Raw genomic sequence first — 56353 nt, 5'->3', positions numbered from 1 at the left:
GTCCAGGGAGATCTCCCGACGGTTCGAGGTGATCCGCCTCTCGCTGGGCGTGGTGCTCTCCGATGCAGTCGATCACGGCATTCTGCTCGCCTGACGGCGCGCCCACCGGTTGGTCCGGGGCCGTGCCGGACCCCACCTCCGATGGCGTCCGGGGCGGGTCGGGAGGGCCCGGGGTGGGTGATCCGCGCCGGGCCGGCGTTCCGGTTCCTCGGTTCCGGGAAACCGGTGGCACGATGGGGGGCATGGCGGCTCCGCAGGTTGCACCGGTCGAGACGCCGGACACTGACGAGGTGCCGGCGTCCGACCGGCAGTGGGTGACGATCGTGTGGGACGACCCGGTCAATCTGATGACGTACGTGACCTGGGTCTTCCAGAAGCTTTTCGGCTACAGCCGGGAGAGGGCCGAACAGCTGATGCTTGACGTGCACCACAAGGGCCGCGCCGTGGTCTCCACAGGTGCCCGCGAACGGATGGAGCACGACGCGTCGCAGCTGCACGCGTACGGGCTGTGGGCGACGGTGGACAGATCATGAGCATGTTCCATCGCCAGGCCGGTCACTACGTCGCCGTCTTCGCCGTCGACGAGGTGCGGGTGCTGCGCAAGGTCGCCTCCGAGGTGGTGGGTCTGCTCACCGACGGCTTCGACCACACCGACCCGGTGGTCGGTCGGCTCTTTCCGGCGGTCTACCCACAGGACGCTCCGGGCACTGCCGAGTTTCGCCGCTACACAGAGGGCGACCTGAAGACCGCGAAGATCGATCAGGCGGGTGCGATCCTGGCCGCGTTGCCGGACGAGTCCGGTGGCGAGGTGCGGCTGGACGCCGAGGCGGCCGAGGCGTGGTTGCGGGCACTGAACGACGCCCGGTTGGCGATGGGCGTCCGCCTGGAGATCAAGGACGGCACGGATCTGGGCGAGGAGTTGGACGACGCTGTCGCTGAGGACCCTGGTTCCAGCCGGGTGTTCCAGCTTTCGGTCTACGCCTATCTCGGGTATCTACAGGAGTCGCTGCTCAACGCCTTGATCGACTAGGGGTGACCGGCACCACTTCGGCCCGTGCCCCGCAGGCGTTAGGCTGGTGCACGTGCTGAGCATCGACCGGTCGATCATTGACGCGATCGTCGCCCACGCGCGCCGGGATCACCCTGACGAGGCGTGCGGCGTGGTCGCCGGTCCCGTCGGCAGCGACACCCCGACCCGGCACATCCCGATGGACAATGCCGCGCGGTCGATGACCTTCTACGAGTTCGACTCGATGGAGCACCTGCGCGTGTGGCGGGAGATGGACGACCGGGACGAGGAGCCCGTCGTCATCTACCACTCGCACACCGCCACCGAGGCGTACCCGTCGCGGACGGATGTCTCCTTCGCCGGTGAGCCGGGGGCGCACTACCTGCTCGTCTCGACCCGTGAGCCCGACTCGGAGGAGATCCGGTCGTTCCGGATCGTCGACGGCGTGGTCACCGAGGAGCCGGTCCGTGTCGTGGAGGCCGGTGTCGACCCGCACGCCGTCCAGTCCTACATGTTCGGGCAGAGCCCGGCGACGGTCGATTACGAGTGTTCCGACCGCTGACCTGTCAGCGCCGCAGCCATCTCGTCCCGTCACCGTAGGCACACCCGATCGAGGAGTTCCACATCATGGCCATTGAGGTTCGCATCCCCACCATCCTGCGCAGCTACACCGGCGGCGCCAAGGTCGTCGACGGCACCGGCGACACGCTCGCCGATCTGCTCACCGACCTGGATTCCCGGCACGGCGGTCTGCGCGGCCGGCTGATCACCGACGCGGGCACGCTGCACCGCTTCGTCAACGTCTACGTGAACGACGAGGACGTCCGCTTCCTCGGCGCGCTCGACGCGAAGCTCTCCGACGGCGACAGCGTCACCATCCTGCCGGCGGTGGCCGGCGGCGCGTTCGGCTTCGCCGCGGCAGCGGCGATCAGCTCGCACAGCGCGGCGGCAGCGGCGGTCAGCTCGCACAACATCAGCCCGCAGAGTGCCGTCGACGCGGTGGCCCGCGACGCCGTCGCGGCTCGCTGAGGTCGGCCGCCATGGCGCGGTACGACAGCCTGCTCGACGCCTGCGGGGGTACGCCGCTGGTCGGCCTGCCCCGGCTCTCCCCGACGGTGCCCGACGGGGCGCCTCCGGTGCGGCTCTGGGCCAAGCTGGAGGATCGCAACCCCACCGGCAGCATCAAGGACCGCGCGGCGCTGTTCATGGTCCGGGCGGCGGAGGAGGCTGGCCGGCTCCGCCCGGGTGACACCATCCTCGAGCCGACGAGTGGCAACACCGGCATCTCGTTGGCAATGGTGGCGAAGCTGCGCGGCTACCGGGTGGTCTGCGTGATGCCGGAGAACGTCTCCACCGAGCGGGTGCAACTGCTCCGGATGTACGGGGCCGAGATCATTTTCTCGCCGGCGGCGGGTGGTTCCAACCAGGCGGTCGCCACGGCGAAGCAGATCGCCGTCGAGCACCCCGACTGGGTGATGCTCTACCAGTACGGCAACGAGGCCAACGCGCGGGCGCACTACGAGACGACCGGGCCGGAGCTGCTGCACGACCTGCCCAGCATCACGCACTTCGTGGCCGGGCTGGGCACCACCGGCACCCTGATGGGCACCGGGCGTTACCTGCGGGAAAAGGTCGAGGGCATCCAGATCGTGGCCGCCGAGCCGCGCTACGGCGAGTTGGTCTACGGCCTGCGCAACATCGACGAGGGGTACGTTCCGGAGCTCTACGACGCCTCGGTGCTTTCCCGGCGGTTCTCGGTGGGCACCCGGGACGCGGTGTTGCGCACCCGCCAGCTGGTGGAGGTGGAGGGCATCTTCGCCGGGTTCTCCACCGGTGCGATCCTGCACGCCGCGCTGGCGGTGGCACACGAGGCGGTGCGCGACGGCCGGCGGGCCGATGTGGCCTTCGTGGTCTGCGACGGCGGGTGGAAGTACCTGTCCACCGGCGCGTACGGCGGCACGCTCGCCGATGCCGAGGACGCCCTGGAGGGGCAGCTCTGGGCCTGACCGATCTGGTCTGCCGATTACGGGCCGTCGACATTCGTCGACGGCCCGAGCGCTTCCCGGCGGACCGCGAGCGGGTGTCACGTTCGTGACAACTTCCGTTGGATGATTCTTGCTGCCGGATGCGCCAGCGTAGGCTGCGCAGCGTGGCGTACGCGTCGGTAGAGATCATGGCCGGGACCGTCACCGGCGCGGGTGCTACTGATAGTGACAGCGAGACCACTCGATGCGACTGACAGTTCTGGGAAGCGCCGGCAGTTTCCCTGGCCCCGAGTCGCCCTGCTCGGCTTACCTCGTCGAGGCCGACGGCTTCCGGCTCCTGGTCGACTTCGGCTCGGGGTCGCTGTCAAGCCTCCAGCGGTACGCGGGGTTGCACGCCCCGGACGCCATCCTGCTGACCCACCTGCACTGTGACCACATGTTCGACGCCGTGCTGTACGTGGTGGTGCGCCGGTACGCCCCGGACGGCCCCTACCCGGCGCTGCCGGTGTACGCGCCCGCCGGCGCGCCGGACCGGCTCAGCGCAGCGTACGGCGACGACGGCTCGGTGGAGGACGTGTACCAGTTCTACGCGCTCCAGCCGGGCACCTTTCCGATCGGCCCGTTCGCCGTCACCGTCGACCGGGTCAACCATCCCGTCGAGACGTACGGTGTGCGGCTGGAGCACGACGGCCGTTCGCTGTGCTACTCGTCGGACACCGCGCCCTGTGAGGCGCTGCTGCGGCTGGCCCAGAACGCCGACGTGTTCCTCTGCGAGGCCAGTTACCTCGACGGCATGGACAACCCGCCGGATCTGCACCTGACCGGTCGGGAGGCCGGCGAGGCGGCCACCAAGGCCGCTGTGGGTCGGCTGCTGCTCACCCACCTGGTGCCGGCCTGGGGCAGCGAAGCGCACACGTTGGAGTCGGCCGCTTCCGCGTACGCCGGGCCGCTCGAGGTGGTCCGGCCCGGCGCCAGCTACGACGTCTGACGCAGCACGCCCGGTTCGCGAGGCCGGGCCACCGTCGCCGCTTGCTCGGTGTGCACGGCGCGGGCGTTCCCCGGGGCACCGCGGGCGAGGTGGATCGCCGCACCGCATAGGGTGCAGGCATGGCGCGACCTGACGGGCGAGGGCCCTCTCAACTTCGACCGGTGACAGTGACCCGAGGCTGGAGCACCCATCCGGAGGGCTCGGTGCTCGTCGAGTTCGGCGGCACCCGGGTGCTCTGCACGGCGAGCGTCACCGAGGGGGTGCCCCGCTGGCGCAAGGGCTCCGGGCTCGGCTGGGTGACCGCCGAGTACGCGATGCTGCCCCGGGCCACGAACACCCGTTCCGACCGGGAAAGCGTCAAGGGTCGGGTCGGTGGCCGTACCCACGAGATCTCCCGGTTGATCGGCCGTAGTCTGCGGGCCAGCATCGACCTGAAGGCGCTCGGCGAGAACTCGATAGTGCTCGACTGCGACGTGCTCCAGGCCGACGGCGGCACCCGCACGGCAGCGATCACCGGCGCGTACGTCGCGTTGCACGACGCGGTGGGCTGGCTTGCCGCCCGCAAGTCGTTGGCCGGTAAGCCGGAGAAGGTGATGCACCGCTCGGTGGCGGCGGTCAGCGTGGGGATCATCTCCGGGGAGGCCCGGCTCGACCTCTGCTACGAGGAGGACGTCGCCGCCGAGGTCGACATGAACGTTGTCTGCACCGGCACTGGCGACTTCGTCGAGGTGCAGGGCACCGGCGAGGCGGGCGTGTTCGCCCGCGACCAGCTCGACGCCCTGCTCGACCTGGCCGTGGCCGGCTGCGCCGAGTTGGCCGAAGCCCAGCGGAAGGCTCTCGCGTGAGCACGAGGAAGCCTGCGAGCCCCGCAGTCGCGAACAAAGGTGTCTCAGCATGAACAAGGTCCTGCTCGCCACCCGTAACCGCAAGAAGCTGGTCGAGCTACAGCGGATTCTGGACGGCGCGCTCGGCGCGCACCGGATCGCCCTGCTCGGGTTGGACGACGTCGAGCAGTACGCGGAGCTGCCGGAGACCGGCCTGACCTTCGGCGAGAACGCGCTGATCAAGGCGCGGGAGGGCTGCCGGCAGAGCGGGCTGCCGACCATCGCTGACGACTCCGGGCTCGCTGTCGACGCGCTCAACGGCATGCCGGGGGTGTTCAGCGCCCGCTGGTCCGGCCAGCACGGCGACGACCGGGCCAACCTTCAGTTGGTGCTGGACCAGATCGGCGACGTTCCGGACGAGCAGCGGGCCGCCTCGTTCGTCTGCACTGTGGCGTTGGTGCTGCCCGGCGGCAAGGAGCACCTGGTCGACGGCCGGCAGTCCGGGCGGGTGCTGCGGGCGCCGCGCGGTGACGGCGGGTTCGGCTACGACCCGATCTTCCTGGGCGACGGACAGGACCGGACCAACGCCGAGCTGACCCCGGCGGAGAAGGACGCCATCAGTCACCGGGGCAAGGCGTTGCGCGAGCTGGCCAAACTGATCGCCAAGGTGCTGCCGCCCGCCGTTTGACGGGCGCGAGGTGCTGCCGCCCGCCGCCTGACCCGCGGCGGACGACAGCGACCCGCTGGAGATCAGCCCAGCGGGCCGACCTCCTGTTCGATGGCGGCGCGCAACTCCGGTCCGGCGACGACGGCACGTGCCGCCTCCATCACCGGGGCGAGGAACACGTCCGGGCCGGGCTCGCCGGCTGCCGCACCGAGCGCGGCGACGGCCGCCCGGCCGGCCGGGGACGGCTCCAGGGGGGCGCGCAGCTGGAGGCCGCGTACCCCGGCCAGCAGCTCCACAGCGAGCAGGCTGGTCAGGTTGTCCAGGACGGTGCGCAGCTTCTTGGCCGCCGCCCAGCCCATCGAGACGTGGTCCTCCTGCATGCCGCTGGTGGGCAGCGAGTCCACCGAGGCGGGGGCGGCCAGTCGACGGTTTTCGGCGACGATCCCGGCCGCCGTGTACTGGGCGATCATCAGCCCGGAGTTGACCCCGGCGTCGGGGGAGAGGAACGCCGGCAGTTCCCGGGAGCGGGTGACGTCGAGCAGCCGGTCCACCCGCCGCTCGGCGATCGCGCCCACCTCGGCGGCGGCGATGGCGAGGAAGTCCGCGGCGAAGCCGAGCGGTGCGCCGTGGAAGTTTCCTGTCGACTCGACCCGGCCGTCCGGCAGCACCACCGGGTTGTCCACCACTGACACCAGCTCCCGGCCGGCGACGGTGCGGACGAAGTCCAGGGTGTCGCGGGCCGCGCCGGCCACCTGCGGCGCGCAGCGCATCGAGTACGCGTCCTGCACGGCGTGCGCCAGGTCGTCGCGGTGCGAGTCCATCACCCGGGAGTCCTGCAACAGGCGGTGGATGTTCGCCGCCGACGCCGCCTGACCGGGGTGTGGTCGGATCGCGTGCAGCTCGGGCAGGAACGGCCGCTCCGAGCCGAGCATCGCCTCGATGGCCAGCGCTGCCGTCACGTCGGCCATGGCGAACAGGTGCGCCGCGTCGTGGATGGCCAGCAGCAGCATGCCGAGCATGCCGTCGGTGCCGTTGATCAGCGCCAGCCCCTCCTTGGCGGCCAGCTCGATCGGCTTGAGCCCGGCGGCTGTCAACGCGTCTGCCGCGTCCTGCCGCTCACCGGCGAGGCCGAGCACCCAGCCCTCGCCGAGCAGCACCAGCGCGCAGTGCGCCAGCGGCGCCAGGTCACCGGACGCGCCCAGCGAGCCGTGTTCCGGCACCCAGGGGGTGATGTCGTGGTTGAGCAGGTCGACAAGGGCTTCCGCCACCAGCGGCCGGACCCCGGATCGGCCCAGGGCGAGGGACCGGACCCGCAGCAGCATCATGGCCCGGACCACCTCGCGCGGCATCGGGGCGCCCACCCCGGCGGCGTGCGAGCGGATCAGCGCGTGTTGCAGCTCGGCCCGTCGCTCCGGTGCGATGAAGGTGTTGGCCAACGCGCCGAACCCGGTGGACACCCCGTAGACGGGACGGCCCGACGACTCGATGCCGTCCACGATGGCCCTGCTGGTCGCCATCGCGTCGATGGTGGCCGGGGCGAGGACGACAGTGGCGGTGCCGCGGGCCACCGCGAACACGTCGTCGGCGGAGATCCCGGTGGGCTGGATGGTCACGTGCGTCATTGCGGAACTCCGTTGCGTATTACCTGGCGGATCAGGGGGACACCGGGCCGGTAGGCAAGGTGCAGGTGTGACGGCGCGTCGAGGATGACGAGGTCGGCCCGCGCGGCGGGGGTGAGGACACCGATGTCGTCGCGGCGCAGCGCCCGCGCGCCACCGGCGGTGGCGGCCCAGACCGCCTCCGCCGGTGTCATCCGCATCTCGCGGACCGCGAGGGCCACGCAGAACGGCATCGACGAGGTGTACGACGAACCGGGGTTGCAGTCCGTCGCCAGCGCCACAGTGACACCGGCGTCGAGCAGCCGACGGGCGTCCGGGTAGGGCGAGCGGGTGGAGAACTCCGCGCCGGGCAGCAGCGTCGCCACGGTGCGGGTGCCCGACCCGTCGCTGTGGGCGGTGTCGGCCAGCGCGGCCACGTCGGCGTCGCTCAGGTGGGTGCAGTGGTCGACGCTGGCCGCGTCCAGCTCCACGCCCAACCGCACCCCGGGGCCGGGGCCGAGCTGGTTGGCGTGCAGCCGTACGCCCAGCCCGGCGGCCCGGCCGCAGGCCAGGATGGCGCGGGCGTGGTCCACGTCGAAGGCGCCCCGCTCGCAGAACACGTCGATCCACTTCGCGTACGGAGCGGCGGCGGCCAGCATCGGCCCGCAGACCAGTCCCACGTAGTCGTCGGGGCGGTCGGCGTACTCGGCGGGCACCACGTGCGCGCCCAGGAAGGTGGTCTCGGTGCTGGTCTCGGCGGCGATTCGCAGTGAGCGGGCCTCGTCGGCGACGGTCAGGCCGTACCCACTCTTGATCTCCATGGTCGTGGTGCCCTGGCGCAGCGCCTCCCCACGCAGCCGGCGCACTGTGGCGCGCAGCTGTTCGTCGGTGGCGGCCCGGGTGGCACCGACCGTGGTCCGGATGCCGCCGCCGGTGTAGGGCTGACCAGCCATCCGGGCGGCGAACTCGGCGGCCCGATCCCCGGCGAAGACGAGGTGGGCGTGGCTGTCCACGAAACCGGGCAGCACGGCGGCCCCACCGGCGTCGATGTGATGGTCGGCGGCCGGCGCGTACGCGGACTGCCCGACCCAGACCACCCGGTCCTCCTCGACCAGCAGTGCGGCGTTGCGACGGATGCCGAGCGGGCCTTCGCCGGCACCGTTGGTGACCAGCTCCCCGATGTTGTCGACAAGCAGGCTGCCGCTCATGCGGGTGTCACCGCCTCGATCGCTGACGACAGTTCGGTCGGCACGTCCACGGTCAGGTGTCGGCCCTCGGCCACCACCACCCGGCCGTCCACCACCACCTGCTCGACGTCCGCCGCGCTCGCGGCGAAGAACACGCCCACCGGCGGCACCCCGGCGGTGCGGGCGCTGTCCAGGCGTACCGTCACCAGGTCGGCGCGGGTACCCACCGAGATCCTCCCGGCGTCGGCCCAGCCCAGCGCGGCGTGCCCGGCGACGCTGGCGGTGGTCAGCAGGTCGAGCGGCGCGAAGTGACCGCGCCGGCGGGTGCGCAGCCGCTCGTCCAGCTCGACCGCCCGAGCCTCCTCGAACAGGTCGATCACGGCGTGGCTGTCGCTGCCGAGGCTCAACCGGATGCCCGCGTCGGCCATCAGCCGGGCGGGGCCGATGCCGTCGGCGAGGTCCCGTTCGGTGGTCGGGCAGAGGCACACCCCGGTCCGGCTGTCGGCGAGCAGTGACAGGTCCGCGCTGGTGGGGTGGGTGGCGTGGACGGCGGTGGTGTTCGGCCCGAGCACGCCGTGCTCGTTGAGCAGCGCGGTGGGGGAGCGCCCGTGCACGGCCCGGCACTCGTCGTTCTCGGCTGGCTGCTCGGAGAGGTGCACGTGCAGCGGCGCCTGCCGCTCCCGGGCCCAGTCGGCGACAGTGCGTAGCTGATCGGCCGGGACGGCCCGTACCGAGTGCACCGCCGCGCCGACCCGGACGTGCGGGTCCGTCGGTTGCAGCGCTGCCGCCCGCTCGGCCCAGCGGCCCGCGTCACCGTCGCCGAAGCGGCGCTGCGGCCCGGCCAGGGGCCGACCGTCCACGCTGGAGGTCAGGTAGCAGGTGTCCAGCAGTGTGAGCCGGATCCCGGCGTGCGCGGCGGCCTCCACCAGCGCCGCGCCCATCGCGTTCGGGTCGTCGTACGCGCCGCCGTCCGGTCGGTGGTGCAGGTAGTGGAACTCGCCCACGCAGGTGATCCCGGCGAGCGCCATCTCGGCGTAGACGGCCCGGGCCAGCGCGAGGTAGGTGTCCGGGTCCAACCGGTCCGCGACGGCGTACATCTGGTCCCGCCAGGTCCAGAAGTCACCCCGCCCACCGTGGGTACGCCCGCGCAGCGCCCTGTGGAAGGCGTGCGAGTGCACATTGGACAGGCCCGGCAGGGTGAGGCCTGGCAGTGGCACCGCGTCGGCGTACACCTCGACTCCGGCCGGTGGCCTGCTGCCGGGGGTCAGCGGCGTCACCGCCGTGATCCGGCCGTCCTCGACCTCGATCAGCACGTCGGGCGTGGGCTCGGCGTGCTCGGGCAGCCACGCGTACTCGGCCAGCCAGCGGGTGGTGGTCATGCCGCTCGCCTCCTTTGGAGCTGAATCGTCTGCGACATCAACGGCCGGGGTGACATCAACGGCCGGGGTGACATCAACGGCCGGGGTGACATCAACGGCCGGGGTGACATCGACGGCCGGGGTGACATCGACGGCCGGGGTGACATCAGCCGCCGGGGTGACACCCGCGGCCGGGGTGACGCCGACAGTTGGGGCTCACCGGCTGATTCGTTTACGACATCAGCTCCAAAGGACGACAACAGGAGATGCCGCACCTCGCCAGGCCGGAGACCACGCACCCACCGGCGCCGCAGCTCCGTGCCGTCCGAGAAGCGGCTCGCCACCCCGTTCACCGGCATGTCAGCTCCTCCAGCACCCGGGCCAGCGCCCGTACCCCGGCGGCGCAGTCGTCGTCGGTGGCGGCCTCGGCGGGGGAGTGCGAGACACCGGTCGGGTTGCGCACGAAGAGCATCGCGGTGGGCAGGTACGCGGCGAGTACACCGGCGTCGTGCCCCGCGCCGGTCGGCAGCACCGGCGCGTCGAGCAGTGTGGCCAGGCGGTTGGCCAGCCCGCTGTCGAAGGCGACCACCGGGGTGGCCGACTCCTCGGTGACCGTCACCGTCGTACCGTCGCGACGGGCCCGCTCGGCGAGCTTGGCGCGTACCGCGTCGACGAGCCCGGTCAGCGTCTCCGGGTCGGCCGCCCGGGCGTCCAGCCAGCCGGTCACCTTCGACGGGATCGCGTTGGTGGCGTTGGGTTCGACGGCGACCCGGCCCACAGTGGCGTGCGCGCCGCGCAGCCGGGCCTCCTTGTTCGCCGCCAGCACAGTGAACGCGTAGGTCAGCATCGGGTCGCGGCGGTCCGCCATCCGGGTGGTGCCCGCGTGGTTGCCCTCGCCGACGACGTCGAAGCGCCACCGACCGTGCGGCCAGATCGCGCTGGCCACGGCGACCGGCGCGTCGGTGTCGACGAGCGCGCGACCCTGCTCGACGTGCAACTCCACGAAGGCGCCGAACCGGCCCAGCAACTCCGGGCGGGCGCCCGCCGGCCGGTCACCGAGCGCCTCGGCGAAGCTCACCCCGGCCGCGTCGCGCAGGCCGGCCGCGCGTTCGGCAGACAGCGCCCCGGTGAGCAGCCGCGAGCCCAGACACGGTACGCCGAAGCGCGCCCCCTCCTCCTCGACGAAGGCACCCAGCACCAGCGGCCGGCCGGGGGTGACGCCCGCGGCGCGCAGCTCGTCCACGGCGAGGAACGCGCTCACGATGCCGAGCGGCCCGTCGTACGCCCCGCCGTGCGGCACCGAGTCGAAGTGACTGCCGGTGAGCACCGCGTCGGACGCTTCCGGGTCACCCCAGTGGGCGAAGAGGTTGCCGTTGCCGTCCTCGGTGACCGGCATGGCACGACGCTCGGCCTGCGCCCGGAACCAGGCGCGCAGCTCCCGCTCCGGCTCGGTCAACGCGTACCGCAGATAGCCGCCGCTGCCGGCGTCCCGTCCGACCGGCGCGATCTCGTCCCACAGCGCCCGGAACCGGGCGGAAAGGTCGTCGCTCACGCGGGTCCGCCCTCGGTCATGGGAACCCGGACGCCGGTGCGGTCGGCGACCTCGCGGGCGCTCTCGTAGCCGGCGTCGACGTGCCGGATGACGCCCATCGCCGGATCGTTGGTGAGCACCCGCTCGATCTTCTGACCGGCGAGGGCGGTGCCGTCGGCCACACACACCTGCCCGGCGTGAATCGACCGGCCGATGCCCACCCCGCCGCCGTGGTGAATGGACACCCAGGAAGCCCCGCTGGCCGTGTTGACCAGGGCGTTGAGAAGCGGCCAGTCGGCGATGGCGTCGGAGCCGTCGGCCATCCCCTCGGTCTCCCGGTACGGGCTCGCGACGCTGCCGGTGTCCAGGTGGTCCCGGCCGATCACCACCGGGGCGGAGAGTTCGCCGGAGGCGACCATGTCGTTGAACCGCACGCCCGCCCGGTCCCGTTCGCCCTGACCGAGCCAGCAGATCCGGGCCGGCAGGCCCTGGAAGGCGACCCGCTCACCGGCCAGCTTGATCCAACGGGCCAGCGACTCGTTCTCCGGGAACAGGTCGAGGATGGCCCGGTCGGTGGCCGCGATGTCAGCCGGGTCGCCGGAGAGCGCCGCCCACCGGAACGGACCCCTGCCCTCACAGAACAACGGCCGGATGTACGCGGGCACGAAGCCCGGGAAGTCGAAGGCGCGCTGATAACCGCCGAGCTGCGCCTCACCCCGGATCGAGTTGCCGTAGTCGAACACCTCGGCGCCCGCGTCGAGGAAGCCGACCATCGCCTCGACGTGCGTCGCCATCGACGCGCGGGCCCGGTCGGTGAACTCGGCCGGCTTCGCGGCGGCGTAGTCCCGGGCCTCGGCCAGGTCGACCCCCACCGGCAGGTACGCCAGTGGGTCGTGCGCGCTGGTCTGGTCGGTCACGATGTCGATCTCGACGCCCCGGTTCAGCAACTCCGGGAAAACCTCGGCGGCGTTGCCGACCACGCCCACGCTCAACGCCCGGCGCTCCCGCTTCGCGGCGCGGACCCGGGCGATCGCGTCGTCCAGGGAGTCGGCGACCTCATCCAGGTAGCGGTCCTGCACCCGACGGTCGAGCCGGGTGCGGTCCACGTCCACGATCAGGCAGACGCCGCCGTTCATCGTGACGGCGAGCGGCTGCGCGCCACCCATCCCGCCGCAGCCGGCGGTCAGCGTCAGCGTGCCGGCGAGGGTGCTCCCGAACCTCTTCGCGGCCACCGCCGCGAACGTCTCGTAGGTGCCCTGGAGGATGCCCTGGGTGCCGATGTAGATCCACGAACCGGCAGTCATCTGCCCGTACATGGTCAGGCCGAGCTGTTCGAGGCGACGGAACTCCGGCCAGGTCGCCCAGTCGCCGACCAGGTTCGAGTTGGCCAGCAGCACCCGGGGCGCCCACTCGTGGGTGCGCATCACCCCGACCGGGCGGCCCGACTGCACCAGCATCGTCTCGTCCTCGCGCAGGTCGGTCAGCGTGCGGACCAACGCGTGGTACGACGGCCAGTCCCGCGCCGCCTTGCCGGTGCCGCCGTAGACCACCAGGTCGTCGGGGCGTTCGGCCACCTCGGGGTCGAGGTTGTTCATCAACATCCGCAGGGCGCCCTCCTGCTGCCACCCGCGGGTGGTGAGCTGGCTGCCCCGTGCGGCACGAATGGGCTGGGTCATCTCTGGTTCTCCTCCGGTCAACCGAGGAACAACTGTCGGCGGGCCGCGGAGGCTTCGAACGCCTCCAGTCGGCGCTGGGTGTCGGCCGGGGTGGCGTCGCAGATCGCCTGCAACAGCACCATGGCCAGGGTCATCGGGGCGGTGTGCAGGTCGAAGACGAGTTGCGCGCCGACCGCGGCGGCGAGCACCACGTCGGCGTGCTCGGTGGCCGGGCTGACCGGGGAGTCGGTGATCGCCACCACTGTCAACCCGGCGTGGCGGGCGTCGCGCAGCGCGTCCAGGGTTTCCCGGGGGTAGCGGGGCAGCACGAAGGCCAGGACGGCGGACGCCCCGGCCTCGGCCGCCTGCTCCAGGCGGTCGGTGAGCAGGCTGCCGCCGTCGTCGAGGACCCGTACGTCCGGGTGCACCTTCGCCGCGAAGTAGGCGAAGTACGCGGCCAGCGGCGCGGCGGCGCGCAGGCCAAGCACCGGCAGTGGGCGACTCTCGGCGAGCAACCGTCCGGTCTCGGCGATCCGGTCCCGGTCGGCGAGCTGACCGGCCAGTCGCTCCAGGTTTCCCATCTCCGCGCGTACCGCCTGCTGGAGTTCGTTGCCGGCGTCCGTCGATCCGCCTGGAGTCGATCCGGTGAGGTCTCGCAGCCGGCGGCGCAGCGCCGGGTAGCCGTCGTGGCCGAGCGCGACGGCGAACCGGGTGACCGACGGCTGACTCACGCCGGCCAGCTCGGCGACCTCGGCGGCGGACAGGTATGCCACGCCGGGGGCGTGCTGCACCAGACAGTGCGCGATTCGGCGCTGGGTGGGGGTGAGTCGCACCCCTTGGAACAGGTCGAGCACCCGGTCAGCGGGTGCTGCGACAGCTCCTTCATTCATGAGCTGACTCTATGCATAGAAACTTTCATAGACAACCACCTCGGGTCACCCCCGCCCCCCGCTCAGCCGTCACGACTCGTAACATGCGGGCGTCCAGCGCGAGCAGGATCGCGCCAGCGAGAAGGAGCGTCGTGGTCGCAGTCGAGGACGCCCCGCCCATTCGCGTCACTTCGCCGGCACCCGCCCGGCGCGTCCGGGCGACGGTCGGCGAGGCGCTGCCGATCATCGCTCTCGTCGGGGCCTTCTTCGTCGTCAACGACATCCGGTCGTGGCTCACAGCCCAGTACTGGGGCGACGAGGCGTGGGTCGCGCTCTCGGTCCGTTTCCCCCTTGCCGATCTTCCGGTGACGACCTCATCGAGCCCGATCGGGTGGAGTTTCCTGCTCCGACTGGTCCCGGACATCGACCACCTCCGGGTCGTACCCCTGGGTTTCCAACTGCTGACAGTCGTCGCGGCCTACCTTCTGGGCCGCTCGCTGGCGTCCGAACGCGCTCGGGGCATCCTCATCGGCGTCGTCACCGGGCTCGCCGTCCTGCTCCTGCCGGTCCAGCAGACCCGCCACGACCTGAAGCAGTACACAGCGGACGCCGCCGTGGCGGTCTGCCTGCTCGCCCTGGCCACCTCGACGGAACGCTCCTGGTCTCGGCGACGACTCGCTGTGGTGGTGGCCGCGGTGGGCCTGGGCATGCTGCTGAGTCACACCACCGCCATCGTCGCGGTCTGCGTCCTCGGAGGGCTGCTGCTCTCCGTCGCCGTGCGCCGGGAGTGGGCGAGGACGGCCGAGGCGACCGTCGCCGGCCTGGTCGCCGGCGCGCTCGTCGCCGCCGTCTACTTCGGAGTGTCCGCCCGGGGCAACAACGACGCCATGCGGGACTACTGGGACGCCTTCCTGCCGAGCGTCTCCGAACTGCCCGCACACCTCGTGCGGCAGGCCAAGGCCCTGTCGCCGATGCTCGGCGCACCAGTGCCGATCCTCGCCGTCCTCCTCGTGCTCGGCGTCCTCACGCTGTTCCGACGCGGACACGCCGCCCCGGCGATCGCCGTCCTCCTGCTGCCGGTGGCGGCCATCGGGCTGGGGGTCGCGGGGATCTACCCCCTGCTCGACCCGCGCACGTCCCACTTCCTGATCGTGGTGGCGGGCCTGGTGGCCGGCATCGGCATCATCGGTCTGGCCGATCTGACCGTCGCCGTGGTCCGCCGCGGGCTGCCCCGGCTAGCACCGGGCGTGGTGGCCGCCGTTACCTGCGCCGTCCTGCTCGCCAGCTTCGCCGCCGTCAACCACCGCTGGTACCGCACGGACGGCGACGAACCCGGGGTCTGGCGGGCACACCAGGCCATCACCGACATCGGATCGTCGACCCGGTACGTCGCGGCTCACAAGGGACCACACGACCTCGTCGTGGTCAGTGGGCCCGCCTGGTTCGGGTTCACGCTCTACTCCGACCAGGACCCGCTGAAGCTGGTCGCGCCGGTCACCGGCACCGTCGGTTGGACCCTCACGATGCCCACCCGCGCCGATGTGATCCTCCCGAAGCCGGCCGCCGCCGACGAGCAGTCCATCAAGGACGCACTCGACGAGATTCTGGCCCAGGCCGCGAAACGGACGCCCGGCACCCGGGTCTGGCTGGTCCGTGCGTACACCCACCCGAGTGAGCCAGTGTGGCAGGCGGCGCTCGCCGACTATCACGTGCAACGCGTCACGTCCGGACCGGAGCCAGTGGTCGTGATCAGCAAGAGGTGACGGCGGCGACGAGCTGACGGGTGACCGCCGGGCGACTGACTGTGGCACCGGTCGGTACCATGCGCCTGGCGGTCGAGCGGAGGAGTTGGCATGCAGCCGGAAGGCCCCTACAGGTTCACCCACTTGCTGGGCGGTTCACCGGTGGGCAAGGCCTGGGCCGCCATCGACGAGCAGGGCCGGTTCGTGAGCGTGGCCGTGCTGGACGCCGCCGTGGCCGCCACTCCCGGATGGCGGGACGCCTTCGCCGGGATCGCTGACGCTCTCGCCCAGTCGGCCAACGGCCCCGCCTTCACGTACGCGGACTTCTCCGCCGCCGCGCCCTGGGTGGCATATCCCGCGGAGGCCGGGCCGGGCGCGGAGAAGCTGATCCGGGCGCTCGGCGTGGAGTACCACCCCGTGCCCGCCGCACCACCGCAGCCGGTGTCCGGCCCGCCCCAGCCCGTGTCTAGCCCGCCCCAGCCCGTGTCTAGCCCGCCGCAGCCGGTGTCTAGCCCGCCGCAGCCGGCTTCGAACTCGCCGCAGTCGGTGTCTGGCCCGCCGCAGTCGGTGTCTGGCCCGCCGCAGCCGATCACCGGCATGCCGCACGCGCCGTGGGCGGTTCAGGGAACTCCTATTCCTCGCCAGCCGATCCTCTCGGATCCGCACCCGGTGTCGGGCGCGCCCACGTCGGCCTTCCCCGCGTCGGGGGTGCCGGCGTCGGGGGTGCCGGCGTCGGCCTTCCCCGCGTCGGGGGTGCCGGCGTCGGGGGTGCCCGCGTCGGGGGTGCCCGCGTCGGCCGCTCCGGCCGCGTCCGACGGTGGCCCGGCATCCGGCGAGAACCTGCAGATGTCGCCCGCACAGGCCAGTCCCGCCGAGGCTCCACCGTTCAACCCGTTCGTGGCGTCGGAACGTCGAATCAAGCCCTCCGAGCCGCCGAGGCGGCCGATCGGCCTCTGGGTCGCCGTCGCCGCGCTGCTGTCGGTGGCCGCGCTCGGGGGTGGAGCGGGCCTCTGGGCCGTCTCGGCCACGACGCCCGACGAGCCGGCAGCCGCGCCCACGGCCGCCCCGACCGCCACAGCTGCGGCACCCGGGCTCGAGCCCTGGGCGGCGGCCGCACCGCGCAGCCCGGATGAGCATGCCCTCGCCACCGCCGCGCCCTCGATGGTCTTCCTCGAGGTCATCATCAGCGGGTACGCGCGCAACGCGCAGGACGGCACCCTGCTGCACGCTGAGCCCTTCACCTTCAGCCGTCGCTGCAGCGGCGTCATCGTCAACCGCGGCGGGCACGTCCTCACCAACGGCCAGTGTGTCAAGCCCTCCCCGGAAACCATGCGGGACAACGCGCTCGCTGGGCTCGCCAAGAGGCTCGTCGCCGCCGGCCAGCTGAAGCCCGCGGACGTGGACGGCTACACCAAGGGCCGTGCGGCGACCACGGTCTTCACCGGCCGCGACCGCGGCACGGAGCCCGACGCCAAGCTTTACGGACAGTTGAACGTTGCCATTGGCGACGTCACCAACGGTCCGGCGATCCCTGGCACCATCGTCCGGGCTCTCCCCCTCGCCGAGGGCAACCTGGCGCTGGTCGCGCTCGACCAGGCGGACCTTCCCGTTGCCGAACTGAACACCTCCGCCACGATCGCCCCGGATACCGCGCTGCTGATCCTCGGCTACGGCACCACCGACACCGAGTACCGCTCGGCCACCTACACCGTGCGGTCCGCACCGGTGCGGGTGACCGAAGTGGACCCCCAGTCTTCGGTCTACCGGATCAACGCGGACGTCGGGGTGTACTCGCGTGGGGGGATCGCGATCGACCAACAGGGCCGGGTGGTCGGGATGCTCGACCACGACCTGTCGCTCAGCGACGATGCGACCCGGCTCGTGGTGCCGGTTGCCACGATAAGCGGGCTGCTCGGCGCCGCCGGTATCGAGAACGGCCTCGGCGAGCCGGACCGGCTGTACCGCAGTGGCCTGGACGCCTACTTCGCCGGCGACGAGGCGAGCGCCGTGCCGCGGTTCGAGGACGTCGTGGAGCGTGTTCCCTCGAACGTCCTGGCCCGGGCGTACCGCGAGGCGGCCGCCGCGTCGGACGGCAAATCCTCCCGACCCGGCTGGGCGGTGCCGCTGCTCGTCGCCGCCGGCGTCGCGCTGGCGGGTGGGATCGGCATGCTCGTCGTGTGGCGGCGGCGCCGCAACTCCTGGTAGCGGGGGCCAGGGCCTCCGCTCGGCCGTGCCGTACGGTCGGTCGCCGCACGGCATGGCCGACGCCCTACTGCTGTTTGGCCGCGATCTCACACACCTCATGCACGCTGCGCACGGCGCTGTCCCAGGTCAGCGAGGTGCGGAAGTGGGTGACGGCACCGTGGCTCAGGCCGGCGTAGCGGTCGGAGAAGGCCAACAGGTTCGCGACCTCGTCGGCGTACTGCGCCGCCGAGGCGTCGACAGGCAGGAGGATTCCGCTGTGGCCCTGCCGAACGGCATCCGGTACGCCGTCGACCGCGCTGCCCAGCGACGGGAGGGCGTACGCCGCGGCCTCGGCGAACACGATGCCGAACGGCTCGTTCCGGGTGGGGAGGACGAACAGGTCGGCCGCCCGGTACAGGCTGTCGAGCTTCGCGCTGTCCTCGGCGCTGTCCTTGTTCAGGAACCCGTGGTAGGTGACGTGGTCCCGCTGCCACGAACTGTCCGGCGGTCGGACGCCCACCACGTCGAGATGGACCGGGACGCCCCGTCGGCGCAATTCGTCGGCGATGAGCACACACCGGTCCATGCCCTTTCGCTCCCACTCGACGCCCACGGCGAGAAGCCGGGGGAGGGCCCCGATCCGAAGCTTCGGCTGCGCCTCCGCGCCGACCCGATTGGCGCCGAAACCGATGCGGTGGACCCGGGACGGGGTGAGGCGGTACCGGGACAGGGCGTCTTCGTACGCGACCGTCGAGGACATGATGACCGCGGCCATCTCACGCAACGACGTTCCCTCGATCGGCTCGACCTGGCGTCGGGTTCGTTCGGAGAGGCGCTGCCAGTGCGGCGCTTTGTCCATCCGCTGCGCGTAGGTGGCGTCGGTCCAGATCACGGCGGGAATGTCACCGTCCTCGACGCCCAACGTGTGCCAGCCAAGCAGGAGGAGGACGTCGGCGTTCGCCCGCCGCGCCTGCGCCTGCACCTCTCGCGTCATCCGTCGGACGAGCCACGGCTCCACCTCCCAGTTCACCTTCAACCGTGCCCGTTTCGACGCCGCCGCGACCACCTTGCCGGAACGCACGAGCAACGGCGAGGGCTCGTCGAGCACCACGCAGTCGGCGTCGAGGTCCCGCATGGTGCGGACGACGTTGGCCGGGATTCCGGACCAGGTGAGGATGTCGTCGGCGCGTCCCTCGGCCGTGCAGATGGCTATTCTCATGGCGAGGATTGTGCCGCAGGCCCTCCATCGGCCCGATGACGCCTCACGCGCCGCTTCGGCGACGTCGTCTAGTCCGCGAGGACCGGCACCAGGGCCTCCTCAAGCAGCGGTGCCAGCTTGCGGGCGTACTCCGCGGTGACGTGGTTCCGGTCCCGGCGGACGACTACCCCGCCGACGAAGATCGGGCACCGCTCGGAGACGCAGAACCAGTCCGCCGTGGCGATGTGCCACGAGCCCCGGGCGCTCCAGACGCGGCGGTCAACCCTGCCGTACGACTGATCCTCCTGGGACAGCGTCGAGATGCAATCCGGGGGTGCGGAGAGCCGGGTGATGCACGTCCTCGGGTCCAGCCCCACCGGCGGCGGTTGCAGGGCGACGATCCTCCCTGCCGCCGCCAGCCACCGTTCCCGAGCGGTACGGGTGGCCTGTTCCCATTCGGTCAGTGACGCGCGCTGACCGGCTTTGGTGAACCGTTGGTGATAGGCGTTGCTGACGACAACCAGCTCGGGTTCGAGTTTCGTGACGAGGGTCCGTACCGTCTCCCGATGGCCCGGACAGGATCGGGTGATGTCGTCGATGGGGGAGACGGTGTCCGCGGCGAGGAAGGGACAGCCGGCGTAGGTCAGGTCCCGGACCACCCACCCGGCCGGCTCGAGAGCCGCGCGGACCAGGGGAAGCCAGGCCGCACCGATGGAGTCGCCGACCACGACGGCCAACCGGCGGGGGCGCGGTGCGGTGACCGCGCAGTCGTTGCCGTCCGGGACGGCCGGCCGGCATCCCCGCCCGTCGCCATCCGTAAAGACCAGCCGATCCAACTTGCCCGGGGGAGGCGTCAACACCGGCCATTCCGCGACGTCCAGCGCCGTACGGATCTGGGCTTCCAACTGGTCCTGCGACGTGATCGCCACCGGGTGCGCGGCGACCTCCGGCGAGGGCGTGCGGACCGTCACCGTGGCGACCACAGCCACAGTGGCAGCCAGTGCTGTCAGGCCGGCGGCCCGCCGGATCAGCGTTGTGCGGGTCCGGCGGCGCGGCGTTGCTGTCCGCCGGCCCTCCAACCACGACGATCTGCGGATCGGGTCCTCAACCAAGTGGTAGGAGAGCACGGAGAGCAGCGCCGTACCGCCGAGCGTGAGGATGGGTACGGTGTGCCGGCCGGCGGGCAGCGCAGCACCGATCAGAACGAACAGGGGGAAGTGCCACAGGTAGAGGGAGTAGGAGATGTCGCCGACGTACCGTGCGGCCCGGTTGGTCAAGGGAAACATCAGCCGTTGCCCACCGACGCCGCCCGCGATGACCAAGGCCGCCGAGATCACCGACAGGATGGCGCCCGGGACCGGAAAAGGGGTCTGCGCGGAGACGGTGAAGAGCGAGACGGCAAGGCCGGTCAACCCGAGCCACTGGTACGCGGGGCGAGCCGGCGCCGGTATGCGGGCCAGCAGCGGCGTCGCCACGGCGAGCAGCGCGCCGACTCCCAATTCCCAGGCGCGGGAGAAGGTCGAGAAGTAGGCGACCGTCGGGCGATGGCCGACCTCCCAGAGGGCGAACACGATCGAGCCGACGACGACCGCGCCCAGGACCGCCCCCGTCGCCCACTGGGACGCGCTCCCGGCCCGACCCCACCGTACGGCGGCGTGCAACACCAGCACGAGCAACAACGGCCAGACGAGGTAGAACTGCTCCTCTACCGACAGCGACCAGTAGTGCCGTAGCGGCGAGACGGGGCCGTCGGTCTGCCAGTAGTCGGTGCCCACGGAGGCGAACCGCCAGTTGGACGCGAACAGTCCGGCCCAGAGTGCGTCCCACGCCGTGGACCGGAAGCGGTCGCCCAGGAACAGCAGCGACGAAGCGACGTACGTGCACACCAGGACCAGCACCGCCATGGGCATGATCCGCCGCACCCGGCGCCGGTAGAAGTCCGCGAAGGAGACTCGTCCCGTCCGATCGTGTTCCTTGAGCAGCAGGCTCGTGATCAGGAAGCCGGAGATGACGAAGAAGACGTCGACGCCGACGAAGCCACCGGCCGGCCAGCCGAGGACGTGTTCGAGGATCACCACCACGACCGCTACGGCTCGCAGTCCCTGGATGTCCGCGCGGAAGCCCGTGCCGGGTGTCCCGGAATGCCGAGAGGCGACACGAGGATCCGGCGTCACGAGGGGACCTGACGACATCGGGTGCTTCCTTCGTTGTGCGTCTACCGGACCCTGCGACTCAGTCTCGCGCGTCAGCCGTGGCATGACCGATGCGGTGATCGCTGGAAAGGCGGCGAAGCGCTGCCAGCGGTTCCGGTCGGTCGGCGGTCTCCACCGGTGCCTCCGTTGGTGGAGGTCCCGCCGGTGCGGTCGTTGACGTGGTCAGCATCATCGTGATGAAGATCCAGGTCAGTCCGTCGACGGAGAGCGGGTTCCAGACGACCTCGGTGAACGAGTAGATGACGAAGAGCGCCACGGGCGCCTTGGCGGAGAAGGCCCGACCGTCGGTGACCCTCCCATGCAGCAGGGCCGTCAACCAGAGGCCCCACAGGGTCAGCGCGACCAGGCCCCCGGAAAAGATGACCAGCACGTATCCCGAGTGGAAGAAGTGGTACGGCGCCTCGCCGATGTCCCTGAGGTAGTACCACTTCGAGACACCGACACCGGTGACCTCCGAGTTGGCGATGTAGTCGCGGGCGTGGACCCAGATGTTGCCGCGATTGCTCAGCGTGGTCTTCGACGCGCTCCAGGTCAGGTAGGTGGCCATGCCGACGCATCCGACCACCACTGCCACGCAGAGCGCGAAGTTGATCTGCGGGTACGCGCGCCGCCGCTCGAGCAGCCAAGCACCGACCACCCATACGCCCACCGCGGCGATGGCCAGGTAGCTGGTCCGGGATCCGGTGGCGACGATGATCAGCAGGCAGTACCCCGCCGCGGCCAACAGTCGTGTCCGGCTCAGGCTGTAGACAGCGGCGACCAGGGTGAAAGACGCGATCATGGCGACGTAGTTCTCGGAGTTGTAGAAGCTCTTGAACAGCGCCCCCGCAAGCGAGCACTTATCCAGCTTTCCGGTGGTGCAGGCCCGCCATGCCTGGTCGTAGAGGGCGGTCGGGATCGTCATTACCGACAGGACGGCCAGCCCGGTGTAGGCCATCGCCCCGATGCTCAGGGTGACCCGCGCCGCCATCAGCCATACCGCGAGCAGCACCAGCCCCGCGGCACCGTACGCGGGCAGCCGTGAGCCGTACACGCCGGCGCCGGCGAGGGCGTCGACGACGAGGCACCAGATCAGTACCGCCCCGGCCATCGCCAGACTGATCCGCTGCCAGACGCCGACGGGGCCGCGCAGCCGCCCTCGCCGCGCGACGACCAGCCACCCGAGAAGACCGAGCAGCAGCAGGCCAATGATCAAGGACGAGCGGTCCTCGGCGAGCGCCGGCGCGGCGTTGGCAAGCACCGCGAAGGCGATGAGTGCGACAGCGACCCCTTTGTCACCGAAGGCGGCGACGACCGCCCGCCGGGTCCAGATCAGCCATGCGGCCACCATGACGCCACTGATGCTCAGCAGAACGCCGAAGAGCGTGGTCACGTCATACCCCTTCCGTGCGGTGCTCGGTGCGGGTGCCGTCCGGGTCGCGTCGCAGGGCGACGACGAGGCACCCCCACAGCAGGACGGCGAGCAGAGCGTCGCACACCAGACTCGACACCACCGCACCCTGCCACCCGTACGCCGGAATCAGCCACACGTTCAGGCCGGCGTTCACCACTCCGACCGCGATCTGAGCGACGGTGCGGCGTCCCTGCATCCGGGCACCGGAAAGGGTATCGGCGGCGAGGTAGTGGATCGCCTTCAGCACCAGCAGCGCGCTCAGGCCCTGCAGGGCGAGGGTGGCGGCCTCGTACTCGGGGCCGAAGACCACCGGCATCATCCAGGCGAACGCGACGAGCAGGAGAGATGCCGGCACGCTGAACGCCAGGTAGCGCGGCAGCAACTTACGCGTGAGCCGCAGTGCGGATCGAGGGCCGTTGCGCCCCGCCTCGAAGAAGCTGGGGTACGCGACAGCACCCATCGAGCGGGCCGGCGTGTACGCGAAGTCGACAACGCGGTATGCCGCGGCGTAGATGGCCGCGCTCTCCGTGGTCCCCAGCTTGGAGAGCATCACCTTGTCGAGGTCGTTGTAGACAGTCTGGGCCGACAGACCCACGGCGAACAGCATGCCGGTCCGCGCCTGCGCCAACGATCCCCGGACCTCCAGCGGAGTCCGACCTGACCCACGCAGGCCACCCAGGACCACTGCCACGCACACCGCCGTCGACAACAGCACCGAGGTCACGGCCCAGGCGTGCAGGGTGACTGGTCCGGCTGCCGCGGCCAACGCGATGACCCCAACCAACCGGGCGACCTGTAGCAACGCGGGGATGACGGAGGCGAGCAGAATCCGACCTCGTGCCTGCACGGACGCGCCAACGGCCTCGATGAGACGCCAGGCCACCAGATCGGCGAAAGCCAGACAGAAGAGGTCGATCAGGCTCGTCTGGGCACCCCAGATCAGCGCTCCCGCCGCAGCGATCAGCACTGTCGCGCCAGCCCCGAACATCACCGACAGCAGCAGCCCTCGGACCAGATGGCGGGCCCACTCGGCGGGCGCGTCGGCGTGGCTCTGGAAGATCAGGCTTGGTGCACCGGCCGACGCGAACGGCGACACGACCGCCACCAGGGCCGTGATGCCGACGAAGAGGCCGTACGTGTCGATGGGCATCTCCCGCGCCAGCAGCACGAAGAGTGCCCCCTGCGCGAGGGTCCGCAGCAGGGTTCCCACGAAGAAGGTGCCGGACTTGCGCAGAAAGGCGTCACCCCGGCGAGGCGCCCGGTGCCGTGGTGACGCGCTGCGGTCCGGCTCGCCCACGAGGTCGACCGCTCCTTGGGCGAGGGTCATCGTCGTACCGCCTCCACCCATTGTCGGCTGATTCCGGCCGGATCGAAGGCGACCGAGCGGGCGTGCCAGGCCTTCTCGAACTCGACGGGCCCGGGCCGGCCGTAACCCGTCAGGTGCCCGATCGCCTCGGCGAGGGCGGTCGAGGTCGGTGCCGTCGTCAGCACGCCCGGCACCAGGTCCGGCACCATCTCGTCGACGGCGGACACCGGCATCGCGGCGACCGGCAGACCCACTTCGGCTGCCTCCACGAGGCTGAAACCGAAGGTCTCCGCCAGCGACGGGTGAACGAGCAGGTCCGCGTCGGCCAGCAACCCGCGGACGTCGGGGATCCGGCCGAGGAAGGTCACCCGATCCGCCAAGCCGCGCTCGCGCACCCGGGTCTCCAGCAGTGTCCGCTCCTCGCCGTCTCCGGCAAGCGTCAGGTGGTAGGCGGTGGGCAGCTCCGCGAGCGCGTCGATCGCGCACAGGTGGTTCTTCAGGGGGCGCAGCGCGCCGGTGGTGACCAACCGGATCCGCGCCGGGTCGGCGATTGGCCGGGGCGGGACGAACGGCGCGGTCGGCACCGGATTGGGGATCGTGACGACGCGTGACCCGGAGTGGAGATTGCGCACCGTCCGGGCCACCCCGTCGGACACGGCCACGACGAGCCGCGGCCGGAGAGCACCGAACCCGGACGCGCGGGCGAGCATCCGCACCCGACGGTCGGCCCGCATCCGCTCGGGCAGCAGCGAGTGCTCCCAGGCGATGAACGTCCGAGATGAGCCAGCCAGAGCCGCCCCGACGGGCACGCTGCCCCACAAACCGCTGGCGACGACCTCCACGTCCGGCGGCAGGCTCCGCAACCGGCGGCGCAGCGGGGGGACAGCTTCCACCAGGCGGGTGAGCCGCGACCCGAGGTCCAGGGTGTCGACACGGAGATCGTCGAGCCCCTGCGGGACTCCCCGGGACAGGACGGTCGCGGACACCTCCACGCCGTGACGTGCGAGCCCACGCATCACCAGGACCGCGGCCCGCTCCATGCCGTAGTACGGCTCGAGCTGCGGCAGTACGAAGTGCAGACGCATCAGTGTGGCCGTTCGGTATCAAGCGGTCGAGTGGGGCTGCTGGGGGCCTTCGACTTGCGCATGGCGACCCGTTCCAGGGTCGACCGGGGTACGAGCCCGAGCGCCGCCAGCACCGCGTTCCGGGCGGACGGAGGCGAGTTGCGGCGGATCGCCCGCACCATCTCCCGTACGCCCTCCCGGTCTCGGGCCTGGAGAGCGTAGCGGAGGGTCTGGGCCGCGATGAAGTCCGAGAAGGTCCCCGGCGCCCACACTCCCTCCCAGCGCTGGGCCCAGTGCCACGAGGTACGCCAGTCGGCGCCGGCCGAGATCGACCCGGGGCTGCCCACCGTGTAGACGGCGGTCGCCTCCTCCACCTGGACGATCTTCACCCGGGGCAGCCGGGCGACCCGGACCAGCCAGTCCCAGTCCTGGTGTCGGGGGAGCGTCTCGTCCCAGCGGCACTCGGTCGCCAATTCGTACGTGGTCAGGAGCGTCGACGTGGGCAGCGACTGCCGGCCGATGCCGAGGTGACGGCGGCGGAACAGGTAGTCCTCGGGCAGCATGCCGTCGGGGATCACCTCGGCGGGGGCCGGTGCCGGCAGCGGCGCGGCGCCGTCCTTGCGTTGGAGGATCCGGGATGACACGACGGGGCGGAACCCGGCCGCCGCGACCCGCTCGAGCGCTGGCACCTGTGCCGCCAGCTTGGTCGGCAGCCAGGTGTCGTCGTCGTCGAGGAACGCGACGTGGCTGCCCGGGATGGCGTGGGTGACTCCGAGGTTGCGGGCGTACGACCCGCGCCGGCCACCGCCGGTGCAGACCACCCGGTCGATGTGCTGCCCCAGGTTCCGCACTGTCTGCGGCACCTCCGGGGTGTCACAGACGACCACGATGTGCACGGATGTGCCCTGCTGGGATCGGGCGGAGAGCACCGCGTCGGCGATGCTGGGGCGGCCCGTGGTGGGGATCACGACGGATACGTTCGGCATTACGTTCTCCATGCGTTGGGGGTACGACCGGCACACGGCCGCCGGGTACGGCCGTTGGCCGTACCCGGCGGTGTGCCGGTGCGTGGGCGGATCAGCGGCCGCCGGCGCGGAACACCTCGGTCACCGTACGGAGCACCACCTTGACGTCGAGCCAGAGGGACCAGTTCTCGATGTAGTAGTTGTCGAAGCGGGCCCGGTCGGAGATCGGGGTGTCGCCGCGCAACCCGCTGACCTGCGCCAGGCCGGTGAGCCCGACCGGGACGCGGTGGCGCATCGCGTACTGGGGGTATTCGGCCGAGAACTTCTCGACGAAGTAGGGACGCTCGGGCCGGGGGCCGACCACGCTCATGTCGCCGCGGAGGATGTTCCAGAGCTGCGGGAGCTCGTCGAGGGAGGTCCTGCGCATGATCCGACCGATCGGCCCCACCCGCCGGTCGTTGGCGATGGACCAGTTGGTCTGCGACTCGTGCTCGTCGACGGGGCGCATGGACCGGAACTTGATGATGTTGAAAGGTCGGCCGAACCGACCGATCCGCTCCTGGTAGAAGAAGATGCCGGGGCCGCCGTCGATGAGCGTGGCGACAGCGCAGATGAGGAGCACCGGGCTCAGCAGGAGCAGCGCCACCGAGGCGAACGCGATGTCCGACGCGCGCTTGAGCGCGGACTGCGGGCCGGAGAGGGTGATGTCGCCGATGCTGACGACCGGGACCGCGCCGATGTGGTCGCCGTGCGAACGGGACCCCCAGAGGGGGGTGGCCGCCCACAGGTCGCACTCTGCCGTCCGTGGCCGGGCCAGGATCTCCATGAGTGAGGTCTCGGAGCAGCTCGCGTCCGCGACGATCACCACGTCGCACTCGCGCAGCCGTACCAGGCTGTCGAGGTCGTCGAGGGACCCGATCAGCGGCAGCGCCGACGGGCCGTCCGGGGTGTCGACACAACCCACGAAGCGCAGGCCGTACTGGGGGTAGCGGCGCAGGAGCCGGGCGAGTTCCACGGCGGTGGGGCCACTGCCGACGATGATGGTGTTGTGCTCGACCCACCGGCGCTTGCGGGCGACGATGGCGAATTCGCGGGTGACAGCCCGCCCGAGGATGACCAGCCCCGCCGACGCGGCGACCCCCCGGGTGAAGCTGAAGACGTACTCGGCGGACTCGTGACGCATCGCCGCGACGATGGCGACAGCGGACGCCGCGGCCAGCAGACGCCCGCAGAGGCTCGGCACCTCGTCGAGGAAGCTCACGTGACGTCGTGCCCGGTAGAGGCCGCCGCTGGCGAAGACGATCACGGTCAGGACCGTCATGGCCAGCGTTCCGCGCCAGTACTGCTGAGTGACCAGCAGCGGCGTCAGCAGTGCCAGGACGTCGACCGGCGCTGTCATCATCCAGGCCCGCAGCCACCGGGTCCGGGTGGAGGCGCGTGAGCCGGCGTACGGCAGGACGGCGGTCGTGTCCAGGCCAGCGCGAGGCTCGTGCTCTACAGGCGCAGGCGCAGGCGCAGGCGCAGGCGCAGGCGCTGGCGCTGGCGCGGGTGCGGGTGCGGGTGCCGGCGCGGCCGAGCGCCGGTCGGCGGGCGACGGCACGGCCGGAGTCTGGTGACCCGAAGTCTGGTGACCGGGAGGCTGGTAACCGGAAGTCTGGAAACCGGGAGGCTGGTAGCTGGCCGGCTGGTAGCCGGGGAACTGGTAGGCGGGAGGGCGACTCCCGCCGAAGCTCCCCTCGTCGTCGCCCTCACCGTCGCCCTGGGCATCGGTGGCGTTGCCGTCGCGGTCATCGGCCGCTACCGGCCGATGCCACATGGCGGGCTGATTGGACATTATGGACCTCCCCGTGAGGGCCGGCTGACCTGGCCGGCCCGTAAATCGAGACAAGGCGACGGCCGGCAACAGCCACCGGCCGGGTGTTACTTGGCGCTGGCGAGGATCTCGGTGACGGAGTCACGGCGCACGGCATCGTAGAAGGTCTTTGCCTTCTCGGTGTTCGCGAAGACGACGCTCTCGCTGCCCACTCGGCCAGTGCCCTTCGTCGGGCTGGTGACGAAGGTGAGGTTACGGCCGCGAAGGCTCCGCAGGTCTGTCGCCATGCTGACGAGCGACATGTTCTCGTCCACCGACACGGCGCTCGAGGTCGCCTTGACGAAGGAGTTGAGCCGCCCGGGATTGGTGACGATGCCGCCGGACACGGCCTTGTCGAGGATGGCCTTGATGACCTGCTGCTGGTGACGGATGCGGGCGAAGTCGCCGTCGGCGAACTGTTTGCGCTGGCGGGAGTAGTCCAGCGCCGTCTCACCGTCCATCCGCTGCATTCCCTGTTCGAACTTGCGGAACGGCGGGTGGATCGACGTGAACGACTTCTCCGCGTTGATGTCGACGCCGTCCAGGGCGTCGATGATTTCCTTGAAGCCAGCGAAGTCGATAATCATGACGTGGTCGATTCGCACCGTGGTGAACGATTCGACTGTTTGCACCATCAGCGGAATGCCACCCCAGGCGTACGCTGCGTTGATCTTCGCATCGCGGCCGCCGTGCCCGCCGTTCTTGGCCTTCGGCACGTTCACCCAGGTGTCCCGAGGGATCGAGACGAGCTGCGCGCTGGCCCGGTCCTTCGGGATGTGCGCGACGATGATGGTGTCGGTGCGCGAGCCACCCGTGCTCTCCGGGTCGCGGGAATCGCTCCCCAGGATCAGGATGTTCATCGCGCCGTTGGCCACCGCCTGCGGACGTCCCTCCTCGGGAACGTCGGCGAAGGCATCCACCCGGTCGATGTCCTTCTCGACCGAGCGGAGATAGAGGGCGCCACCGATCATGCTGCCGCCGCCCAGGATCGCTGCGACTACCAGGCAGATGACGAGGACGCGACGCCAGCGAGGGCCACGACGTCGCCTCTTGCCTCCGGCCGGGACATCCTCGTACGGGTCGACTGCGTGTGGATCGACGAACTCGGTGTCGGCATCGGTGTACCGCTGAGCACCAGACATGCCGGCGATGCTACTGATTGCGCGTCCCTGTCGTGCACCCTCGTCCTTTCGGGTATCGCGTGCCTGCCGACCGGTGCGACGAACCCGGCCCTGCGTTCGGACGGACTGCCGGTAACGCCGGCCCGGGAGCGCTTTGCAGGCCCTATTCTGCCGCCCCGGCGGGAGGACGGAAACGACGTGGTCATCGGCTTTCGCGATGACCTCCCGCCGCCGCCCGAACCCTGCTACAACGGCACCCGTGGATCGAATCAAGCTCCGACGGGCCGTCGCGCGTACCCCACTCGCCCCGATTGCCGCCTTTCCCAAGCGGCTTCGCACTGTCGCGCGGCACGACGCCAAGGTGCTGCGCCGCTCGGCGCGCTGGCTGCTGACCTCCCGCGAGCACCACAACTACACGTACGACCTCACCTCGTTGAGCCACAATCACCTCGCCTGGTTCGTCAGCGTGGTCTGCGACATCCCGATCAAGCAGGTACGGGCGTACCTCGGCGAGATCGAGTCGGACGACGGCCTGCGCCAGCACCTCCTGGCGGCGATCGCCGCCTCCGACCGGCGCGGCCTCGCCGACAAAAAGATCCGCTACGCCAGACGGATCGGCTGGTACGCCATCGTCCGTGCCACCCGCCCCACCCACGTCGTCGAGACCGGTGTCGACAAGGGACTCGGCAGCGTCGTCCTGGCGTCCGCCCTGCTGCGCAACGCCCAGGAGGGGCACCCGGGCCGGGTCACCTCACTGGACATCAACCCCGAGGCCGGCTACCTCGCCCGGGTCGCGCCATGGTCGGACGTCGTCGACCTGGTCATCGGCGACTCGATCGCCTCGATCGGCGCGCTGGACCGCCCGGTCGACCTGTTCCTGCACGACAGCGACCACAGCCGTGCCCACGAGAAGCGTGAGTTCAACGCCGTGGAGCCCAAGCTCGCCCCCGGCGCGATCCTGCTCACCGACAACGTCACCAGCACCAACGTGCTCGCCGAGCACGCCGAACGCACCGGCCGGCGGTTCCTCGCCTACCGGGAGACCCCAGCCGACCACTGGTACCCGGGCGACGGGATCGGCGTGGCATGGTAGCCGGGTGCGGCTGACCTCGATCCACACGTACCCCGTCAAGGGTTGTCACCGGCTCGACCACGACGGCGCGTTCGTGCACCAGTGGGGCCTGGCCGGCGACCGGCGCTGGATGGTCGTGGACGCCGACGGCGTCGGCGTCACCCAGCGGGACACGGCCCGGCTCGTCAACCTGCGCGCCGCCGTGCGCCCCGGGGGCCTGTCGCTGCGCGCCGACGGGCAACCCGACCTCGACGTGCCGGAGCCGACCGCCGGTGAAGCGGTACCGGTCCGTACCTTCCGCAGCCGCACCTTCCCGGTCCCCGCGCTGCCGGCCGGCCAGGCGGCCGACGACTGGCTCGGCGCCCTGCTCGGCCGACCGGTCCGACTGGTCTGGCTGGCCCAGCCGACCCGCCACCTGGCCGCCGGGACCCGCGAACACGACACCGGTGACCAGGTCAGTTTCGCCGACGCCTACCCGGTGCTGCTGACGAACGCCGCTTCCCTCGACGCCCTCAACGACTGGCTGGCCGAAGCGGGGGAGGAACCGGTGCCGATGACCCGGTTCCGACCCAACCTGGTCGTCGACGGTGCGCCGGCCTGGGCCGAGGACGACTGGGTGGGCCGGCGCCTGCGCATCGGCGAGCGGATGTTCCAGGCCGCCGGACCGTGCGACCGCTGCGTGGTGACCACCACCGACCAGGAGACCGGGGTACGCACCAAGGAACCGCTGCGCACCCTCGGGCGGCACCGCAACGTCAGGCAGAAACTCCTCTTCGGACTCAACCTGGTGCCGCTCGACAGCGGACCCCTCGCGGTGGACGCCCCGATCGTCATCGCGCCCTGAGCGGGGCGGCCGACCGGCAATCGGCACCCCACGGTCACCGTCCGTCGATGCTGTCTTAGCTTTGGCTTAGCCCGCTTGTCGGCACCGATCGGGTCCGGCAGCATCGCCGTCGTGACGGACGGAAGCGCTGTCGACATCAACATCGACCTGGACCATCCTCCAGAGGACCGGCCCGCGCCGTCGTCCGGCGCGAAGCCCTGGCTGGTCGCCACCGGCGTCACCATCCTCGCGGCGACTCTCGGACTCACCCTCACGCTGCGCTCCGGCTCCACCCCGGCCTGCGCCGCCGGTCGGATGCTGGCCGCCGCGCCGCCCACCGGCAACGCCACACACACCGGCAAGGCCACCTTCTACGACTCCAAGGGTGCCGGCGGCAACTGCTCGGCCCCGGCCGCCCCGGCCAACCGGCTCTACGTCGCGCTCGGTCCGACGGAATACTCCGCCGGTGCCGCCTGCGGTGGATTCCTCGACGTCGTCGGCCCCAAGGGCACCGTCCGGGTGCTCATCATGGACCAGTGCCCGGAGTGCGAGCCCGGCCACCTCGACCTGTCCCGCGAGGCGTTCGCCCGGATCGCCGACCCCGTCCAGGGCCTCGTTCCGGTCACCTACCGCGCGGTGGTCAACCCACCGCTGCCCGGACCACTCACCTTCCGGATCAAGGAAGGCGCGTCGCAGTGGTGGTTCGCCGTCCGCGTCGGCAACCACGGCAACCCGCTGCGGTCCGTCGAGGTCCGGCAGCGTGACAGCGACCCCTGGCAGTCGGCCGCCCGGCAGGACTACAACTACTGGCTGATCGCCTCCGGCGCCGGGCCGGGCCCGTTCAACGTCCGGGTCACCGACGTGTACGGCAACCGGGTCACCGTCGGCGGCATCCGAATGGCGCCGGGCCAGGTGCAGAACAGCACGGTACGGATGTACGCACCCGGTGGCGGGGCCGCCACGCGTCGCCCGTCCGCGTCGCCCCGACCGCCGAGCAGCCGACCCACCGTCACGCCGACGCCGACTCGTCGGCCGGTCGAGGTGGCGAGGACGAGCGCCCCGGCCACCGACGCGCCGACCACCAGCTCGGCCCGGGCCAACGCCCGGTGGTGCGAGGGCTGACCGCTCAGTCGGCCACCCTCAGATCGAGCCACATCAGAATCTCGTCCCGGTCGTCATCGGGAGCGACCCGCAACGCGCCCGGCAGCCGGCCGACCTCCCGGTACCCGAGGCGGCCGTAGAACTTGTCCAACCCCAGCCCGTCGCGCACCGTGACGTGCAGCGCCTCGTGGCCAAACGCCCTGCCCAGTCGGGCGGCCTCCACCATCAGCGCCGAGCCGTAGCCGGTGCCCTGGGTGTCCGGGTGGACCATCACCCGCTTCAGCACACACCAGTGCGCAGTGAGCGGAAAACGGTTGTCACTGAAGATCAGCATTGCCGTCAGCCGGTCCCCGGAGTAGCCGACCAGCAGCCGGTCCGGTCCGTCGGCGATGCCGGCGAAGGTCGGATCGGCGGTGACGAGCACGTCGGTGGCGGTGACCGGTGGCACGAAACCGACCGCCCCACCGGCGTTGCTGACGTCCACCCAGAGGTCGACGATCTCGGCACGCAGCTGCGGGGTCAGGTCAGGATCGAGGACGAAGCGCAGACTCACGCTCGCCATCCTGACCCGACGACCAGGCCCATGACCCGCGACAGTGACGCGCCCGACAACCGCCGTTCAGCACGTGTTCCTGATTGTCTGTGCGGGAGAGGGGATTCGAACCCCCACATCCTTCCGGATACAGGTTCCTAAGACCTGCGCGGCTGCCATTACGCCACTCCCGCCAACTCCCTGAGTCTAGAGTGTCTGGCTGCGACGGTGTTGAGCCCGGCCTCCTTGAGAAGGGTCGAGATCGTGCCGTGACCAACTCTGTATCCTCCGCCGGGCAGATCGCGAAGAATGCCGGACAGCCGCTTCGGCCCGACATCCGGGTGCTTCAGCGCCTGTTCTATCACCGCCGCACGGTGAGCCCTCGAACGCCAACTGCGATTCGGACGTGGTCTCAACACTCCGTCCTGCTCCAGTCTTCGCCGAACCTTGTGCAGATACGCCGGGGTCCAGCCCCACTGCCGTGCCGCCTGCGTGGCCGTCACCTGCTGGGCATCGACCTGACCGAACAGGTCGACGACTTCCTGGCGAGTGGCCAGTCGGCGATCGGAGCTGGACGCGCCGTCGTCGCGTTCCCTCCCATCGGTCGGCGTCGCGACGATGAGATCAGCAGCTCGGTTCCGACGGCCGGCATAGGTGTCGGTCTGGCTGTGGCAGTTCGGGCAGAGGATCCGCAGGTTCGGTGGCCGGTTGTCGAGGAAATCCCCGTTGATGTGGTCGACGTGCAGAATGAGCGACTCGCCCCGCCACACCGGCCCTATTCCGCCCCCCTCGCACTCCTCCAGCACGCCGATTGTGCCCAGCGCCCACTTCAACCGCGCGCCGGGCGTCCGTCGGGACCCGACGGGCAGCACGACCAGGAGCTGCGCGGATGTGGTGCGCCGTTCGCCAGCCCGCCCCTTGTTGTGTGCCTGCCTCGTGAAGTGCGACGTGTCGATGCCGAATCTCTTGAGCTGTCGGCTGATGTGTGCGTGCGAGCCACCGCTGACGCGAACGCCGAGCAACCGCATCACCTCGGTGATGTTGTGTGCGGCGGCGGCAGCGGCGGCCAGCGCTTCGGGCGTGTATTTGTATCGAACCACTGACGGACTGTAGCGAAACGGTCCGACAGGTCAGTCCAGGCCGAGGTCGCGGCGGAGCTTGGCGACGTGCCCGGTGGCCTTGACGTTGTAGAGCGCCCGCTCGACCTTGCCGTCGGCGTCGATCACGAACGTCGAGCGGATCACGCCGGTGACGGTCTTGCCGTAGAGCTGCTTCTCGCCGTACGCGCCGTAGGCGGTCAGCACGGCCTTGTCCGGGTCCGACACCAGCGGGAAGGTGATGGCGTCGCGCTCGCGGAACTTCGCCAGCTTCTCCGGCTTGTCCGGGGAGATGCCGACGACCTCGTAGCCGGCGGCCTGGAGTGAGGCGAGCGAGTCGCGGAAGTCGCAGGCCTGCTTGGTGCAGCCGGGGGTCATCGCGGCCGGGTAGGCGTACAGGACGACCTTGCGACCCCGCAGGTCGGCGAGGGAGAGCTGGTCGCCGGTGTCGGTGGCGAGGGTGAACTCGGGCGCGGGGTCACCGGGGGAGAGGCGGTCGGGCGAGGTCATGGTCCCGACCCTACCGCCGTGGCGGCGAGCGCTGCCGCCGACGGGACGCGTCGGCGGGCCTGACCTGGAGTGATCAAGCCCATGCGTTGTTGCCAGAGTCTGGCAACAACGACGGTTGGGAAATAGGCTGACCCACGCCGGCCCGGTCGGGCCCGCTGACGCGTGGGAGGTCGCGTGGAGACACTGGCGATGCACATCTCGAACGGGATCATCGACGGTCCCGTGGCAGCGATCTTCGCTGCGCTCGCTCTTGCCGCGCTCACCGCCTGCGTTCTGCGCGGCCGGCGCGACCTGGACGACCGGCTGGCCCCGATGGCCGGCCTGGTGGCGGCGTTCATCTTCGCCGTCCAGATGCTCAACTTCCCGATCTTCACGGCCGGTGTCAGTGGTCACCTGCTCGGGGGCGCGCTCGCCGCCATGCTGGTCGGCCCGTGGGTCGGCGCGCTCTGCGTGGCAGTGGTGCTGGTCGTGCAGGCGCTGATCTTCGGCGACGGCGGCGTGGCGATGCTCGGCCTCAACATCACGAACATGGCGTTGCTCGGCACCGCCGCGGCGTACGCGCTGATCGCGCTGCTGCTGCGGGTGCTGCCCCGCACGCGGGCCGGTCTGGCAGTGACCGCGTTCGTCGCCGCGACGCTCAGCGTGGTGGTGGCGTCGCAGGGCTTCGTCCTGGAGTACTGGCTGGGTGGCACCACCGACCTGGGCAACAACCTGGGTGGCCTGGCCGGCACGATGGCCGGCGTCCACCTGCTGATCGGCATCGGCGAGGGCCTGATCACCGCGACCACTGTGCTCACCGTCGCGAAGGTACGCCCCGACCTGGTGTACGCGCTGCGATCCCTGCGCGCGCCCGCCGCCCCCGCCGTCCCGGTCGCCGGAGGTGTCCGATGAAGAACCGCTCCTGGGCCTTCCTGGCCGGCGGCCTGCTGGTCGCCCTGCTGCTCGCCGGCGTGGTGAGCAACTACGCCTCCTCGCACCCGGATGGGCTGGACTCGTCACTGCTCAAGGGCTGCACAGTTGACGCCGACGACAACATCGTCGGGGGTAGCTGCCCGGCCCAGCAGGCCCGTGACCACGAGTTGGCCGACAGCCCGCTCGCCGACTACGGCGTCCGGGGCGTGCGGAACAGCTTCGTCTCCACCGGCCTCTCCGGGGTGCTCGGGGTGCTGGTCACCTTCGCGATCGGGGCCGGCGGGTTCTGGCTGCTGCGGCGTCGAGGTGGCGCCCCGACCGATGCTGACGCGGCGACGCCCACCGAGGGCGACTCCGTGACGTCCGGCGACGTTCGTCGCCGCGCCGACGCGGCCAGCTGAGCAGGGGTACGCGGATGGGGGCCGGTCACGGGCACGTGCTGTACCGCGAGTCGGACTCGCCGGTGCACCGGCTCCCGCCCGAGGTCAAGATCGTGGCGATGGTGGTCTTCACCCTTGCCGTGGTGGCCACCCCACGCGAGGCGTTCTGGGCCTTCGGCGCGTACGCCGTGCTGGTGGCGGCGGTGGCGGCGCTGGCCCGGGTGGGCCCACGGTGGTTGCTCAGCCGGGCGCTGATCGAGCTGCCGTTCGTGCTGTTCGCGGTGGCACTGCCGTTCCTCGGCAGCGGCGACCGGGTCGAGGTGCTGGGCCTGCGGCTGTCCGAGGACGGGCTGCACGGCGCGTGGAACATCCTGGCCAAGGGCACCCTGGGGGTGCTCGCCTCGCTGCTGCTCGCCGCTACCACCACCACCCGGGACCTGATCGTGGGGCTGGACCGGCTGCACTGCCCGCAGGTGCTCACCCAGATCGCCACGTTCATGCTGCGCTACCTCGACGTGCTGGTCGGCGAGGCACGGCGGATGCGGGTGGCCCGGATCTCCCGGGGCGACGACCCGCGCTTCCTGTGGCAGTTGCGCGGCTTCGCCGCCGGGGTCGGGGCGTTGTTCCTGCGCGCCTTCGAGCGTGGCGAGCGGGTCTATCTCGCGATGCTGTCCCGGGGCTACACCGGGCGGATGCCCGCCGTGTGGCAGGGCGAGGGCGCGGCGAGCGCTGGTCAGTGGCTGGTAGCGGCGACGGTGCCGGTGTTGGCGGCCTCCATCGCCGCCACCGCCGTCGTGCTGTCATGATCGGTGTCGTGCAGACCGCTGTCTCACTGGACGTTCGGGGCGTTCGCTACGCGTACCCGGACGGGCACGTCGCCCTTCAGGGGGTCGACCTGAACGTGCCGCGTGGCGACCGGGTGGCGCTGCTCGGGCCCAACGGCGCCGGCAAGACCACCCTGGTGCTGCACCTCAACGGCATCCTCACCCCGACCGAGGGCAGTGTGAGCGTCGGCGGGCTGACTGTCACCCCGGATCGGGCCACCCTGGCCGAGGTACGCCGCCGGGTGGGCATCGTCTTCCAGGACCCGGACGACCAGTTGTTCCTGCCCACGGTGGCGGAGGATGTGGCGTTCGGGCCGGCGAACCTGGGTCTGCGCGGGGCCGAGTTGGCCGCCCGGGTGGACGAGGCGCTCGCCGCGGTGGGGATGAGTGAGCATCGGGACCGGGCCCCGCAGCACCTGTCGTTCGGGCAGCGCCGCCGGGTGGCGGTGGCCACGGTGCTCGCCATGCACCCGGAGATCCTGGTGCTCGACGAGCCGTCGTCGAACCTGGACCCGGCGGCACGTCGGGAACTCGCCGAGATCCTGCGCGGCCTCCCGGTGACCCTGCTGATGGTCACCCACGACCTGCCGTACGCGGCGGAGTTGTGCGAGCGTTCGGTGATCCTGGACGACGGCCGGATCGTCGCCGACGCCCCCACCCGCACTCTGCTCAACGACACCCCGCTGCTGGCGAAGCACCGCCTGGAACTCCCCTACGGCTTCACCCCGCAGCCGTAAACCCACCCTCAGCGGCCCACCCTCACCCCGCCCCGCCCGCGCCCGCGCCGATCTTGCACTTTCTGTCCCCGCCTTCCGGGGCGAAAGCCGCATATGGCCAACCCAAAGTGCAAGATCGGCGGCGCGGGGCGCGGCGCGGGGCGGCGCGGAGCGCGGGGCGCGGCGCGGGGCGGGGTGGGGCGGTTAGGGGGTGGGGGTTCGGGCGGGTGCTGCGGTGGTGGTGCGGGAGGTGGCGTGTAGGCGCAGGATGCCGGCGGCTGTCGCGCCCGCGCCGGTGATCAGAAAGAGCGCCACCATCACCCGGGCGGCCACTGCTGACCAGGGCACCGGGGCGATGGCGTTGGCGAACACGGCGGCGTTCGACGCTCCGGCGAAGAGCGCCAGGCAGGCCCCGGCCAACGCGGTCACGAAGTCGGCGGCCGGGCGGCGGCTCAGCGCGTACCAACCGGCGGCGATCGCGCCGAGGCCGGTGAGCAGGGACCAGATCTGCCCGGAGAGCAGCCCGACCAGCACGCCGCCCACGCCCTGGGCGCCAGCGTCCAACTCCCGTCCCACCGGGTACCCGACGGCCACCACGCCGCCGACGATCAGCAACACGCCGAGCGTGGACAGCGCGCGTGCGCCGGCCGGGGCGGTGGCGGCGAACAGGCCGAGCGCGCCCACCGCGAGCAGCCCCACGATGGTCACGGCCCACCAGGTGTACGCGTCCGGCGGCGGCACCCAGTCCAGCGTGCCGCCGATGGCCACCGGGTCGGTGCCGTCGCGCAGGGGGATGGTCCAGTCCCGGACCCGGTGCTCGCGGTCCGGTGCGGCGCGTACCGCGGCCGGTGGTGCCGACTCCTGCCACAGCGCGCGCTGGTCGTGCCAGCGCGCGGTGGTGCCGTCGTCGATCCGTTTCCAGGAGGGTGCGGCGGCCGGGTCTGCCTCGGCCGGGAGCGCGGTGTCCCCGGCGATGGTGCGGTTCAGGTACGTGGCGGGGGAGTGGCTGTTCTCGAAGACCCCGTCCGGGCCGACGCGTAGGTACGGCTCACCGGAGTAGCCGATGACCTCGATGGCACGGCCGGTGCGGTTGGTCAGTTCCAGTCGGGCGCCCGCCTCGATGACGCGTACCTCAAGCCCTGGCCGCGCCGGTGCGACCCCTGTGGTCCGGGTGCGGTAGTCGGTGCCGTCCGGTGCGTCCGCGCCGTGCGCGGCGGCGGGCGCCGCGCTGATCACCGTCACCAGGCCGGCTGCGGCGGCGATCAGGCCGGCGCGGCTCAGCAGGGTACGAATCACTTGCCGGCCGCCGCCACTGCTGCGGTGAGAGCGTCCGGGGTGGGGTTCTCGACCTGTTGACCGTTGACCTTCACGGTCGGGGTGCCGGTGACGTTGCTCCGGCTGGCGTCGTCGGTGACGTGTTCGGTCCAGGTCCGGTACGTCTCGTCCTTCACGCAGCCGCCGAAGGAGCCCCGGTCGAGGCCCACGCTGGTGCCGATGTCGATGAGCTGGTCGTCGGTGAGCCCGGCGCTGCCCTCCGGCGGCTGCTGGGCGAAGAGCGCCTTGGCGTACTCGTGGTACTTGCCGTCCGCCGCCGCGCAGCCGGAGGCGGCCGAGGAGCGGGTGGAGTACTGGGTGGTGGAGAAACGGTTGAGGTACGCGACCGGGTGGTAGACCACTGTCGCCTTGTTCTCGGCCACCAACTGTTCGAGCGTCGAGCCGCTGGTCTGTTCGAACTGCTTGCAGGCCGGGCAGAGGAAGTCCTCGTAGACGTCGACCGTGACGGGCCCGCCGCCGGTGACGATTCCGGTGCCGTCCGCGTTGGCGCCGGGTGGCGTGGTGAAGCTGTCGGAACGCTGGTTGGACCAGACGACCCACCCGACGACGCCGGCGATGACCAGGACGACGACTGCGGCGGCGGAGACCCAGATCGTGCGGCGGCGCCGCCGCTCGCGGGCCAACTGCTCGCGGACCACCCGGGCGGCGTCCCGCTGCCCCTTGCGACTACTCATCCTCGTCCTCCACAACGGGTTCGCCGGACAGCCACCCGTCCACCGATACCGGCGTACGCGGCCAGATCAGCAGAAATCCGGCCAGCACCAAGAATCCCAGGTCCCGGAGGATCTCCGGGAGGTAACTGGGTGCTTGCCCCGCCGCCAACTGCCCGCCGCTGCCGAAGCAGCCGCAGTCGATGGCCAGCCCACGCGTCCAGGCCGAGGCGATCCCCGCGATGAAGACCACCAGCAGCGCGGCGGACACCCCGGCGACGAGCCTGGTGGCCAGCCCGAGCAGCAGCAGCACACCCAACGCCAGCTCGACGAAGGGCAGGGCCGCGCCGATCACCGTCGCCACGTCGTACGGCATCACCTGGTACGCGTTGACCGCCCGCCCGGAGGCGGCGAGATCGCTGACCTTCGACGCGCCGGCGACCAACCAGACGGCGGCGAGGCCGAGCCGGGCCGCGATGCCGAGCCACGGGCGGACCAGTGGCCAACGGCCGCCCCGGGTGGAAGGTGCTGTCACGCTCATTTGTCGTCCCGTCCGCGCCGGAAGTTCCGCGTTCAGCCGGTCAGGGCGTCGCCGACCGCCTCGACCAGGTCGTCGCGGGCCCGGGCGACCCGGGAACGGATGGTGCCGACAGGCACCCCTTCGACGGCGGCGGCCTCGGCGTACGACAGGCCGAGCAGTTGGGTCAGCACGAACGCGGAGCGGCGGTCGGGGCCGAGGCGGCGGACCAGGTCGGCGGCGCCGAGCTGACCGGCCGGGTCCGGGTGCGGTCGGTCGGTGTACGCGTTCGCCGCCAGGCGCTCGTCGAGGCGCCGACGCCTGACGACAGTGCGCAGGTGGTCGGCGCAGGCCCGGCGGGCGATGCCGAGCAACCAGGTGCGGACGCTGGAGCGACCCTCGAAGGCGGGGAGGGCACGGAACGCCCGAAGGTAGGTCTCCTGGGTCAGGTCGTCGGCGCTGTCCGGGTCGACCAGGGCGGCGGCGAACCGCCAGACGTCGGCCTGGGTCAGCCGGACGAACGCCGCCTGGGCGGTGGGGTCACCGTCGCGGGCGGTCAGCGCCCACCCGGTTGCCGGGTCCCGGGCGACCTCGTCGACCGGTTCTGCCGGAGCGGCGGCACCGGGGTCACGCGGGACAGGGATCACGACACATCAGGTTACGCGGCAGCCGGCGGCGCGTCAGGGTCGTTCGGCCCGTGGATGGTCTGCGCCACGTCGGGAACTTTTCCCCGATCCGGGCCGACTACCACTTCATGACGTGCGACAACCGACGCGCCCACCCCCCTCGGGTCGCCGAATGGGACACCCATCGGCGACCATGGCCGGCATGACTGTCGCCCCCCGCCGCTGGGCCGCCAGGCTGGCCGCAGCCGCCGGCCTCCTGGTCACCGTCGTCGCCTTGTTGATCGCGCCAGCCACTTCCGCGAGCGCCCACGCGGTGCTGGAGAGCAGCAGCCCGGCCGCCGCCTCCATCGTGCCGAGCGGGCCGTCCGAGGTGGTCCTCACGTTCAGCGAGTCGGTCCGCAAGGTGCCCGGCAAGATCCGCGTCATCGCGCCGGACGGTTCCCGGGCCGACCGGGGTGAACCGTCGTTCAACGGCGGTGTGGTGACCATTCCGGTGGACCCGGCCGGTGCCCGCGGCACCTACCTGGTCAGCTTCCGGGTGATCTCCGCCGACAGCCATCCGGTCTCCGGGGCGTACACCTACTCGGTCGGCGCACCCTCGACCCCACCCGTCGACTCCGGCACTGACAGCCGCGCCAACCCGGTGGTGGGCACGGCGGTGAAGGTGGCCCGCTTCCTCGGCTATGCGGGCCTGGTGCTGCTGGTCGGGCCGGCGCTGGTGCTCGCCGCGCTCTGGCCGCGACGGCTCTCCCGGCGGGGGCCGACCCGGCTGGCCTGGACCGGCCTCGGTCTGGTTGCCTTCGCCACAGTCGCCGACCTGTGGTTGCAGGTGCCCTACACGGCCGGCGGTGGTCTCTTCGACGTCACCGGCGAGGGGTTCGGCAGCGTGTTCGGCAGTGCCTTCGGCGCCGCCCACCTGGTCCGACTCGGCCTGCTGGCGGCGTCCGTCTTCCTGCTCCGCCCGCTGCTGGCCCGGCCCGCCGGCCGCGCGGACGCGATCATCCTGGCCGTGCTCGGTGGCGCCGCCCTGCTGACCTGGCCGCTGGCCGGGCACCCGGCGGCCTCCCCGGCGCCGGCGGTCTCCGTGGTGGTCGACGCGGTCCACCTGGGCAGCATGGCGGTCTGGCTGGGCGGTCTGCTCATGCTCGCCGTCTTCCTGCTGCGCCAGGCCGACGAGCGGGAGTTGGGCGCGATCCTGCCGATCTGGTCGCGCTGGGCGGCGCTCGCCGTCTCGGCGCTGCTGCTGGCCGGCACCGTCCAGGCGCTGATCGAGGTGGCCACCCCGCAGGCGCTCTTCGACACCACGTACGGGCGCTTGCTGCTCGCCAAGATCGGGTTGTTCGCGCTGGTCATCGCCGTTGCCGCGTACTCCCGGAAGTTGGTGCGCAGCCGCGTCGCGGCGCAACGCCCGGCACCGGTGCGCCGGGCGGTCCTGGTGGAGTTGGCCGTCACAGTGGTGGTGCTGGCCGTGTCCGCCACGCTCGTGCAGACCACGCCCGCCCGCACCGCCGCGGCCGGCCCGTCCGCCGGGGCCGAGGCCGGCTTCTTCAGCACCAGGCTGTCCAGCCCGCTGCTGACCGTCGAGGTCGAGGTGAGCCCGGCCGAGCGGGGCAACAACTCGGTGCACCTGTACGCGTACGACAAGGCCAACCAGCCACTGCTGGTCGCGGAGTGGAAGGCGACGGTCGCGCTGCCCTCGGCCGGGATCGAGCCGATCGAGGTGCCGTTGCTCCGGTTGACCGACAGTCACGCCTACGGCGACATCAGCCTGCCGACCCCCGGCGAGTGGCAGCTGAAGATCACCGCCCGAACGACCGACATCGACCAGGCCACGGTGACCGCCACCGTGCCCATCCGTTAGAGAGGTTCGCGAAACCCATGACCCGATTCCGGCGTACCGCAACCGCCGCTGCCGCCCTGGCGTTCACCGCCGCCGCCACCGCTGTGCTCGGCTTTGCCGGACCGGCGTCCGCGCACGTCACGGTGAACCCGAAGGAGGCGACCCAGGGTGGCTACGCCCGGGTGGCGTTCCGGGTGCCCAACGAGAGCGACAGCGCGTCGACCATCAAGCTGGAGGTGGTGCTGCCGGAGAACGCCCCGGTCGGCTCGGTGTCGACGATGCCGGTGCCCGGCTGGACTGTCGCCACGGAGAAGCGCAAGGTGGACCCGCCGATCGAGGTGCACGGCAGTCAGCTCACCGAGGCGGTCTCCAAGATCACCTGGACGGCCTCCGGTGACGCGGGGGTGAAGCCGGGTCAGTTCCAGGAGTTCCCTGTCTCGCTGGGGCCGCTGCCGCAGGTCGACTCGATGGTCTTCAAGGTCCTGCAGACCTACTCGGACGGCAACATCTCGCGGTGGATCGACGAACCGGCGCCGGGTGCCGAGGAGCCGGAGCACCCGGCCCCGGTGCTCACCCTGGCCGCCGCGGCGGCGCCGTCGGGTTCGGCGTCGCCGGCCGCAGCCGTCGCCTCGCCCGACGACGATGACGACGACGACGGCAACGGGCTCGCTGTCGGCCTCGGTGTGGCCGGTCTCGTCGCCGGTCTGGCCGGCCTGGTGCTGGGCGGGCTCGCGTTCACGCGTACCCGTCGGGAGCCGGTCGCCAAGGCCTGACCCTGTTCACCCGCTGGCCCGCCGGATCTTCCGGCGGGCCAGCGTGCTTTTCGGAGTCGATGTCGGCCGTGCCGTGGATATCCCCTGATCAGACGGTGTACGTCGGTAAGGTCGGCCGGGTGTTTGGCTACGGAGGGGGGACGGTGCGGATGCGGTTCGTGCGGGTGATCGCCGGAGTGCTGCTGTTGGTGGTGGGAATTCCGGCGCTGTTCGCCGGTGGCGGGCTGTGGCTGGTGACCCGACACACCGACCCGGACGGGTCCTTCGCCGCCCGTTTCGAAACGGTCCGCACCCCCGGTCACGCGATCGTCGTCACCGACCTCGACCGGTTGCTGCGGCAGGAGGCGCCCTTCGCGCGTACCGAGCAGACCCGGCTGCGCCTGGACGCCCGCACCACGGGCGGGCCGGCCTTCGTCGGACTGGCGCCCACCGCCGAGGTGCGGGGCTGGCTGGAGGCGGTGCCGCACGCCACGGTCCGTCGGGTGGCGCTGGCCCGGGGTCCGCTGCCGGTCCGGCTCGATCCGGCCGGTCCGGCCGCCGACACCCCGGGTGTCGCACCGGCCGATGGGCCGGTCACGCCGCTGGGCCGGCCCTTCTGGGTACGCGAGGGGGTCGGCTCGCTGGAGTGGAGCGCGGACGACCTCGCCGGCGAACCCATGAGCCTGGTGGTGATGCGCCCGGACGGCGAGGGCGACCTGGCCCTGGACCTGCACGCCGAGTTGCGGGTCGGGTGGACCGGCCCGGCCACCTGGGGTCTGCTGACCGTCGGCGTGCTGCTGGTGGTGTGCGCGGCGCTGCTCCTGCTGCGGCCGCTACGGCCACGCGAGGTGATCTTCGTGGTCGAGCCGGATCAGGTGCCGGTGCTCGCCGGGCGGCTCGGGGTCACCTCGCTGAGTGGCCTGGGCCCCCGCCGACCCGATCCGAACCCGCCGTCGCCGACGCGACAACTCGCCCCGGTCGGCGCCGGGGCCCTGGAACCCGCCCGGTCGGCGATCGGCGGGGCCCGCGCAGCCACCCTCGCGGACCTGGACGAACCGGTCCGGTTGCCCCGCCCGCCGGAGGTGACGCTGAGCCTCGCCTGGCCGCCGGCCGACGTGGACGAGCCCACGACCCGGCCGGTCGCGGCCGCACCGGGCGACGACCCGGCCCGTGGCGGCCCGGTCGGGTGACAGCCCAGCCGGTGGCGGTGGGTGAGACAGCGAGTGGCCCTCCGCGCTGCCGACGCGGAGGGCCACCCTCACCGGGGGATCGGTGCTACCCGAGCGACGCTTGAGGTAGATGAGGACAGATTAGCGCTGAACGTGGCTACTCGGGAGGTCTGTCCAATTGGTGCGATTTTCCGCACTGGGTCCCGAGCGCACCGGCAACACCGCCAGCAGCAGCAGGCTGAGCAGCACGTAGGTGTTCTGCACGACGAAGTCCACCGGGTCATGAGTGCGGACCGGTCCCGCCCCCCAGGCCTGGAACGTCACCACGCCGTAGATGGTCACGGCGGTGATGCCCAGCGCGAGCCCGGCCAGCCAGCGACGCCGGCGTGCCTCGTCCGGGCGGTCCGCGCTCAACGCCGCGTCGGCGAGTAGCACCACCGCCGGCACGAACCAGTAGATGTGGTGGGTCCAGGTGATCGGGCTCGCCAGGGAACCGACCAACCCGGTCAACGTCAGCCCGGTCAACGGGTCACCGGCCCGCGCCGCACGGGCGGCCCGCCACAGCCCGTAGCCGGCTACCACGGCGACCAGCAGCAGCCAGAGCAGCCGGTCCGGCTTCTCCGGCTCGGTGAACCGGCTGAGCAGGCCGAACAGCGACTGGTTGCCGACGATGTCGGTGCGTCCCACCCGCTCGGTGGTCCACAGCTCGTGCGTCCAGAACCGCCATGAGTCACGTGGGGCGATCGCCGCCGCGAGCACTGTCGCCGCCGCCGCTGTCGCGCTCGCCACCGCTGCGGCCCGCCACCGCCGGGTGGCCAGCAGGTACACGATGAAGATGCCGGGAAAGAGCTTGAGCGCCGTCGCCAGCCCGACGCCCACCCCGGCCCAGCGTCGCGCCTGCGGCACCGCGAACAGCAGGTCGGCCAGGATCAGCACGACCAGCAGCATGTTGATCTGGCCGAAGGTGATCGTCTCGCGGATGCTCTCCACCGCCAGCACCAGCAGTACGGCGGAGATCAGGGTGAACGTTCGGGGCAGGTGGTGTCGGGCGATCACCGGGGTCACCAGCCACCTGGTGGTCAGCACCACGGCCAGCACTGTGAGCGCCGTGAAGATCGCCACCGTGGCGCCGAGCCGCAGCAGACCGAACGGCCACAGCAGTAACGCGCTGAAGGGCGGGTAGGTGAAGTACAACTCGCCCTGCACCCGGTCGGGTTGGACGTAGTCGTAGAGCGGGTGGCCGACGCGCCACCAGTCCATCGCGGACATGTAGATCTTGAGGTCGAAGAAGTTGTGCACGAGGCCGGGCAGATACAGCGCTGGCAGCACGGCGCTGAGGGCCACCACCGCGACCAGACGACGGACCGTACGGCCGCCGGGATCGTCTTCGGTGACGGCGGGCGGTGCGACGGGTTCTGCTGGCACCCCGAAACCCTAGCGGGCCGGTCCGCCGAGAGCGCGCAGCCGCGAGGCGTGGGCTGCGCGTAGGCTGTCCCGGTGGCTGATCTCCTCGTCTGGATCGACTGTGAGATGACTGGGTTGGACCTCGGCAGGGACAAACTGATCGAGGTTGCGGCACTGGTCACCGATCCCGACCTCAACGTGCTGGGTGACGGTGTCGACGTGGTCATCCACGCCGACGAGGCGGCGTTGGAGGGGATGCCGGAGGTCGTGCAGACCATGCACGCCAGGTCCGGCCTCACCGAGGAGGTCCGTCGTTCGGTGGTCACCCTCGCCGAGGCCGAAGACCTGGTCCTGGAATACGTCCGCACCTTCGTCAAGGATCCGCGTACGGCGCCGCTCTGCGGCAACTCGATCGCCACCGACCGGGGCTTCATCGCCCGGGACATGCCCCGCCTCGACGCCCACCTGCACTACCGGATGATCGACGTGTCGTCGATCAAGGAACTCTGCCGCCGCTGGTACCCCCGGGTGTACTTCGGCCAGCCGCAGAAGGGTCTCGCGCACCGGGCGCTGGCCGACATCCGGGAGAGCATCCGGGAGCTGGAGTACTACCGGCGCACCGTCTTCGTTCCGCTGCCCGGCCCGGACGTCGAGACCGCCAAGGCCATCGCCGCCGAACTCTGACCCCTGCCGCGCTGACCGGCAACCCGCTGGACGTGCCCGGCCGTGGTGTGGCTATTATTGGTCCGCACCCCGCCCGGAGCGATCGACCGGGCGACGGCGGCATGGTGGCTGTAGCTCAGTTGGCAGAGCACCGGGTTGTGGTCCCGGTTGTCGGGGGTTCAATTCCCCTCAGTCACCCAGTTGGTTTCACGACTCAGGCCCCCTCTTCGGAGGGGGCCTGAGTCGTTGTCGGGCGAAGTGGGGGACCACGCGAAAGCCCCCTCCGAAGAGAGGGCTTTCGTCGGCTTGCTCAGGCGGTCGGCGTGGGGGACGGGGTGACAGTCCCGTCCGGGGTCGGAGTGGTGGCGTCCGGGTCGGCCGGAGGCTCGTACGGAAGGGCGCTGCCCTTGACGTACTCGTCCCAGCTCATGTTCCAGTCGGTCCAGCCGTTGCCGTTCTGGAGCTTGCGCTCGGTGCCCTTGACCGTGATCGGGTCGCCGATCTGGGTGTTCTTGAAGAGCCAGTCGCCGTTGGCCATCGACACGTTCACGCAGCCGTGCGACACGTTCGTGGTGCCCTGCTGCCCCTCGGACCAGGGCGCCGCGTGGATGAACTCCCCGCCCCAGGTGAGGCGCTGCGCAAAGTCGATCTTGGTGCGGTAGCCCTCATCGGGGCCCAGCTCCTCGAACGTGTCGAAGACCGTCTTGCGCAGCTTCTCGATCACGACCATGGTGCCGCTGGACGACGGGGTGCTCTTCTTGCCCAGGCTCACCGGAATGGTCTTGATCACGGAGCCGTTGCGGGTCACCGTCATCCGCTTGGTCTTGTTGTCCACGGTCATGACCACCGCGGCGCCGATCTTGACGTCCACCGAGAGGTCGGCGCGGCCGTACCAGTCCGCACCCATCGGCAGGCCGCCGGCCTGCACCCGGTAGGAGACCTTGGTGTTCGGCTTCCAGAACTCCTTCGGCCGGTACCGGATCTCGGTGGGACTGACCCAGTGCCAGATCCCCTCCTGCGCCGGGGTCGAGGTGACTGTCATTCGGCGCTGCACGTCGTCGCGGTAGTCCTCCGGGATGGCCCGGCTGAACTTCACGATCAGCGGCATGCCCACCCCGACGACCTGGTTGTCGCCCAGGAAGCTGCTCACCCGTACCTGATTGCCGGGCTTGGCCATTGTGGTGAAGGTGCTCGTCGCGGTGGCCGGGCGTCCGTCGTCGCCCTTGGCGGTCACTGTGGCCGTGTAGCTCGTGCCGTAGGCCAGCGCGCCGGTCGGCAGCCACGACTTGCCGTCCTTGGCGAGGGCACCCTCGACAGCCTTGCCGGCGGCGTCCTTCAGCTCGACAGCGGTCTCCACGGCGTCCTTCGTGGTGAAGGTGATGCCGGTGGACGCCGGCACGTCCTTGGCGTCGGCCGCCGGCTCGCTGATCGTCGCGGCGGCCTTCGGTGCCGGGTTCTCCCCGCCGCCGTGCCACGAGGACGGCTTGCCGCCGTCGCCGTCGGTGCAGGCCGAGGTGAAGGCCAACGCCACGGCGAGAAGCCCCGCCGCGAACACGCGGCGTCGCCCACCGGGCCTGATCAGCTGGTCCTGGCTAGCTCGCATGCATTCCCTCACAGTTGTGGTCGCTGCCCCATCGTCTCTTACTGACGCGCCAGAGCCGGCCCCGGTTGCCGAGGGTGAACCGAAACACGCCATCAATAGTGCCCGAATCCTGCTACTATCCGGCGTTTCGTGAGCCTGGTTCGTCTCCGTACCGGGAGCGTGGGGGTCGCCGCGCAGTCATCGAGCGGCGGGAGTGCAAGGGTACGCCGGCCCGGCCAACGGCCGAGCCGGCGCAACGAGGCCGACGGCTCAGACCGCCGGGCCGGCCCCACCACTGGGCACCGGCAACGCGCTGCCCTTGACGAACTCCGACCAGCTCAAGCTCCACGCCGTCCAACCGTTACCGGCGGCGATCCTGCGCTCGGTTCCCTTGATCGTGATCGGGTCACCGATCCGGGTCTTGTCGAACAACCACCTGGCGTTCGCCATCGACACGTTCACGCAGCCGTGCGAGACGTTCTGCCGCCCCTGCACGTGCTCCGACCAGGGCGCGGCGTGGATGTACTCGCCACCCCAGGTGAGCCGCTGGGCGAACTGGATGTCGGTCACGTAGCGGTTGGCCGGATCCGGGTCGTCGCGGGTGTCGAAGACGGTGGCTTCCTTCTTCTCCATCACCACCAACGTGCCGCTCGACGACGGTGTGCTCTTCTTGCCCAGGCTCACCGGAATGGTGCGCACCGCGGCGCCATTCTCGTACACAGTCATCTTCTTGTTGGCGTTGTCGACCTTCATCTCGAACGATCGGCCGATCTTGGCGGTGGCCTTGCGGTCGATGTCGCCGTACTTGCCGTTGCTCAACGGCATCCCCGCCAGCGCGATCCGCACGGTGATCGTGGTGCCCGGCTTCCAGTACTTCGGAGCCCGGTAGTAGGCCTGCGTGCCATTGCTCACCCAGTGCCACGCGCCCGGCTGCGGCGGGTCGGTCTGGACGAACATCCGCTTCTGCACCGCCGCCCGGTCCTTCTTCGGGATACCCGGGTGGAACTCGGTGACCACCGGCATGGCCACCCCGTAGCTCTTGTCGTCGAAGAGGTACAGGCCCGAACCGATAGTCGACTTCGGCTTGGCCATCGTGGTGAAGCTGCTGGTGCCCTGGCTGCTCGTGCCGTCCGACGCGCTCGCCGTCACAGTTGCCGTATAGCGGGTGCCCCACTTCAGCGGAGCTGACGGCACCCAGGACGAACCATCGGTACGCAGCTTGCCCTCGATCGAGCCGCCGCCGTCCGCCGTCAGGGTGACCGCGGACACCTTCCCGCCGTCCGGGAGCTTCGCGCTGATCTCCGTACTCACCGGCCTGTTCTTCGTGCCGTTCGCCGGGCTCAGCGTGAGCGCTGGCCCACTCGGCGTGCTCGGTGTCGAAGGTGCGGCCGAGCCAGGGGTGGCGCTCACGTCCGAGGACGCCCCGCCAACGAATTCCGGCTTCTTCTCGCCGCCGCCGCATCCGGTCAGTGCCAGCGACGCCGCCAGAGTCAGGGCGCCCACCACCGCCCCGGCTCGCGTGAACCGTGCCATGCCCACCTCTGTTCTCGCGTACCTGGCGGACATCGTGCCGCATCACCGCCCCAACCCACGCCCCGATCTTGACGGCGGTGGCCGGTTTGGGGCTTTTTGCCGGCAAAGCTCGACCGAAGGGGGGACCCGGGTAACCGAATTGGAGCGCGCCTTCCGGGGGTGCTAATGTTCTCTCCGTTGCCGACGAGCGCCGCTAGCTCAACTGGCAGAGCAGCGGACTCTTAATCCGCGGGTTCGGGGTTCGAGTCCCTGGCGGCGCACCAACGATCAAGGTCCTGACCTGGTGGTTCACACTGGGGCAGGGCCTTTTTCGTGTGCTTCGGTGGTGGGCGGTCGCTCGGTGGGTGCTCGGGAGCCGTTGGACCGGGTCGGCGTTGCCGGAACACGTCGTTGTCCCGTGGATGCCCGCGCTCATCGTCATTTCTGAGGTGGCCATCCTGTACAGGGCGTTGAGGTGGCCATCCTGTAAAGGGCGTCAGGGCCTCGGCGCATCCGACCGCCGAGGCGTCCGCCGCGCTTCTTCGAGCATCCAGGCGTTGGCGATTACGCTGGTGAGGTGGGGGGACAGCTGCGGGTTCGCGTGCAGGGGGATCTTTATCACCCGGTGGTGCCGCCCGGAGCCGTGTATGTGGGGCGGCAGGGGTTCGGGCTGCGGCGTTCTCCCTGGGCCAATCCGTTCAGCCTGCGGAAGCATGATCGGGCGGAGGCGTTACGCCTCTATCGGCAGTGGCTTGTGGGGCAGCCGGCCCTTGTTGACCGGGCGCGGCGGGAGCTTACGGGGAAGCAGTTGGCGTGCTGGTGCCGCGTCGAGGATTCGTGCCATGCCGACGTGCTGGCCGACATCATCGGTTGAGGTGCAATCGGTATCGCGAGGTGGGCCGTCTCGGTGCGTAGACACCGCCAATGCTGAAGGACTGCGGTCTTGCCGCTTGGTTGCCTACGTAGAAGGCGACGTCGCGGTCGGCGGCGCAGAGCTGGGTGAGGAACTTGTTTCTCAGCTGTTCTGCGGCCTCCGCGTCGGTGAGCTGGTCTAGACGACGTTGTAGGGCGACGAACTCCCAGTCCCAGAGTGTCTGTTGGTGACCGCGGCAATGACGGTCTGCGCAGCGATAGCGGTAGGCGCCAGTGAAGCGTGGTGCTTGAAGCGGGCTGCGCTTGGCCGGTTCCAGTAGGTCGAGCTGGTTGAGGTAGCCAGCGATCTTCTTCCGATCCTCCGCCGACCAGCCGGGATGGCGCTTGACCTGAAGAGACGAGATGTCGGCCACGCGAATCAGCGCGATCGATCGTGCGCTCCGGTCGTCGCGGGCCTGTTTGTTGAGCCAGCACATGGAGTCTTCGACGAGCGGATCGAGGAGGTTTCGACGCGACTGTCGGCTGGCGATGTGCCGCTCGGTGGTGATGGTGTCCACGATTGGCTTCCAGCTCTCGCGCCGCTGGTCCTGACTGGCTGGCAGTGCGTCGACGTGGATGATGTCGTACTTGTGGAACTTGCCTTCGTCGTCGAGGTCTCGATAGTGGACCGGGTAGAGGCGAATCCAACCCGTCCAGGGCGGGTCCATGCCCAGTGCCCCGACGCAGACCGTCTCGCCGTACCGCGCGGAGGGGTTGGGTGCCGCCTTCACTGTGATCAGGAGGCGGAGTGTCGCTGGTCGTGCCAGGACTGGCTTCGGTCTCGAATCTTCGTCGGTGCTCGGTCCCCACAACGGAAGCTGTTCCAACGGAACCACCCATATCGCTAAATGCAGCTGCCCAGGCACGTTTAGTTACATAGACGGTCTCACATTTGAATGGATCCGGCACTAGCCGGCAGGGGTGAGGGTTGGCCTCTCAGTCAAACGCCGGCGCGCAGAACTCATCTTTCTCATTACTTTTAGTAACCGCTGCCTCGGCCCGTGGTGCGCCATTGCTGGGCCGGAAAGGCGCGTGTCAGGCGTTCCTGGAGATTGGTGCCGCGGTGCAGCGCTCTTTGTGGAGATCAACTATTGGGGGTTTGGTTTGACCGTTTCGCCTCTTCCGTCCTCAGCTCTTCGGCTGATTCCGTGAACAGTGATCTCCAAAATCGGCCCCAAAACCACGGTTTGGATATGCGGGTGCTCGCACGGCCCGTTGACGCCTCGCTCAATGGCCTCCGGCGAGCGTTGTCTCCGGTCACGGTGGTCCCGGTTCCCGATCTTGCGATCAGGGCATCGACCACTCTCTGTTACAGCCTTGGCGAACAGGATGTCGGACCGCCGGGGCTCGGAGGGATCATCAGGGAATGGGTGACCAGGATGCCGTGCGGCGGCTGTCGCCGCGGCGGTGGCGGATCCTGTCGTACCTGGCACAGCATGGGTCCGCGTCGACGCTGGACGTGGCGCTTGTCTGCGCGGTGTCGCGGCTGACCGCTCACCGAGACCTGGTGTGGCTGAACGAGTCGAGACTGGTGCGCCGAGAGCGCTCGGCGGAGGACCGGACCCATACCTGGTGGTACGGGGTCACGGCCGAGGGGACCGAGGTGCTCCGGCACGCCCTGACGGCGTCGGGGCGGCCGGTTCCGTTGCGGTTGGGTCAGCGGTCCTCCGGTGTGGCGGATGCTCTGCTGTTCCTGCCGTTGGTCGAGGTGTCGCGGCGCAACTCGGGGCGGTGCGAGCTGTACCAGTGGCTGGCGACGATGGAGACCTCGTCGTGGTTGCGCCAGCACGACCTGGCGCAGCTGCGGGCCGACGGCTACGGCGTATGGCTGCAGGACGGGCGGTGCCTGCGGTTCCTGGTACACGTCGACCGCGGCCCGACCGGCGACGTTGTCGCCGAGTACGAGCGGCCGGCGTCAGGGCTGGGTGGACTGTTGGGCGGCTACCGGCGTGCGGACCGGCTGGTGCCGGTCGGGGCGGTCCTGCTGATCGCGCAGGACGCCGAGCGGGAGGAACGGCTGCGTGCCGGCCTGCTTCGTGGGCCGCTGCCGAACGTTGTCGCCACGACCACACGGCAGTTGTTGTATCGCCACTGGCCGGACGAGCAGGTGTGGCAGGTGCCGGGCGAAGGCGGCAGGCGCCGCCTCATCGAGGTCGGATCCTGAAGTCACCGCGTGACGATGCCTCGGCCGCTGCCAGCCCTCTGGTCCTGACGAGGTCAGCGGCGTGGTGCTGGAGTCAGCGGCGTCGTGCTGCCCTGCTACCCCTACGCTGGCGGCATGAGGGAACCAGCGCGGACCGGACCTGGTAGGTGCTGATGAACCGGCGCGCGGCGGCACCTGCCGAGGCGATCCCTGACGCGATCCGGGCCGATGTGGAGGCGCTGTGGCGCTACCACGACATGCGCCACGAGTTGCGCCCGTGCGACGTTGGGATCGGGTTGGGCAGTCACGATCTCGGCGTGGCCGTCATCGCGACGCGCCTGTTTCACGAGGGCCTGTTCCCAAGGATCGTGTTCACCGGCGCGAACGCCCCAACGACCGTCGAGCGGTTCCCCCGTGGAGAAGCAGTGCACTACCGCGAGTACGCCATCGAGCAGGGCGTATCCGCGGAAGCGATTCTCGTGGAGCCTCGTGCCACGAACACCGCCCAGAACCTGGAGTACTCGCGTCAGCTCCTGACCGAACACCGGATCCCGGTAAAGTCGGTGCTGATCATGTCGCGGCCCTACCAACAGCGTCGGGCCTACGCCACCTGCAGGTTGATGTGGCCGGAGGTCGATGTGGTCTGCGCGTCGAACCCACTCGAACTGGACGACTACGTGAGCAGCATCGGCGACCCGCGGCGGGTGGTGGACATGCTGGTAGGCGACACGCAGCGGATCGAGGTGTACGCGGAGCGCGGGTTCGCGATCCCGCAGGAGATTCCGGACGAGGTGCGGACGGCGTTCGAGCGCCTGGTCGCGGCTGGCTACACGAGCCGGCTAATTTGAGCCCAGCTACCAGCGCGGTCCTCCCGACCGGACGCCCATCCGGTCGCTGAGTTCGGCGGCCAGTCGGGGTGGCCGCGGACGGGTGAGGATGTCGCGGACGAGGTCGCGGGAGAGCTGGTGGTAGCGCACCTGGTCAGGGCCGATGACCTCGGCCTCCAGGAGCGCCGTGAGCGCGTCGTCGATGCGGTTCCACCGGGCAAGGGCCCGGGCGGTTTCGATGGCGTGCCGAACCTGCCGCTCGACGGGCACGGTGCTGGTGTCGAGTGTGGCGCCGATGGCGATGGCGCGCTGCACGTCGCCGAGTTCCATCGCCACGGTCGTCTTGTGGATCGACACGTTGGTCGGCCCGAAGGCGGTCCAGACGTGGTTGCCATCGGCGCCGAGCCGCTGTGCGGCGGCATCGGCCTCAGCGATGTGGGTGTCAGCGGAGGCGCGGTCGTCGTCTCGGGCGGCGGCCAGCGCGCAGACGAGGTGCAGGCTGCCGTAGACCGACAGCAGCTGCGGAGTGGGTTTGGCGAGCCGTGGTTCCAGGAACTGCGCCGCCGTGGCGGCGAGGCCACGAGCCTGCGCATATTCGCCGATGGACGCCAGGGAGTGCGCGGCGGAGCGGCTGAGCGAGCCGATGACGACGTGGTCGTGGCTGGCGTTGGCGGCGGCCAGCCCTCGGCTGGCTGCGGTCCACGCGAGGTCACCTTCGCCGAGCTTGGTGAGGAACAACGCGGCGAGCTGGTGGGCGTAGGCGGTCATCGCGTGCGCTCGCTGGCCATCGTCTCCGTCGTAGGCCTCTGTGGCGGTGAGGCAGTCGTGGATGAGGTAGGGCAGCCGGCGGGCGAGGGTGCCGTAACGCGAGTGCTGGTAGGCGGTCCAGATCTCGGCGACGTCGTTCTCGATCTCGTGCAGGGCGGGGGCCTCGACGTCCCCCGTGCTGGCCAGCGTCGGGGCGAGGTGACGATAGTCGTGAAGCGCGGCCCGCAAGGCCGGGATGGTCTCGCGCCCTGAGTCGTCCGACCACTCGAACAGGCTCGGTGCACCGATCAGGTCGCCGAGGGACACGTCGAGGGCTTTGGCGATCGCGCGTATGACCGATAGCCGGTCGAGGTCGGCCCGGTTCGTCTCGACCTTGCGTAACCACTCCTGGGTCTTGCCGACCAGACCGGCCAGCACCTCCTGGGAGAGGCCTCGTCGACGCCGGTAAAAGGCGACGCGCTGGCCGATGGTCATGTCTTCCGTCATCCCTCGCACACCATCACCCTGCCCGCTGAATACCGCCGGACCCGGTACGGATTTTCCCGGTCCTCCGTACGGACCGCCCCTACGTTCAGTTCACCCCAGATCACCGGCGCGTGTCGATGCCGGTGTCGGGATGACTAACAGGGAGCTGCAGATGGAGGGATCGATGGGCGGCGCGCCACACCACGGCTTGGGCCGCTGGCTCGGCCCGTCCGGGAGTGAACTGTCTCGGCGTTCTCCCCGCCCGCGTACCGCCATGAGGGCTGCGTGGGTGGGTGATCGGCGGTCTGCTCCCGGCCGCCGTGATGCGGCGGCGGGCTCGCCATTCCCCCGGCGAGCCCGCCGCTCATCGTTCCTGGTGGGGGTGGCGGCATGACGGTGTACGTCTCGCGTAATGCGATGGTCGGCCAGTCCCGGCGCCCCGAGCCCAAGTGGACGTCCTCGCAGGGGCAGGTGCGGCGCGCAGAGCCTCCGCTGCTCACCTTTGTGTGGCGTCGGCTGTTCGAGCAGCAGGCCCGCGAGGGCGGTCGCCGGTGACCGGGCAGCAGCGCCGTCTCGCGGCGAACCGGCTCGCGCCAGCCGAAGTGGAACATCTGCCGATGCGCCCGCTGTGGCTGTGCCGCCGGTGCGGGCAGCCGTGGCCCTGCGGCGCGGCGAAGCTCGCGCTGCTAACCGAGTATCGAGAAGTGCCGGTGAGCCTGTTCCTCTACCTAGCCGGCTGCCTGCACGACGCGATCGACGACCTGCACCGGCTCAACCCGAGCGTCACGGGCAGCGCCGCCGACATGTTCGACCGGTTTCTCGGCTGGCCCGCCCGCCACACCCACGCCTACCGCGTCAGTACCACCACGGCCGCCAGCATCGAAGAGGCCTCCTCGTGAACGGCATCGGCCTCATCAACGTCACTGGCCAGCCGGCGGTCGCCGGCAGCTTCCACACCCTGGTCGTGCAGCCGACGAGCTTTTGCAACCTCGACTGCACCTACTGCTACCTGCCCGACCGGAGATCCCTCCGCCTGATGAGCGGCGCGGTCGCGCAGGCTTGCGCCGAGTCGATCGCCCAGCAAAACAGCGGTCATCCGGTGAGCGTCGTGTGGCACGGGGGCGAACCCATCGCCACTCCCATCGGGTTGTTCCGTGATTTATTGGCCCCGTTCGAGGAGCTTCGGCGCGCGGGGACGGTGCGTCACGAGATCCAAACGAACGCGACGTTGATCAACCGGCAATGGTGCGAGCTCTTCACCGCTTATGGGTTCGAGGTCGGGGTCAGCATCGACGGACCGGGCGCGTTGAACCGGAACCGCCTCGACCGGGCCGGCACGTCAACAGACGCCCGCACTCTGCGCGGCATACAGACCCTGGCCGACGCGGGGCTGAGGTACTCGGTGATCTGTGTGGTCACCCCGGAAACCATCGACCACGCGGAAGCCCTCGTCGACTTCTTCACCGGCCTGCCCGGATGCGAGTCGGTGGGCTTCAACATCGAAGAGCAGGAGGGCGCCGATCGGGCACCGGTGTCGGAGGACGCCGCGTACCGGTTCTGGCAGCGCCTCATCGCACGTCGCGTCGGCGGCAGCCCGCTCCGGATCCGCGACGTGGACCGGCTGGCCGACTATCTCGCCGCCACCCGCACTGGCCGCGTCGACCACGAGCCGTACGAGCCGATCCCGACCGTCTCCTGGGATGGACAGGTGGTGCTGCTGTCACCGGAACTGCTCGGCATCACAGAGCCGCGATACGGCGACTTCATCGCCGGCAACGTCCTTCATCAGCCCATCACCGCCATGGTCGCCGGCGCCGGCGACCTGGACTACGTCGCCGAGTTCGTCACGGCCCTAAATGACTGCGCCGACCACTGCGCCTTCTACGACTTCTGCCGCGGCGCCCAGGCCGGCAACCGCTACTTCGAGCACGCGACGTTCACCGCCCGAGAAACGACCTACTGCCGGACCACCCGACAGGCCCTCGTTCGCGCCGCCGCCGACCACCTCGCCCCTCAAGGAGGAGCACCATGACCAACGCTCTCGCGACCCTCATCAACGCGGCACCCGAGCAACTCGCCTGCCTCGGCGTAGACCCGCAGCGGTCGGTAGCGTCGATCGACGCGGCGAAGTTCGACAACCGCCCCGCCTGGGATAACAAGGGTAAGTTCGACAGTCGACCCGGCTGGGACAACTGGAACAAGAAAAAGTAGCCCCACCACGGGACGCGCGGGGTCCGTGCCCACCCCGCGCCCACACAGGTTGAGGACACATGCGCACCACCACGATCGGCGACGTGAAGGTCCTACTGCCGGACCTCGAACCGGACGACCTCGACACCACGACGGACCTTGACGGCGGCCTCACCGAGGCCCTCGTCGAGGGCGCCGCGTGGCACGGCTCGCACCTTGAGGACGCCCGCATCCGCAGCAGTCTGATCACCGGTGTGGACCTGAGCGAGAGCACCTGGGAAGCCGGGAGCCTCTACGGCTGCGAGATCACCCGCACCGACTT

General features: G+C 70.6%; 54 protein-coding genes, 3 tRNA genes and 2 pseudogenes (1 of these 59 cut by a window edge). 32 read left to right on the top strand and 27 right to left on the bottom strand.

All coding sequences use genetic code 11. The annotated features are described in order from the left end of the window. The 9 genes from AB0B98_RS30645 to rdgB all read left to right on the top strand — a co-directional run. Positions 1-94, top strand: the end of a protein-coding gene (locus AB0B98_RS30645; protein WP_357367103.1) for a hypothetical protein. The gene continues 1457 nt to the left of window position 1, outside the view; the window shows 94 of its 1551 coding nt (coding positions 1458-1551); its start codon lies beyond the left edge, outside the window; its stop codon occupies positions 92-94. 148 nt (positions 95-242) lie between these two features. Further along, on the top strand, positions 243-533 hold the full coding sequence (clpS, locus tag AB0B98_RS30640) for an ATP-dependent Clp protease adapter ClpS (RefSeq protein WP_088946433.1): 291 nt from the start codon (positions 243-245) through the stop codon (positions 531-533). Continuing rightward, positions 530-1030, top strand: a complete 501-nt coding sequence (locus AB0B98_RS30635; protein WP_357367101.1) for a DUF2017 domain-containing protein — start codon at positions 530-532, stop codon at positions 1028-1030. The genes clpS and AB0B98_RS30635 overlap by 4 nt, the downstream gene beginning before the upstream one ends. Positions 1031-1082: 52 nt before the next feature. Beyond that, positions 1083-1571: a M67 family metallopeptidase gene (locus tag AB0B98_RS30630; protein ID WP_308193375.1), complete on the top strand. Its 489-nt coding sequence runs from the start codon at positions 1083-1085 to the stop codon at positions 1569-1571. Positions 1572-1636: 65 nt separating this feature from the next. Further along, positions 1637-2038, top strand: coding sequence for a MoaD/ThiS family protein (locus AB0B98_RS30625; RefSeq protein ID WP_357367099.1), 402 nt, complete (start codon positions 1637-1639; stop codon positions 2036-2038). Between the two features lie 11 nt (positions 2039-2049). Continuing rightward, positions 2050-3015 carry a cysteine synthase gene (locus AB0B98_RS30620; RefSeq protein ID WP_238666474.1) on the top strand — a complete coding sequence of 322 codons (966 nt, stop codon included), beginning with the start codon at positions 2050-2052 and terminating at the stop codon, positions 3013-3015. A gap of 223 nt (positions 3016-3238) precedes the next feature. Continuing rightward, positions 3239-3982, top strand: coding sequence for an MBL fold metallo-hydrolase (locus tag AB0B98_RS30615; RefSeq protein ID WP_357367097.1), 744 nt, complete (start codon positions 3239-3241; stop codon positions 3980-3982). A gap of 119 nt (positions 3983-4101) precedes the next feature. Next, positions 4102-4827 (top strand): ribonuclease PH, encoded by a 726-nt coding sequence (rph, locus tag AB0B98_RS30610; protein ID WP_357367095.1) that lies wholly within the window; start codon positions 4102-4104, stop codon positions 4825-4827. 49 nt (positions 4828-4876) lie between these two features. After that, positions 4877-5494 carry an RdgB/HAM1 family non-canonical purine NTP pyrophosphatase gene (gene rdgB, locus AB0B98_RS30605; protein WP_357367093.1) on the top strand — a complete coding sequence of 206 codons (618 nt, stop codon included), beginning with the start codon at positions 4877-4879 and terminating at the stop codon, positions 5492-5494. A gap of 62 nt (positions 5495-5556) precedes the next feature. Here rdgB and hutH read toward each other — a convergent pair whose 3' ends face one another. The 6 genes from hutH to AB0B98_RS30575 all read right to left on the bottom strand — a co-directional run bounded on the left by hutH (position 5557) and on the right by AB0B98_RS30575 (position 13692). Further along, a complete protein-coding gene (gene hutH, locus AB0B98_RS30600) occupies positions 5557-7095 on the bottom strand; it encodes a histidine ammonia-lyase (RefSeq protein ID WP_357367091.1) in 1539 nt (512 codons plus the stop codon). Continuing rightward, on the bottom strand, positions 7092-8279 hold the full coding sequence (hutI, locus tag AB0B98_RS30595) for an imidazolonepropionase (RefSeq protein WP_357367089.1): 1188 nt from the start codon (positions 8277-8279) through the stop codon (positions 7092-7094). Before hutI ends, hutH begins: the two co-directional genes overlap by 4 nt. After that, complete coding sequence (locus AB0B98_RS30590; protein WP_357367087.1) at positions 8276-9637, bottom strand: formimidoylglutamate deiminase; 1362 nt, start codon at positions 9635-9637, stop codon at positions 8276-8278. The genes hutI and AB0B98_RS30590 overlap by 4 nt, the downstream gene beginning before the upstream one ends. 328 nt (positions 9638-9965) lie before the next feature. Further along, positions 9966-11168, bottom strand: a complete 1203-nt coding sequence (locus tag AB0B98_RS30585; RefSeq protein WP_357367085.1) for an allantoate amidohydrolase — start codon at positions 11166-11168, stop codon at positions 9966-9968. Next, positions 11165-12823 (bottom strand): urocanate hydratase, encoded by a 1659-nt coding sequence (gene hutU / locus AB0B98_RS30580; protein ID WP_357367083.1) that lies wholly within the window; start codon positions 12821-12823, stop codon positions 11165-11167. Before hutU ends, AB0B98_RS30585 begins: the two co-directional genes overlap by 4 nt. A 17-nt stretch (positions 12824-12840) precedes the next feature. Next, on the bottom strand, positions 12841-13692 hold the full coding sequence (locus AB0B98_RS30575; protein WP_238683404.1) for a MurR/RpiR family transcriptional regulator: 852 nt from the start codon (positions 13690-13692) through the stop codon (positions 12841-12843). A 131-nt stretch (positions 13693-13823) separates the two neighbouring features. On the opposite strand from AB0B98_RS30575, the gene AB0B98_RS30570 reads away from it, so the two are divergent. Beyond that, the gene (locus tag AB0B98_RS30570) at positions 13824-15434 is read left to right on the top strand and encodes a DUF6541 family protein (protein WP_357367082.1); all 1611 of its coding nucleotides are present in this window, start codon (positions 13824-13826) and stop codon (positions 15432-15434) included. A 90-nt stretch (positions 15435-15524) separates the two neighbouring features. After that, a complete protein-coding gene (locus AB0B98_RS30565) occupies positions 15525-17618 on the top strand; it encodes a trypsin-like peptidase domain-containing protein (protein ID WP_357367081.1) in 2094 nt (697 codons plus the stop codon). A 64-nt stretch (positions 17619-17682) separates the two neighbouring features. Here the strand turns inward: AB0B98_RS30565 and AB0B98_RS30560 are convergent, their stop codons facing one another. The 8 genes from AB0B98_RS30560 to AB0B98_RS30525 all read right to left on the bottom strand — a co-directional run bounded on the left by AB0B98_RS30560 (position 17683) and on the right by AB0B98_RS30525 (position 28559). After that, a complete protein-coding gene (locus AB0B98_RS30560) occupies positions 17683-18816 on the bottom strand; it encodes a glycosyltransferase family 4 protein (protein WP_357367080.1) in 1134 nt (377 codons plus the stop codon). Between the two features lie 68 nt (positions 18817-18884). Continuing rightward, entirely contained in the window at positions 18885-20987 is a 2103-nt protein-coding gene (locus tag AB0B98_RS30555) for an acyltransferase family protein (RefSeq protein ID WP_357367078.1), read from the bottom strand. A 40-nt stretch (positions 20988-21027) separates the two neighbouring features. Beyond that, the gene (locus AB0B98_RS30550) at positions 21028-22380 is read right to left on the bottom strand and encodes an O-antigen ligase family protein (protein ID WP_238683400.1); all 1353 of its coding nucleotides are present in this window, start codon (positions 22378-22380) and stop codon (positions 21028-21030) included. A 1-nt stretch (position 22381) separates the two neighbouring features. Beyond that, positions 22382-23728: a polysaccharide biosynthesis C-terminal domain-containing protein gene (locus AB0B98_RS30545; RefSeq protein WP_357367076.1), complete on the bottom strand. Its 1347-nt coding sequence runs from the start codon at positions 23726-23728 to the stop codon at positions 22382-22384. Continuing rightward, positions 23725-24792: a glycosyltransferase gene (locus tag AB0B98_RS30540; protein WP_357367074.1), complete on the bottom strand. Its 1068-nt coding sequence runs from the start codon at positions 24790-24792 to the stop codon at positions 23725-23727. The genes AB0B98_RS30545 and AB0B98_RS30540 overlap by 4 nt, the downstream gene beginning before the upstream one ends. Continuing rightward, the gene (locus tag AB0B98_RS30535; RefSeq protein WP_357367072.1) at positions 24792-25757 is read right to left on the bottom strand and encodes a glycosyltransferase family A protein; all 966 of its coding nucleotides are present in this window, start codon (positions 25755-25757) and stop codon (positions 24792-24794) included. Before AB0B98_RS30535 ends, AB0B98_RS30540 begins: the two co-directional genes overlap by 1 nt. 91 nt (positions 25758-25848) lie before the next feature. Further along, positions 25849-27570 (bottom strand): sugar transferase, encoded by a 1722-nt coding sequence (locus AB0B98_RS30530; RefSeq protein ID WP_357367070.1) that lies wholly within the window; start codon positions 27568-27570, stop codon positions 25849-25851. 86 nt (positions 27571-27656) lie between these two features. Further along, entirely contained in the window at positions 27657-28559 is a 903-nt protein-coding gene (locus AB0B98_RS30525; protein ID WP_238671075.1) for an LCP family protein, read from the bottom strand. Positions 28560-28968: 409 nt separating this feature from the next. Between AB0B98_RS30525 and AB0B98_RS30520 the strand changes: the two genes are divergently transcribed. The 3 genes from AB0B98_RS30520 to AB0B98_RS30510 all read left to right on the top strand — a co-directional run bounded on the left by AB0B98_RS30520 (position 28969) and on the right by AB0B98_RS30510 (position 31726). After that, on the top strand, positions 28969-29802 hold the full coding sequence (locus AB0B98_RS30520; protein ID WP_357367068.1) for a class I SAM-dependent methyltransferase: 834 nt from the start codon (positions 28969-28971) through the stop codon (positions 29800-29802). Positions 29803-29806: 4 nt separating this feature from the next. Next, entirely contained in the window at positions 29807-30625 is an 819-nt protein-coding gene (locus AB0B98_RS30515; RefSeq protein WP_357367066.1) for an MOSC N-terminal beta barrel domain-containing protein, read from the top strand. A gap of 111 nt (positions 30626-30736) precedes the next feature. Then, complete coding sequence (locus AB0B98_RS30510) at positions 30737-31726, top strand: expansin EXLX1 family cellulose-binding protein (protein WP_357367064.1); 990 nt, start codon at positions 30737-30739, stop codon at positions 31724-31726. Positions 31727-31730: 4 nt separating this feature from the next. Here AB0B98_RS30510 and AB0B98_RS30505 read toward each other — a convergent pair whose 3' ends face one another. The 4 genes from AB0B98_RS30505 to bcp form a co-directional block, all read right to left on the bottom strand. After that, the gene (locus tag AB0B98_RS30505; RefSeq protein ID WP_357367063.1) at positions 31731-32258 is read right to left on the bottom strand and encodes a GNAT family N-acetyltransferase; all 528 of its coding nucleotides are present in this window, start codon (positions 32256-32258) and stop codon (positions 31731-31733) included. A 90-nt stretch (positions 32259-32348) separates the two neighbouring features. After that, positions 32349-32431 (bottom strand) — tRNA-Leu (locus AB0B98_RS30500). Then, entirely contained in the window at positions 32417-33337 is a 921-nt protein-coding gene (locus AB0B98_RS30495) for an HNH endonuclease (protein WP_357367061.1), read from the bottom strand. The genes AB0B98_RS30500 and AB0B98_RS30495 overlap by 15 nt, the downstream gene beginning before the upstream one ends. Before the next feature lie 30 nt (positions 33338-33367). After that, complete coding sequence (bcp, locus tag AB0B98_RS30490; protein WP_124855233.1) at positions 33368-33844, bottom strand: thioredoxin-dependent thiol peroxidase; 477 nt, start codon at positions 33842-33844, stop codon at positions 33368-33370. Between the two features lie 174 nt (positions 33845-34018). Between bcp and AB0B98_RS30485 the strand changes: the two genes are divergently transcribed. The 4 genes from AB0B98_RS30485 to AB0B98_RS30470 are packed head-to-tail and all read left to right on the top strand — an operon-like array spanning position 34019 to position 36697. Next, positions 34019-34735 carry an energy-coupling factor ABC transporter permease gene (locus AB0B98_RS30485; RefSeq protein WP_112582195.1) on the top strand — a complete coding sequence of 239 codons (717 nt, stop codon included), beginning with the start codon at positions 34019-34021 and terminating at the stop codon, positions 34733-34735. Next, positions 34732-35157: a PDGLE domain-containing protein gene (locus AB0B98_RS30480; protein WP_357367059.1), complete on the top strand. Its 426-nt coding sequence runs from the start codon at positions 34732-34734 to the stop codon at positions 35155-35157. The genes AB0B98_RS30485 and AB0B98_RS30480 overlap by 4 nt, the downstream gene beginning before the upstream one ends. 14 nt (positions 35158-35171) lie before the next feature. After that, the gene (gene cbiQ / locus AB0B98_RS30475; protein WP_238670920.1) at positions 35172-35942 is read left to right on the top strand and encodes a cobalt ECF transporter T component CbiQ; all 771 of its coding nucleotides are present in this window, start codon (positions 35172-35174) and stop codon (positions 35940-35942) included. Further along, entirely contained in the window at positions 35939-36697 is a 759-nt protein-coding gene (locus tag AB0B98_RS30470) for an ABC transporter ATP-binding protein (RefSeq protein WP_238670921.1), read from the top strand. Before cbiQ ends, AB0B98_RS30470 begins: the two co-directional genes overlap by 4 nt. Positions 36698-36880: 183 nt before the next feature. On the opposite strand, the gene AB0B98_RS30465 is transcribed toward AB0B98_RS30470, so the two are convergent. From AB0B98_RS30465 to AB0B98_RS30450, 4 genes are read right to left on the bottom strand one after another with little or no spacing between them, the layout of a single operon-like run. Further along, on the bottom strand, positions 36881-37972 hold the full coding sequence (locus AB0B98_RS30465) for a hypothetical protein (protein WP_357367057.1): 1092 nt from the start codon (positions 37970-37972) through the stop codon (positions 36881-36883). Beyond that, on the bottom strand, positions 37969-38685 hold the full coding sequence (locus AB0B98_RS30460) for a thioredoxin domain-containing protein (RefSeq protein WP_238670923.1): 717 nt from the start codon (positions 38683-38685) through the stop codon (positions 37969-37971). Before AB0B98_RS30460 ends, AB0B98_RS30465 begins: the two co-directional genes overlap by 4 nt. Continuing rightward, positions 38678-39202: a MauE/DoxX family redox-associated membrane protein gene (locus tag AB0B98_RS30455; protein WP_238670924.1), complete on the bottom strand. Its 525-nt coding sequence runs from the start codon at positions 39200-39202 to the stop codon at positions 38678-38680. The genes AB0B98_RS30460 and AB0B98_RS30455 overlap by 8 nt, the downstream gene beginning before the upstream one ends. 32 nt (positions 39203-39234) lie before the next feature. Continuing rightward, positions 39235-39825 (bottom strand): sigma-70 family RNA polymerase sigma factor, encoded by a 591-nt coding sequence (locus tag AB0B98_RS30450; protein WP_357367055.1) that lies wholly within the window; start codon positions 39823-39825, stop codon positions 39235-39237. Between the two features lie 172 nt (positions 39826-39997). Here AB0B98_RS30450 and AB0B98_RS30445 point away from each other — a divergent pair, with 172 nt between their 5' ends. The 3 genes and pseudogenes from AB0B98_RS30445 to AB0B98_RS30435 all read left to right on the top strand — a co-directional run. Continuing rightward, positions 39998-41665, top strand: coding sequence for a copper resistance protein CopC (locus AB0B98_RS30445; RefSeq protein WP_238671076.1), 1668 nt, complete (start codon positions 39998-40000; stop codon positions 41663-41665). Positions 41666-41682: 17 nt separating this feature from the next. Then, the gene (locus tag AB0B98_RS30440) at positions 41683-42417 is read left to right on the top strand and encodes a YcnI family protein (RefSeq protein ID WP_357367053.1); all 735 of its coding nucleotides are present in this window, start codon (positions 41683-41685) and stop codon (positions 42415-42417) included. Positions 42418-43109: 692 nt separating this feature from the next. Continuing rightward, positions 43110-43322, top strand: a pseudogene (locus tag AB0B98_RS30435) (hypothetical protein); the annotation flags it as partial. 384 nt (positions 43323-43706) lie between these two features. On the opposite strand, the gene AB0B98_RS30430 reads toward AB0B98_RS30435, so the two are convergent. Further along, positions 43707-44990 (bottom strand): glycosyltransferase 87 family protein, encoded by a 1284-nt coding sequence (locus AB0B98_RS30430; protein ID WP_357367051.1) that lies wholly within the window; start codon positions 44988-44990, stop codon positions 43707-43709. A gap of 72 nt (positions 44991-45062) precedes the next feature. On the opposite strand from AB0B98_RS30430, the gene orn reads away from it, so the two are divergent. Both orn and AB0B98_RS30420 read left to right on the top strand, forming a co-directional pair. Next, complete coding sequence (orn, locus tag AB0B98_RS30425) at positions 45063-45653, top strand: oligoribonuclease (protein ID WP_308193549.1); 591 nt, start codon at positions 45063-45065, stop codon at positions 45651-45653. 104 nt (positions 45654-45757) lie between these two features. Next, positions 45758-45830 (top strand) — tRNA-His (locus AB0B98_RS30420). Between the two features lie 112 nt (positions 45831-45942). On the opposite strand, the gene AB0B98_RS30415 is transcribed toward AB0B98_RS30420, so the two are convergent. Together AB0B98_RS30415 and AB0B98_RS30410 are read right to left on the bottom strand one after the other, a co-directional pair. Further along, positions 45943-47235 (bottom strand): Ig-like domain-containing protein, encoded by a 1293-nt coding sequence (locus tag AB0B98_RS30415; RefSeq protein WP_238670928.1) that lies wholly within the window; start codon positions 47233-47235, stop codon positions 45943-45945. 249 nt (positions 47236-47484) lie between these two features. After that, a complete protein-coding gene (locus AB0B98_RS30410; protein WP_238670929.1) occupies positions 47485-48747 on the bottom strand; it encodes an Ig-like domain-containing protein in 1263 nt (420 codons plus the stop codon). A gap of 187 nt (positions 48748-48934) precedes the next feature. Here AB0B98_RS30410 and AB0B98_RS30405 point away from each other — a divergent pair. Together AB0B98_RS30405 and AB0B98_RS30400 are read left to right on the top strand one after the other, a co-directional pair. Further along, positions 48935-49010: transfer RNA gene (locus AB0B98_RS30405), tRNA-Lys, on the top strand. 293 nt (positions 49011-49303) lie between these two features. Beyond that, positions 49304-49600 (top strand): DUF4326 domain-containing protein, encoded by a 297-nt coding sequence (locus tag AB0B98_RS30400; protein WP_357367049.1) that lies wholly within the window; start codon positions 49304-49306, stop codon positions 49598-49600. Here the strand turns inward: AB0B98_RS30400 and AB0B98_RS30395 are convergent. Beyond that, positions 49590-50480 carry a hypothetical protein gene (locus tag AB0B98_RS30395; RefSeq protein WP_357367116.1) on the bottom strand — a complete coding sequence of 297 codons (891 nt, stop codon included), beginning with the start codon at positions 50478-50480 and terminating at the stop codon, positions 49590-49592. The genes AB0B98_RS30400 and AB0B98_RS30395 overlap by 11 nt on opposite strands. 524 nt (positions 50481-51004) lie before the next feature. Between AB0B98_RS30395 and AB0B98_RS30390 the strand changes: the two genes are divergently transcribed. Together AB0B98_RS30390 and AB0B98_RS30385 are read left to right on the top strand one after the other, a co-directional pair. Continuing rightward, the gene (locus tag AB0B98_RS30390) at positions 51005-51802 is read left to right on the top strand and encodes a DeoR family transcriptional regulator (RefSeq protein ID WP_357367047.1); all 798 of its coding nucleotides are present in this window, start codon (positions 51005-51007) and stop codon (positions 51800-51802) included. 146 nt (positions 51803-51948) lie between these two features. Next, positions 51949-52629, top strand: coding sequence for a YdcF family protein (locus tag AB0B98_RS30385; protein WP_357367045.1), 681 nt, complete (start codon positions 51949-51951; stop codon positions 52627-52629). A gap of 6 nt (positions 52630-52635) precedes the next feature. On the opposite strand, the gene AB0B98_RS30380 is transcribed toward AB0B98_RS30385, so the two are convergent. Continuing rightward, entirely contained in the window at positions 52636-53862 is a 1227-nt protein-coding gene (locus tag AB0B98_RS30380; RefSeq protein WP_357367043.1) for a helix-turn-helix transcriptional regulator, read from the bottom strand. A gap of 369 nt (positions 53863-54231) precedes the next feature. Between AB0B98_RS30380 and amcA (AB0B98_RS30375) the strand changes: the two genes are divergently transcribed. The 5 genes and pseudogenes from amcA (AB0B98_RS30375) to AB0B98_RS30355 all read left to right on the top strand — a co-directional run. Beyond that, on the top strand, positions 54232-54396 hold the full coding sequence (amcA, locus tag AB0B98_RS30375) for a multiple cyclophane-containing RiPP AmcA (RefSeq protein ID WP_357367041.1): 165 nt from the start codon (positions 54232-54234) through the stop codon (positions 54394-54396). Next, positions 54393-54740 (top strand): hypothetical protein, encoded by a 348-nt coding sequence (locus AB0B98_RS30370; RefSeq protein ID WP_357367040.1) that lies wholly within the window; start codon positions 54393-54395, stop codon positions 54738-54740. Before amcA (AB0B98_RS30375) ends, AB0B98_RS30370 begins: the two co-directional genes overlap by 4 nt. Beyond that, a complete protein-coding gene (gene amcB / locus AB0B98_RS30365) occupies positions 54737-55873 on the top strand; it encodes a cyclophane-forming radical SAM peptide maturase AmcB (protein WP_357367038.1) in 1137 nt (378 codons plus the stop codon). Before AB0B98_RS30370 ends, amcB begins: the two co-directional genes overlap by 4 nt. Further along, entirely contained in the window at positions 55870-56052 is a 183-nt protein-coding gene (gene amcA, locus AB0B98_RS30360) for a multiple cyclophane-containing RiPP AmcA (protein ID WP_357367036.1), read from the top strand. The genes amcB and amcA (AB0B98_RS30360) overlap by 4 nt, the downstream gene beginning before the upstream one ends. A gap of 59 nt (positions 56053-56111) precedes the next feature. Beyond that, a pseudogene (locus AB0B98_RS30355) lies at positions 56112-56353 on the top strand (pentapeptide repeat-containing protein); the annotation flags it as partial.

This window comes from Micromonospora sp. NPDC048947 (assembly GCF_040649495.1).
Lineage (GTDB): Bacteria > Actinomycetota > Actinomycetes > Mycobacteriales > Micromonosporaceae > Micromonospora > Micromonospora alfalfae.
The sequence above is the reverse complement of the archived record's forward strand: the minus strand, read 5'-3'. Positions and strand labels throughout refer to the sequence as shown.

Excerpts from the sequence above, each read along its gene's own strand:
- clpS (WP_088946433.1), top strand. The coding sequence starts at position 243 with ATGGCGGCTCCGCAGGTTGCACCGGTCGAGACGCCGGACACTGACGAG.
- AB0B98_RS30635 (WP_357367101.1), top strand. The coding sequence starts at position 530 with ATGAGCATGTTCCATCGCCAGGCCGGTCACTACGTCGCCGTCTTCGCC.
- AB0B98_RS30625 (WP_357367099.1), top strand. The coding sequence starts at position 1,637 with ATGGCCATTGAGGTTCGCATCCCCACCATCCTGCGCAGCTACACCGGC.
- AB0B98_RS30620 (WP_238666474.1), top strand. The coding sequence starts at position 2,050 with ATGGCGCGGTACGACAGCCTGCTCGACGCCTGCGGGGGTACGCCGCTG.
- AB0B98_RS30615 (WP_357367097.1), top strand. The coding sequence starts at position 3,239 with ATGCGACTGACAGTTCTGGGAAGCGCCGGCAGTTTCCCTGGCCCCGAG.
- rph (WP_357367095.1), top strand. The coding sequence starts at position 4,102 with ATGGCGCGACCTGACGGGCGAGGGCCCTCTCAACTTCGACCGGTGACA.
- rdgB (WP_357367093.1), top strand. The coding sequence starts at position 4,877 with ATGAACAAGGTCCTGCTCGCCACCCGTAACCGCAAGAAGCTGGTCGAG.
- hutH (WP_357367091.1), bottom strand. The coding sequence starts at position 7,095 with ATGACGCACGTGACCATCCAGCCCACCGGGATCTCCGCCGACGACGTG.
- hutI (WP_357367089.1), bottom strand. The coding sequence starts at position 8,279 with ATGAGCGGCAGCCTGCTTGTCGACAACATCGGGGAGCTGGTCACCAAC.
- AB0B98_RS30590 (WP_357367087.1), bottom strand. The coding sequence starts at position 9,637 with ATGACCACCACCCGCTGGCTGGCCGAGTACGCGTGGCTGCCCGAGCAC.
- hutU (WP_357367083.1), bottom strand. The coding sequence starts at position 12,823 with ATGACCCAGCCCATTCGTGCCGCACGGGGCAGCCAGCTCACCACCCGC.
- AB0B98_RS30575 (WP_238683404.1), bottom strand. The coding sequence starts at position 13,692 with ATGAATGAAGGAGCTGTCGCAGCACCCGCTGACCGGGTGCTCGACCTG.
- AB0B98_RS30565 (WP_357367081.1), top strand. The coding sequence starts at position 15,525 with ATGCAGCCGGAAGGCCCCTACAGGTTCACCCACTTGCTGGGCGGTTCA.
- AB0B98_RS30560 (WP_357367080.1), bottom strand. The coding sequence starts at position 18,816 with ATGAGAATAGCCATCTGCACGGCCGAGGGACGCGCCGACGACATCCTC.
- AB0B98_RS30555 (WP_357367078.1), bottom strand. The coding sequence starts at position 20,987 with ATGTCGTCAGGTCCCCTCGTGACGCCGGATCCTCGTGTCGCCTCTCGG.
- AB0B98_RS30545 (WP_357367076.1), bottom strand. The coding sequence starts at position 23,728 with ATGACCCTCGCCCAAGGAGCGGTCGACCTCGTGGGCGAGCCGGACCGC.
- AB0B98_RS30540 (WP_357367074.1), bottom strand. The coding sequence starts at position 24,792 with ATGCGTCTGCACTTCGTACTGCCGCAGCTCGAGCCGTACTACGGCATG.
- AB0B98_RS30535 (WP_357367072.1), bottom strand. The coding sequence starts at position 25,757 with ATGCCGAACGTATCCGTCGTGATCCCCACCACGGGCCGCCCCAGCATC.
- AB0B98_RS30530 (WP_357367070.1), bottom strand. The coding sequence starts at position 27,570 with ATGTCCAATCAGCCCGCCATGTGGCATCGGCCGGTAGCGGCCGATGAC.
- AB0B98_RS30525 (WP_238671075.1), bottom strand. The coding sequence starts at position 28,559 with ATGATCGGTGGCGCCCTCTATCTCCGCTCGGTCGAGAAGGACATCGAC.
- bcp (WP_124855233.1), bottom strand. The coding sequence starts at position 33,844 with ATGACCTCGCCCGACCGCCTCTCCCCCGGTGACCCCGCGCCCGAGTTC.
- AB0B98_RS30480 (WP_357367059.1), top strand. The coding sequence starts at position 34,732 with ATGAAGAACCGCTCCTGGGCCTTCCTGGCCGGCGGCCTGCTGGTCGCC.
- cbiQ (WP_238670920.1), top strand. The coding sequence starts at position 35,172 with ATGGGGGCCGGTCACGGGCACGTGCTGTACCGCGAGTCGGACTCGCCG.
- AB0B98_RS30470 (WP_238670921.1), top strand. The coding sequence starts at position 35,939 with ATGATCGGTGTCGTGCAGACCGCTGTCTCACTGGACGTTCGGGGCGTT.
- AB0B98_RS30460 (WP_238670923.1), bottom strand. The coding sequence starts at position 38,685 with ATGAGTAGTCGCAAGGGGCAGCGGGACGCCGCCCGGGTGGTCCGCGAG.
- AB0B98_RS30455 (WP_238670924.1), bottom strand. The coding sequence starts at position 39,202 with ATGAGCGTGACAGCACCTTCCACCCGGGGCGGCCGTTGGCCACTGGTC.
- AB0B98_RS30445 (WP_238671076.1), top strand. The coding sequence starts at position 39,998 with ATGGCCGGCATGACTGTCGCCCCCCGCCGCTGGGCCGCCAGGCTGGCC.
- AB0B98_RS30440 (WP_357367053.1), top strand. The coding sequence starts at position 41,683 with ATGACCCGATTCCGGCGTACCGCAACCGCCGCTGCCGCCCTGGCGTTC.
- AB0B98_RS30415 (WP_238670928.1), bottom strand. The coding sequence starts at position 47,235 with ATGCGAGCTAGCCAGGACCAGCTGATCAGGCCCGGTGGGCGACGCCGC.
- AB0B98_RS30410 (WP_238670929.1), bottom strand. The coding sequence starts at position 48,747 with ATGGCACGGTTCACGCGAGCCGGGGCGGTGGTGGGCGCCCTGACTCTG.
- AB0B98_RS30390 (WP_357367047.1), top strand. The coding sequence starts at position 51,005 with ATGGGTGACCAGGATGCCGTGCGGCGGCTGTCGCCGCGGCGGTGGCGG.
- AB0B98_RS30380 (WP_357367043.1), bottom strand. The coding sequence starts at position 53,862 with ATGACGGAAGACATGACCATCGGCCAGCGCGTCGCCTTTTACCGGCGT.
- amcA (WP_357367041.1), top strand. The coding sequence starts at position 54,232 with ATGACGGTGTACGTCTCGCGTAATGCGATGGTCGGCCAGTCCCGGCGC.
- amcA (WP_357367036.1), top strand. The coding sequence starts at position 55,870 with ATGACCAACGCTCTCGCGACCCTCATCAACGCGGCACCCGAGCAACTC.